The organism is Streptomyces sp. RP5T (assembly GCF_003933965.1).
Classification (GTDB): Bacteria; Actinomycetota; Actinomycetes; order Streptomycetales; family Streptomycetaceae; genus Streptomyces.
In genome coordinates, this window is sequence record NZ_RSAJ01000006.1 from 1 (window position 1) to 46,823 (window position 46,823).

A 46,823-nucleotide genomic window follows, 5' to 3' on the forward strand; every position below is an offset into this window, starting at 1 on the left:
GCCTGGGGCTCGCCGGCGGAGTCGTCGACGGTGATCGCGATGCGGATCGGGCGTCCGCACTCGCGGCTCAGCGTCTCGCTGACGGCGGGGGCCAGTCGGCCCTCCAGCACGCCCTTCGCGAATTCGTTCGGTACGGCGAGCAGGGCGGTGTCGGCGACCAGCGCCAGGGGCTGGCAGCGCCGGATCCAGTGCTCGTCCTTCGCCTCCACACCCTGGACGCGGCCCTCACCGAGAAGTTGCTCGAGTACGCGTGGCCACACTGCGGCAAGATCGGCAGGTACGTCAGCCACAGGGCACGCTCTCTCACGGGTCCCACGAACGTGTGGTTGTGGGACGAGTCGGGATTCAAATGGGGTGGAGCCGAAACACAGGGGTCAAGGGAACGAATCGGAGTTCAGCCACGGTAGTCAGGGCGGCGGGTGCGGTTCAAGTTGTTGTCCCCAGCCTGTGGATAGTGTCCCCCGGTGACCACTGGTTTGACCGGATGGCGTAGCCGCGCGTACCGTAACCAGGTCGAGTTGTCGATGGCTGCTGCCGCCTGCCTCCGATGGGCACAGATCGCGTCAGGTGATCGGGAAGCGGTGCACACGGGCGTAACTGCGAGCTACTCGTGGGCGCACGGTGACAGCCAGGACGGCACCCGCCACCACCGATTGATTTCTGGAGCCCCCGAGTGAGCAAGCGCACCTTCCAGCCGAACAACCGTCGTCGTGCCAAGACCCACGGCTTCCGCCTGCGGATGCGTACCCGTGCCGGCCGCGCGATTCTGGCGAACCGCCGCAGCAAGGGTCGCGCCAGCCTGTCCGCCTGATCCCGGTCAGGTCATGCCGTCGTGCTGCCCACCGAGAACCGGCTGAGGCGGCGCGAGGACTTCGCGACCGCGGTACGACGGGGGCGCCGGGCCGGGCGCCCGTCCCTCGTCGTCCACTTTCGTAGCGGTGCCACGGACCCGCACGCGCCTGGGGAGAGCGCTCCCCCGACGCGTGCGGGTTTCGTCGTGAGCAAGGCCGTGGGCGGTGCCGTGGTGCGCAACAAGGTGAAGCGCAGGCTTCGCCATCTGATGCGCGACAGGGTCGCCCTGTTTCCCCCCGGTAGCCTGGTAGTCGTACGCGCGCTGCCCGAGGCGGGCGACGCCGATCATGAACAACTGGCCCGAGACCTGGATGCCGCCGTTCAGCGGCTGCTGGGAGGGGGCGCACGATGAAGTACCCGCTGCTGGCGCTGATCAAGCTGTACCAGTGGACCATCAGCCCGCTGCTCGGGCCGGTGTGCAAGTACTACCCGTCGTGCTCCCACTACGGCTACCAGGCCATCGACCGGCACGGTGCGATCAAGGGAACGGCACTCACCGCCTGGCGCATCCTGCGGTGCAATCCGTGGTCGCTGGGCGGTGTGGACCATGTCCCGCCGCGCAAGCGTCCGCGGTGGCACGAAATGCTGCGTAACGCCTGGCGTGCACGTAGGGGCGGGCCCTCCGCCGCCTCGGCCACCGAGGGGCAAACTCCTTCGAGCCCGGCCGCAGAGACTCCGTCCCATGCCCAAGGAGCATGATTAGTGGACACGATTGCCAGTCTTTTCAGCTTCATCACGACACCCGTCTCCTGGGTCATCGTCCAGTTCCACAAGGTGTACGGCGCCATCTTCGGCCCTGACACCGGGTGGGCCTGGGGCCTGTCGATCGTGTCCCTCGTGATCCTGATCCGTATCTGCCTGATCCCGCTCTTCGTGAAGCAGATCAAGGCGACGCGGGCCATGCAGACGCTCCAGCCCGAGATGAAGAAGATCCAGGAGCGCTACAAGAACGACAAGCAGCGTCAGTCCGAAGAGATGATGAAGCTGTACAAGGAGACGGGCACCAACCCGCTCTCCTCGTGCCTTCCCATCCTGGCGCAGTCGCCGTTCTTCTTCGCCCTGTATCACGTGCTCAACGGCATCGCGACGGGCGACACCATCGGTGTCATCAACGAGTCGCTGCTGGCCAGCGCCCGTAAGGCGCACATCTTCGGCGCACCGCTGGCCGCGAAGTTCACGGACGGGTCGCTCAAGGTCGAGTCGCTCGGCGCCTCGCTGACCGACGTCCGCGTCGTCACCGCGGTCATGATCGTCCTGATGTCGGCGTCGCAGTTCTACACGCAGCGCCAGCTGATGACGAAGAACGTCGACACCACGGTCAAGACGCCGTTCATGCAGCAGCAGAAGATGCTGATGTACGTCTTCCCGGTCATGTTCGCCGTCTTCGGCATCAACTTCCCCGTCGGTGTCCTCGTCTACTGGCTGACCACCAACGTGTGGACCATGGGTCAGCAGATGTACGTCATCCGCAACAACCCGACCCCGGGTTCCAAGGCGCAGGCCGCCTACCTGGAGCGCCTGACCAAGCACGTCACGCAGCACGGCAAGGCCCGCAAGCGCAGCGAGCGCACCATCATCAAGGCGATCGTCGCCAAGGGCCGCGACCGCAACGAGCACGAGCGCAAGTTCATCAACGGTCTGAACAAGGCCGGCCTCGCGGCCCAGGCCGACGGTTCGGTCATCCAGAGCGAGTCCCAGGCCGCGGTCCAGACCGAGGACGGTTCGACGGCCAGCGCGGCTGCTCCCAAGCGCCAGCAGCCGAAGCGGCAGAGCAAGTCCCAGCGCCAGTCGGGTGCCGCCTCGGCCGGCTCGAAGGCCACCGGTGACACCCAGCCGTCGGAGCCGACCTCGCTCACCAAGTCCGACGAGCCCGAGGACGCCAAGCCCGCCGCTCCCGCCAAGAAGCAGTCCGGCGGCGGTACCCGCAGCAAGGCCCAGTCCGGACAGCGCAAGGGTCCGCAGCGGCCCAAGTCCCCGTCCAAGAAGTAAGAAGGAGTCCATCCCGTGACGGAAGGCACCACCTCCGCCGCTGCCGAGGGTGCAGACACCCTGACTCGCCTGGAGCAGGAGGGTGAGATCGCGGCGGACTACCTCGAGGGCCTGCTCGACATCGCCGACCTCGACGGCGACATCGACATGGACGTCGAGGCCGACCGCGCAGCTGTCTCGATCATCAGCGACGCGGGCGGCCGCGACCTGCAGAAGCTGGTCGGCCGTGACGGCGAGGTGCTGGAAGCCCTGCAGGAGCTCACCCGCCTGGCCGTGCACCGGGAGACCGGGGACCGCAGCCGTCTGATGCTGGACATCGCCGGCTACCGGGCCAAGAAGCGTGCCGAGCTCTCCGAGCTGGGCGCCAAGGCCGCCGCCGAGGTGAAGAGCACCGGCGAGTCCGTAAAGCTCAAGCCGATGACGCCGTTCGAGCGCAAGGTCGTGCACGACGCGATCAAGGCCGCCGGGCTGCGCAGCGAGTCGGAGGGCGAGGAGCCGCAGCGCTTCGTCGTCGTGCTTCCCGCCTGATCGGTCCGTACGTTCCACCGGCCCCGTCTGTAGAGCAGGCGGGGCCGAACCTTGTCAGCCTGATAGTTCTGATGGTCGGCGCCCGGTGCGCTGATGATGCGGTACGGAAGGACGGTTCCCCGTGACGGAGGCAGCGGAGCTTCCCCCCGCGCCCGAGCAGGCGCGCGAGGTGTTCGGCGATCGCTTCGAGGACGCGGTGCGCTACGCCGAGCTCCTCGCCGAGGCGGGTGTGCAGCGTGGTCTCATCGGTCCCCGTGAAGTACCCCGGCTGTGGGAGCGGCACCTGCTGAACTGCGCGGTGCTCTCGGAGGTCGTTCCGGAGGGCGTGACGGTGTGCGACGTCGGCTCGGGCGCCGGTCTGCCCGGTATTCCCCTGGCTCTCGTCCGCGAGGACCTGAGGATCACGCTGCTGGAGCCGCTGCTGAGGCGTACGACCTTCCTGACGGAGGTCGTGGAGCTGCTGGGCCTGGACCATGTGACGGTCGTCCGCGGCCGTGCCGAGGAGGTCATGGGCAAGCTGACCCCCGTGCATGTGGTGACGGCGCGAGCCGTGGCACCGCTGGACCGGCTGGCGACATGGGGAGTTCCACTGCTGCGCCCCTACGGGGAGATGCTCGCGCTCAAGGGCGACACCGCGGAGGAGGAGCTCAAGGCAGCGGGTACGGCCCTGAGCAAGCTCGGTGCCGTGGAGACCTCCATCCTGCATGTGGGTGAAGGAGTGGTCGACCCGTTGTCCACAGTGGTGCGGGTCGAGGTCGGGGAAAGCCCCGGCGGAGTGCGCTTTGCGGCCAAGCGCGCCAAGGCGGCCCGCACCGGCCGCACCCGTCGGCGTCGCTGACCGTCTGACGACGAGACGTACTCCACACAAGCTGCCAAACCTATGCATGCCGGAGTGTCGCGGCAGAACGGGCACGGCTGCCCTGCATCGTGTTTCACGTGAAACGTCGTTCACTGCTGCACGGCATCATCAGCCGGGGCCGCGCCGCGGCCGAACCCCGCGACCGAAAGCCTCTCGGGTCACTCGGAGAGGTAACGGAGTTGTCCACAGAGGTGGATTTCTCCACAGAACAACAGGCCTCACTGGTTCACGACCCCGAAGACATGGGAGGCTCTGTTCATTGCGAGCCTGAAGTCGAGGAGAGTGAATCCTTGCGGTCCGACGCCAACATCGCGGGACCGATGACCGATCCGGTCCCCGGTCCCCGAACCGAGTCGATGGGGGAGGATGTTTCACGTGAAACACCGCCCCCGATGGACGACACTCCGATCGGTCGTGCTGCCCAACTGGCGGTAGAGGCTCTTGGCCGCGCCGGCGAGGGCCTGCCACGGCCCGAGCAGACCCGGATCATGGTCGTTGCCAACCAGAAGGGCGGAGTGGGCAAGACGACGACGACCGTCAATCTTGCCGCTTCGCTGGCTCTGCACGGCGGCCGTGTCCTGGTGATCGACCTCGACCCTCAGGGCAACGCGTCCACCGCGCTGGGTATCGACCACCATGCCGAAGTTCCGTCCATTTATGACGTCCTGGTGGACAGCCGGCCGTTGGCCGAGGTCGTCCAGCCGGTCCCCGATGTCGAAGGCCTCTTCTGTGCCCCCGCCACCATCGATCTCGCCGGTGCGGAGATCGAGCTGGTTTCTCTGGTGGCACGAGAGAGCCGACTGCAGCGTGCGATCCAGGCGTACGAGCAGCCCCTGGACTACATCCTCATCGACTGCCCGCCCTCGCTCGGCCTGCTGACGGTCAATGCGCTCGTGGCCGGTGCGGAAGTCCTCATCCCGATCCAGTGCGAGTACTACGCGCTGGAGGGTCTGGGGCAGCTGCTGCGCAACGTCGATCTGGTGCGGGGTCACCTCAACCCCACCTTGCACGTATCGACCATCCTGCTCACCATGTACGACGGCCGGACGCGCCTCGCGTCCCAGGTCGCGGACGAGGTGCGCACCCACTTCGGCGACGAGGTGTTGCGGACGAGCATTCCCCGCTCGGTCCGTATCTCCGAGGCGCCGAGTTACGGGCAGACGGTGCTGACCTACGATCCAGGATCGAGCGGCGCCCTGTCCTACCTTGAGGCGGCGCGAGAGATCGCGCTGAAGGGCGTCGGCGTCAGCTATGACCCGACGCAGGCGCACATCGGCGCACAGAGCAACCCGAACATGGTGGAGGGGATCCAGTGAGCGAGCGACGGAGGGGTTTGGGTCGTGGTCTCGGCGCACTGATCCCCGCTGCCCCGACGGAGAAGACGCCGACCCCGGCGGCGATGGGGGGCGCTGGTTCCGCGTCTCCGGCGTCCGTCCCGGTGTTGACGACCGACCGTGGGGTGGCCGCGGCGAAGGTGGCCACGCTGCCGCCTGTTTCCCAGGACACCGAGACGCCGGTGGTCAACGGCTATGCGGAGACGCCCGCGCCTCCCATGGGAGCGCACTTCGCGGAGCTTCCCCTCGACTCCATCACGCCGAACCCGCGCCAGCCGCGTGAGGTGTTCGACGAGGACGCGCTTCAGGAGCTGGTCACCTCCATCCAGGAGGTAGGCCTTCTCCAGCCGGTCGTCGTACGGCAGGTCGGTCCCTCCCGCTACGAACTCATCATGGGTGAGCGGCGCTGGCGGGCGAGCCGTGAAGCCGGCCTGGACGCGATCCCTGCGATCGTCCGGGCCACGGACGACGACAAGCTCCTTCTGGACGCCCTCCTGGAGAACTTGCACCGGGCCCAGCTGAACCCGCTGGAAGAGGCAGCCGCCTACGACCAGTTGCTGAAGGACTTCAACTGCACGCACGACCAACTGGCGGACCGTATCGGCCGGTCCCGCCCGCAGGTCTCCAACACCCTGCGTCTGCTGAAGCTCTCGCCGGCGGTGCAGCGCCGGGTGGCCGCAGGAGTGCTCTCCGCCGGGCACGCCCGTGCTCTGCTCTCCGTCGAGGACTCTGAAGAGCAGGACCGACTGGCCCACCGGATTGTGGCCGAGGGCCTCTCGGTCCGCGCGGTCGAGGAGATCGTGACCCTCATGGGATCGCGGCCGCAGACCGCGCAGCGTTCCAAGGGTCCGCGGGCCGGTGGCCGGGTCTCTCCGGCGCTGACGGACCTCGCCACGCGTCTGTCGGACCGTTTCGAGACGCGGGTGAAGGTCGATCTGGGGCAGAAGAAGGGAAAGATCACCGTCGAGTTCGCCTCGATGGAGGACCTTGAGCGCATCCTCAGCTCCCTCGCCCCGGGAGAAGGACCGGTTCTGCAGAGGAGCCTGCTGGACGGCGAGGACGAAGAAGCGGAAGCCTGAGAAGGAACTCGCCAGGGTGGGACTGCCCAGGCGAATCATGAAGAGCGGGCCGTGTCCGGTGTGTCCCGGAACACGGCCCGCTCTTTGCTTTCAGTCGGTATCGATGGAATCGCTGTGTGGATACGATGCGATGGGGTGCGCACATCCACCCGGCAGTACCTCTGAGGGGAGGCAGGGGCCATGCGAACGATGAGCAGAAGCGGACTGGTGAGCGCGGGCCTGGGACTGGGGGCGGTCGGCGGATTCGTCGGCAGTCTGCTCAGACAGCGGAGCGCTCTGACGGCCGCCCGCGACGCGGCGGGCGAAGGAAGCGAGGAACAGCCTTCATGGGGCGTCGGCTCGTACCGCTCACGCTGGACAACCTTCCGGACCTACCCCAGCGCTGCCGCTCGTGCGTCTTCTGGGAGCTGGACCCCGTCAGCGGAGAAGCCGCGGTAAAGGCCGGAACACCCGCCCTGGAGAAGGAATCCTGGATCTCCGCCGTCCTGCTGGACTGGGGATCGTGTGGCCGGGTCGTCTACGTCGACGACGTACCGGTCGGCTTCGTCCTCTACGCCCCTCCCGCGTACGTTCCTCGCTCGACGGCGTTTCCCACGAGCCCTGTCTCTCCGGACGCTGTCCAGTTGATGACGTCGTTCATCGTGCCGGGCTATCAGGGGCAGGGCCTGGGACGCGTAATGGTGCAGACGGTCGCCAAGGACCTGCTGCGGAGGGGCTTCAAGGCCATCGAGGCATTCGGCGATGCCCGCTGGAAGGAACCCGCCTGTCTGCTTCCTGCGGACCACCTCCTCGCCGTGGGCTTCAAGACGGTCCGGCCCCACCCCCGGTATCCGAGGCTGAGGCTGGAGCTGCGCACCACGCTCTCCTGGAAGGAAGACGTGGAGATGGCACTGGATCGGCTCCTGGGTGCGGTACAGAAGGAACCTGCCTTGCGCCCCCTGTAAGGCGATGGGGCCGGCCCTTTCGGACCGGCCCCATCGTGTTTCACGTGAAACATCACTCGGCGATGAAGTCCTCAAGGTCGCGGACAATCGCGGCCTTCGGCTTGGCACCGACGATGGTCTTGGCGACCTCGCCACCCTGGTACACGTTCAGCGTCGGGATGGACATGACGCCGTACTTGGCGGCCGTACCCGGGTTCTCGTCGATGTTGAGCTTGACGACCTCGATCTTGTCGCCGTACTCGGCGGCGATCGCCTCGAGGGACGGAGCGATCTGACGGCACGGTCCGCACCAGGCGGCCCAGAAGTCCACCAGAACGGGCTTGTCGCTCTTCAGGACGTCCTGCTCGAAGGAATCGTCGGTCACATTCTTCAGGGTGCCGGCCACGGCGGGCTCCTTAACTGGGTTGGTGCGGTGGGGCGGGATGGGGGTCAGACAGCGGTCTTCTCGGGCTCGGCCTTCTCTTCGTCCGCGAGGGCGGCGAGGAAGCGCTCGGCGTCGAGAGCGGCGGAACAGCCGGTGCCGGCCGCGGTGATCGCCTGGCGGTAGGTGTGGTCGACCACGTCACCGGCGCCGAAGACACCGGTCAGGTTGGTGCGGGTCGAAGGCGCTTCCACCTTCAGGTAGCCCTCGTCGTCCAGTTCGAGCTGGCCCTTGAAGAGCTCGGTGCGCGGGTCGTGGCCGATCGCGATGAACAGACCGGTGACCGCCAGGTCCGAGAGCTCGCCGGTCTTGAGGTTGCGCAGCTTCAGGCCCGAGAGCTTCGGGTCGCCCTGGATCTCGGCGACCTCGCTGTCCCACACGAACTTGATCTTCGGGTCGGCGAAGGCGCGCTCCTGCATTGCCTTGGACGCGCGGAGCGTGTCACGACGGTGGACGATCGTCACGGACTTCGCGAAGCGCGAGAGGAAGGTCGCCTCCTCCATCGCGGTGTCACCGCCGCCGATCACAGCGATGTCCTGGTCCTTGAAGAAGAAGCCGTCACAGGTGGCGCACCACGAGACACCGCGGCCGGAGAGAGCGTCCTCGTTCGGCAGCCCGAGCTTGCGGTGCTGCGAGCCGGTGGTGACGATCACGGCCTTCGCCCGGTGGACCGTGCCCGAGGTGTCGGTGACGGTCTTGATCTCGCCGGTCAGCTCGACGCTGACGATGTCGTCCGGGACGAGCTCGGCACCGAAGCGCTCCGCCTGGGCGCGCATGTTGTCCATGAGCTCGGGGCCCATGATGCCGTCCTGGAAGCCGGGGAAGTTCTCCACCTCGGTGGTGTTCATCAGCGCGCCACCGGCGGTGACGGCGCCTTCGAACACCAGCGGCTTCAGCGACGCGCGCGCGGTGTAGAGCGCCGCCGTGTAGCCGGCGGGCCCGGAGCCGATGATGATCACGTTACGGACGTCGCTCACGGCTTGGTTCCTCGTCTCTGGACTGCGTCGTCGGACCGGTGGAGCCTCTCAGAACTCTCACCCCACCCAACGGATCCTAAGGGGCGCGCATTCCCGGTGTGTCCGGGCACACGGAGAGGCCACACCGTACGCATTGCCGCGCAGAACGGAGGTGAAGCGTGAACCCTCAGGAACGGGTGTAGGACCGCTTCAGCAGAACCTTCGCGGTGCCGGTTGGTGCGTTCTTCACGCACGAGGCGTCCACGATGTAGGCGGTGACCCGGGTGCTGTCGGAGGGATCACGGAGCACGACGAGAACCGACTTCGTGCCCTGGTAGACGCCGTCCGCGGTCGCGAGCGGCGAGTCACTGCTGTGGATGCCGTTCTGGATGCACGGGGGAACCTCGGGCGTCACCAGGATGCGAGGATCCTTGGAGCCAGGGACGGTGGCTGCGCCCATGTTGCTGTGCGGAGCCTGAGACGTTCCGCCTCCGGTCTGCTTCTTGGCAAGAAGGTCCGAGACCTGCTTCTCCAGTCCGCTCGCGGAGAAGGTGTCGGCGGAGGCGGTGGCACGTCCGTGTGACCCGCCGGTGGGCTTGCCGTCGCCCCATGACGACACCAGGACGGAGCCGAGGCCGAGTGCGGCGACGGTGAAGACAGCGCCGAGGACGGCAACCTTGCGGCGTCCGTTCCTCTTGTGACCCTTGCGGCCCGGGCCGGTCGTGGACGTACGGGCATGTCCGGCTGGACGGTCGGTGGCGGACGATGTTTCACGTGAAACACGTGCGCCCTCGATCGGGGCAGGCGCGTTCACGGCTTCAGGAGCGGTTGCCTGGAGGAGGGCTTCGGCGGCGAGGGCGGCGTCGATCCTGCCGGCGACGTCTGCGGGCATGTGAGGCGGGCCCGGCAGGGTGCCGAGAAGGCCACGGATCTCCTCCAGCGACGTGTGCACGTCCGCACAGAGTTCGCACTCGTCCAGGTGCCGACGTACGTCCGCTGTCCTGGAGGTGGAGAGGATGCCTTCGGTGAGGTCGGAGATTTCCGCGACGTCCGGGTGCCCGTCTGTGCCTGTCGTGGAAGTCACGCTCGCCCACCTCCGCCCTTCACTGCGGCTGAATCGCTCGATCCCGCATCCGGCGGGTCTCCTGACGGAGGTCCCGCTGCGGGTGGGACGGATGTCCCCTGCGTCCGGTTCCTTCCAGCGCCCGCTTCTCTGCCTTCTCCGGGGTTTTCCGGTCGCAGATGGGTGAGGAGGGGGAGCAGTCTGGCTCTGCCCCGGGCACAGCGGCTCTTCACCGTTCCCGTCGGCACGTCGAGGACGCGAGCCGCTTCGGCCACGGGGTAGCCCTGCATGTCCACGAGGACGAGCGCGGCACGCTGGTCGGGCGGGAGCGTGCCGAGGGCTTCCAGGAGCTGGCGGTGGAGGTCGTTGCGCTCCGCGGGCGCCGAGGCGGACTCGTGCGGCTCCAGGAGCTGCTCCAAGCGCTCGGTGTCGTCCACGGGAGATGTCTTGCGGGAGGCTGCCTTCCTGGCGCGGTCCAGGCAGGCGTTCACCGTGATCCGGTGCAGCCAAGTCGTGACCGCGGACTGTCCTCGGAAGGTGTGAGCGGCCCGGTAGGCGGACACGAGCGCGTCCTGAACGGCGTCAGCGGCTTCCTCGCGGTCCCCGAGCGTGCGCAGGGCCACGGCCCAGAGCCGGTCCCGATGCCGCCGCACGAGCTCACCGAAGGCGTCGGGGTCACCCTCTACGTGACGGGCCAGGAGGTCCTGATCGCTGGTGTCGCCGTACGCGGTGTCATCTGCCATCGGACCCCCTCCCCTTGTCTGCGGTGAGTTCTCAGCCGGTGAACTTCACGTTGGTGATGGCCTGCTTGTAGCCGGCATCGCTGTAGTTCGCGGAGTCGGCCCCGGAGTAGGGCATTGCGGTGAGCCACACCAGGACGTACCGCGACTTCACCTGCTTGCCGACCTTCACCGTGGCCCCGGTGCTGTTCGTCGTGGCCGAACCGATCTTGTCCAGCGAATCCAACGAGGCCGGCGTGAGCGAGTCCGCCGCGTACAGCTCGACCGTGGTGTGGTTGCCGCCGTAGCGGAACGACAGCGTCGCGGCCGACACGTCCTGAGCGGAACCCAGGTCGTAGACGATGCCGACGCCGGGCTTGATCACTATCTTCGGACCGTCCTTGTAGCTGCTGGTCCGCCATCCCGTGGTCGTGCTGTTGTCGTACGTCAGCTTCACGTCACCGGGATGCTGAGCGTCGCCCTGGGCCACGTACTCCTGGGCGTCCTCGATGCTGAGCGTCTTCGTCGGCTTCGGCGCGGTGCTGTTCTTGTCGCCGTCGTCGGTCGTCTGGTTCTGGTTCTCGTCCGACTTGCCGCCCTGGTCCATCAGCGCGTCCGCGAGCTGCCAACTGCCGAGGCCGAGCGCGGCGATGAGGAGAGCGGAGACCGCCCACTTCAGGGCACGGCCCGTGCGGCTCTGCAGCGGCGGCGGAGGAGGCGGTACGGGCTGGGTGACACCGGGGTGCGGCGCCGGCCGGCCGTACGTGCCCTGCTGGTACGTCGTGCGCTGGTACTCGGGCGGAGCGGTGAACGCCGGCTCCGGCGGGCGGATGCGGGGCATCTCACCGATGGCCTTGACCAGTTCCTCGGGCGTCGTGCACGCCGACTCGTGGCGGGAGGCGGTCGCGCCGTCGTTGGCGAGCGCCCGCATGGACAGCTCGGACAGCCCCCGGTGGACACCCGCCCGCACCTGGTCGGGTGCGATGAGACCGACGTCCTTGGGCAGACCGGCCAGGCCGTAGGCGTCGCTCTCGTACGGCCACCGCTGGGTGAGCGCGGCGTACAGGAGCGCGCCGATCGCCTCGGTGTCCGTGCGCTGCGGGCTCTCCGAACTGACGCCTCGCAGCGCGGCGTTCACGGCGAGGCCGCGGATGCGCCACTGGCCACTCGACGTACGCAGGACCGCGTTCGGGTTCAGCCGCAGGTGCGCGAGGCCCTCACGGTGGGCCGCGGCCATGGCGGAGGCGACCTGAGTGACCATCTGGTAGGCGTCGTACACCTCCAATGGGCCCGGGGCGAGGAGGGTGGTCAGCTCGGTCGCGTCGGGAAGCCATTCGTGGACGACGTAGACGAGGTCGTTCTCCTCGACGGCGTCCAGGACCTGGACGAAGCGCGGGTCGCCCAGCAGCGCGGAGGAGCGGGCCGCGGCCAGGACGGAACGCGCTCGCGCGTGGTCCGCGGGCAGGATGTGCACGCCGACGGCCCGACGGAGTTTCTCGTCGACGGCACGCCAACTGCTGAACCCGTCCAGACGGGTGACGCACTCCTCGAGACGGTAGCGTCTGGCGAGTTTGTGGCCGCTGTGCAACTCCGGCGATGACGCCTTGCCAGGACTCTCGGTCCCGCCACTCCCCTGTGCCTCGACGTCTTCCGTGTCCCGCTCCCGGTTCTTGGCGACGCCGTCGGCCGTGGACTGCTCCGCCTTGGCGGTCAGCGGTTTGTCACCGCTGGTGTCTGCCACGTCGACGGCAGCCGTGCTCCGTTCCGCCACCGTCGTTCCCTGCCTCCCCAGTCGTTGCGCGCCGTGCGACGCAGAATCCAATTGTGCCCACAGTCCGCCGCTATGCACGACACACGGTGGCGGACGATGGTTGTGCGCGTACCCCTGCCTCAGCGCCCCAGACGCCCCCGGACCATGCCGACGAGCGAGTTGAGCTCCTCGATCCGCATCTTGCGCGCGGCGAGGAAGAAGATCCCGAGCAGAACCGCCCCACCCGCGATGAGAGCGGCGAACGAACCGACGACCCCCTGGCCGATCGAGTGACCGATGCCGTAGCAGGCCGCTCCGCTGAGCAGCGCCGCCGGGATCGAGGCGATGCAGAGCCGGGCGTAGGTCCGCAGGACGCGGTTGCCGTCCAGGTCGCCGCCGAGGCGCTTGCGCAGCCGGTTCCAGGCGACGCCGACGCCGATCGCGTAGGCGAGACCGTAGGAGGCGGCCATGCCCGCCACGGCCCAGCGCGGCGGCAGCACTACGTAACACAGCGCCGAAGCTCCCGCGTTGACCGCTGCGACGATGACCGTGTTGTAGAAGGGGGTCCGGGTGTCCTCGTAGGCGTAGAAGGCGCGCAGGACGACGTACTGGACGGAGTAGGGGATCAGGCCGAGGCCGAAGGCCATCAGCATGTACCCCATGTTGGTGGCCTCGCTGGTGCCCGAGGAGCCGAAGATCAGCGTGCACATCGGGATGCCGAGGGCGAGGAACCCGAAGGAGATCGGCACGATGGCGACGGCCGTGGTGCGCAGCCCCTGGGAGATGTCGTCGCGGACGGCGCCGCTGTCCTCCTCGGCCGCCGAGCGGGCCAGGCGCGGCAGCAGAGCCGCCATCAGGGAAACGGTGATGATGGCCTGCGGGAGTCCCCAGATCAGCTGGGCGTTGGCGTAGGCGGAGAAGCCGGTGCCGTCGACCGGAGAGGCCTTGCCGGACGCGGTGGACAACTGGGTGACGACGAGCGCGCCGGCCTGGTTGGCGAGGACGAACAGGACGGTCCACTTGGCGAGGGTCACGGCCTTGCCGAGTCCGTGGCCCCGCCAGTCGAAGCGCAGCCGGAGACGGAACCCGGTCTCGCGCAGGTAGGGAATCATCGCCAGCGCCTGGACCACGAGTCCGAGCAGAACACCGATACCGAGGAGGCGCTGCCCCTCCGGCGGGATGTTCGTGACCTTCATGCCCGAGTTGGCCGCGCTGCCGTAGACGAAGATGAACATGCCGAGCGTCACGATGATGACGATGTTGTTCAGGACCGGGGTCCACATCATCGCGCCGAACTTGCCGCGCGCGTTGAGGATCTGGCCCATCACCACGTGGATGCCCATGAAGAAGATCGAGGGCAGGAAGTAGCGGACGAAGGTGATGCCGACCTCGTTGGCCGCCGGGTCACCGGCCACCGAGTCGGACAGCAGCCGGATCAGGAACGGGGCTCCGAGAACGGCGAGGGCGGTCAGAGCGCCGAGCGCCACCATCACCAGGGTCAGCAGCCGGTTGGCGTAGGCCTCGCCGCCGTCCTCGTCCTCCTTCATGGCGCGCACGAGCTGCGGCACGAACACGGAGTTGAGGCCACCGCCGACGGTGAGGATGTAGATCATCGTCGGCAGCTGGTAGGCGACCTGGAAGGTGTCACCGAGCAGACCGACACCCAGTGCCGACACGATCAGCGCCGACCGGATGAAACCGGTGAGGCGCGAGACCATCGTGCCGGCCGCCATCACGGCGCTCGACTTCAGCAGGCCCCCCGCCTTGCCGCCCTTCCTGGCGGCAGCAGCGGGAGCAGCGGGAGCCACCGGACCTTCGGGGACCGCCGACGCGGCCACGGTCGGTGCCGTACCCAGGTTCATCGTCTGATCGGCAGAGACCGCGGGCGCCACAGGAGCCTGGTACTGCGGGGGAGCCGACGGTCCGCCCGGCGCGGGCACCGACGGGGGATCCGTCGGACGGCCGCCCCGCTGCTGCTGGTCGCGGAAGAGGTGGGCGAAGGCGTCCGGCTCGTGGCGTTCCTCGCCGGCCCGGCTCACGAGGTCGTCGACCCCCACGTACTGCGTGGTGCGCGGGTTGTCGCCGTACGGCAGGTACTGCGTGGGGCCCTCCGGCTCGGGCGCCGGAGTCTGTGCCCAGACGTTCGGGTCCGGGGCGTGCGGCGAATGGGGCGGCTGAGAGTACAGCGGCTGCTGCGGCTGATAGGTGCCGGGCGGCGGCGGGGGATGCGCCGCACGGTCGTAGCGGGCCTCGGCTACCGGGTCCTGGGCATGGAGGTCCTGAGCCCGGTAGGGGTCCTGGTCGTAGGCATCCTGGAGGTACATGTCCGCGGGAGCCTGCGGCGGCACCTGGCCATGCTCGGGCCGCGGCCCCTCGGGGCGACCCGAGTTGTCCGCGCCCTGACCGCGATCACCGTCGTACGGCGCGTTCATGGTTACCCCACCTCATCGTCCCGGGCCCACCGGCCACGACATCCTCAACGGTCCACTCTCTCACCCGTGCCGGACGGGTCCGCGCTTTCCGCTTCGGTGTCCGCTGTCAGGTCACTCGGCTGCGCCGGGGTGTCCGCCCCGGGTCCGGTGCCGGGCTCTTCCCTGAGACGGTTCCCGGGGCCTTCCGGGTTCTCCGGGGCGGCCGCCGTTTCGCCCGCCTCGTCGTCCGGGGCGGGCTGCTCGGCCGCACGGGCGGCCGCGCGCTTGCGCTGGGTGTACATCCGGAATCCTGCCAGCACCAGCAGCAGGACACCGCCGCCGATGACCAGCATGACCGTGGCCGTGAACTCGGTGACCTTCACGTCGAACCTGACGGGCTCGCCGTAGGGCTGGCCGTCCTCCGTGTACAGCTGGGCGATCACCGAGGCCTTGCCGTTGGCGTTGGCCGTCGTGGTGAACTTCACCGTCTGGCTGTGGCCGCCCGAGACCTCGACGGGTTGCTCGTAGGAGGAGGAACCGCCGATCTCGAGCCGGTTCGGGCTCAGGGAGGTCAGCCGCAGCCTGAGGTGCTCCACTCCCTGCACCAGGTTGTTCTGGACCGTCACGGGGATCGTGGCGCTGCGGCCGGAGAGCTTGGTCTCCGACTTGTCGATCAGGCTCACCTGGGAGGTCAGTTCGTCGAGATAGGCCTCGACGTCGCTGCGGAAACTGCTCGCCTCGGTGGCGCGGCCCCGCCATGACGTGGACATCTCGCGGTTCACGGCCCGCCCGAAGGGGGTCACGACACGGGACTGGTCGGAGAGGATCACCTTGAAGTTGTCGAGCTTGTTCTGCGTGCTCGCGAGCTGCTGGAAGGCCCACTTCGGCAGTTCCTGCCTGCGCAGCGCGGCGGGGTAGGCGGAGGCGGAGGGCACCTTGGTGGTGGCCTCGGGGTCGGGCTTGGCCGCGGCCGCCGCGGTGAGCTTCTGGGGCTGTGACCAGGTCCCGCCCTGCAGCGCGGTGATCGCCTGGGCCATGGCGGCGGCCTGGCTCCCCGAGGGCATGCGCTGCGGAGCGACGACGATGCTGCGCTGCTTGTCCGTCTGGAGGTCGAGAGCGAGGCTCTGGGCGAGGAACCGCTGGATGGCGAGCGTGGCGGAGGAGGCCCTCGTCAGATCGCCCTGGAAGGCCGTGGACAGCCGCGCGTCCGCCACGACCGCCGTGGTGCCGCCGCCGATGGGACGGGCCGCGGAAGGCGTGTAGGACAGCCCGGCGGTCTCCTGGAGGCTGTCGCTGCGGGCGATCACCTTGTCGGCGCCGGCGGAGGTGGCGACCTTGACGATCGACGGGTCCACCGCGCCGTTCACCGGCCAGGCGAAGTCGGTGCTCGGTGTGACGTGGAGCACGGTCTTCACCGTGGTCGCCGCGACGTCGGTGGCCTCGTCGAGGTGGCTGAGCGAGCCGGTGACGCTGGTGCCGTTGTGGGCGAGGGAAGCGAGGTCGGGATCGGCGAACGGAAGCGCGACGACCTCCTTGCCCTCCACTGCCTGCTGCAGCCTGGCCAGCCACTGCTTGGCGAGTGCCTGGTGTGTGCCCGGGCTGGTGGTGTCGCCGGCACCCTGGATCCGGTAGCTGCGGGTCATCGCGTCGACGGAGGCCAGCAGATCCGGGTCGATCACCCAGGTGACGTCCAGGTTCTCGCCCAGCGACAGCATCCGGTCCAGCCGGCCGCCCGCGGAGATCTCCTCGGCGAGGTCGTCGTTGAGGAAGACCGGCGTCTGCTGGGCGTTCGAGCCGGTCTCCGCCGTCATGTGCGCGGTGGAGATCAGCGGCCACAGGAACGTCGTCCTGGTCCTGGTGTCCGCCTCGTCGGCCTGCCACGGCAGGAAGGTCCGCTGGATGCCCAGCGGCTGGTCCCACGCCTGGGCCGCGGTCCTGCCCGACACGGAGACGGCGAACTGGTAGACGCCGGCGTCACCGAGGTCCAGCTCGTCGACCGGCACGGAGATGGAGAAGGGCTCGGACACCCCGGGGGTCAGCTTCGCGAACTTCGCCTCGTACTTGCCGCCGACTTCGGAGCCCGTGAGGCCCTGGAGGGAGTCCTTGTCGTCGGCGAGGGTGTCGATCGACGAGCGGGTGTTGAGTTCCGGGCCCACCTGCAGTCCCACATGGGCGGCCGTGACGGCCTGCTTGCCGTTGTTGGTCACTGTCCCGGACACCGTGAGCGTGTCACCTTCCGTAGGCACGCTGGGGCTCAGCGTGTCGACAGCGACGGACACCGAACCGGTGTCGTCGGCGGCCTGAGCGGGTGCCGCGGCGGAAAGCTGGCACAGACCGGCCAGCAGTGGGGCCCCTGCGAGCAGGGCTCCGGTACGCCGCAGCCAGCGGCGGGCAGGTGAGGGACTCGTCCCCTGGAAGTCTGCCGCCTCGGCCACGCGCTCGCCCGTCCCTCGTCGTCGTCAGTGGTCGTCGGAATGTGCGTCCACGCATGGTAACGATGTGCGCTGAGGGGAAGTGCCGCGGAGTGCTCCACAAGATCAGGGAAGGCTGCCCCACTGTCCCGAATGTGTACGTATAAAGGGGGGCACGTCCGTGCGTCTCCGGGGCAGACCTTGTGCAGGTCCGGATGGCGAGCCTGTGCGCGTTTAATGGAGGCGCCCCGGCACGTCCGGGCCACGTACCCTCTTCAGTTGTGCCGAACGCCAACGAAGACAACCTCAGTGCCCCGAGTCAGGTGCAGGACCGCGTGGTGAACGAACCGCTCGAGGTCGCGCCTGTCGCCGACGAACTCGCCCACCGCTTCCAGGACGCCGGGTTCTCCCTCGCCCTGGTCGGCGGTTCGGTCAGGGACGCACTGCTCGGCCGGCTCGGCAACGACCTGGATTTCACGACCGACGCCCGCCCCCATGACGTTCTGAAGATCGTTCGGCCGTGGGCGGACGCCGTCTGGGAGGTCGGGATCGCCTTCGGCACCGTGGGGGCGCAGAAGGACGGTTACCAGATCGAGGTGACCACCTACCGGTCCGAGGCGTACGACCGCACCTCCCGCAAGCCGGAGGTGTCGTACGGCGACTCCATCGAGGAGGACCTCGTCCGGCGTGACTTCACGGTGAACGCGATGGCCGTCGCTCTGCCGGAGAAGAAGTTCATCGACCCGCACGGCGGCCTCGACGACCTCGCGGCGCGTGTGCTGCGGACGCCGGGGACTCCGGAGGCGTCCTTCTCGGACGACCCGCTGCGGATGATGCGGGCCGCGCGGTTCGCGGCGCAGCTCGACTTCGAGGTGGCGCCCGAGGTGGTCACCGCGATGACGGAGATGTCCGGGCGCCTGGAGATCGTCTCCGCCGAGCGGGTCCAGGGCGAGCTGAACAAGCTCATCCTGTCCGCCCACCCGCGCAAGGGACTGACCCTGCTGGTCGACACGGGACTCGCCGAGCACGTGCTGCCTGAACTCCCGGCCCTGCGCCTGGAGAGCGACGAGCATCACCGGCACAAGGACGTCTACGAGCACACGCTGATCGTCCTGGAGCAGGCCATCGCGCTGGAGAAGGAAGGGCCCGACCTCACCCTCCGCCTGTCCGCGCTGCTCCACGACATCGGCAAGCCGCGCACCCGCCGCTTCGAGAAGGACGGCCGGGTCTCGTTCCACCACCACGAAGTGGTCGGGGCGAAGATGACCAAGAAGCGGATGGCCGCGCTCAAGTACTCCAACGAGCTCGTGAAGGACGTCTCGCGGCTCGTCGAACTCCACTTGCGTTTCCACGGATACGGCACCGGGGAGTGGACGGACTCGGCGGTGCGCCGCTATGTGCGGGACGCGGGCCCGCTGCTCCACCGGCTTCACAAGCTGACCCGCTCGGACTGCACGACGAGGAACAAGCGCAAGGCGGCCGCGCTGTCGCGCGCCTACGACGGTCTGGAGGAGCGGATCTCCCAGCTTCAGGAGCAGGAGGAGCTGGACTCGATCAGGCCCGACCTCGACGGCAACCAGATCATGGAGATCCTCGGAGTGGGACCCGGTCCTGCCGTGGGTCGTGCGTACAAGCACATGCTGGAGCTCCGCCTGGAGAACGGGCCGATGGAGCACGACGAAGCGGTGGCCGCGCTGAAGGAATGGTGGGCCGCGCAGGACTGAGGTCGCCGAACGGGGTCGTGTTTCACGTGAAACACGACCCCGCGCGCATCGAGGGGCGGTGTTTCACATGAAACATCGCCCCTTCACTGTCCCATCGCCATCTGCCGTTCCTTCGGCATGGCCAGGGCGACCGCCGCGTAGACGACGGCGACCGCGACCACCAGCGGTACCGAGCGGCCGTCCGGCGGCAGGATCAGTGCGGCCACCGCCGCGGCGCCCACGAAAGCGATGTTGAACAGAACGTCGTAGACGGAGAAGATCCTGCCCCGGAAACCGTCATCGACGGAGGACTGCACGATGGTGTCCGTGGCGATCTTCGCGCCCTGAGTGATCAGGCCCAGCACGAACGCCGCGATGAGCATGGGGACGGCCGCGAAGGGGAGTCCGAGTGCGGGCTCCAGGACCGCGGCGGTTGCCGCGCACACGGCGATCCAGCGTTCGGGGCCGAGCTTCTCCGCGGTCCACGGGGTGATCACCGCGGCCGTGAAGAACCCTGCGCCGGAGATTCCCACCGCCAGTCCCAGCAGGGCGAGTCCGGCGTCCGGATCGGACGTCAGGGCGTACCGGCAGAGCATCAGCACCGTGACGAGCAGCGCGCCGTAACAGAACCGCATGACCGACATCGCGCCGAGCGCCCAGGCGGCCGACCGGCGGGCGGGTGCGGCCAGATGCCGTACACCGGCGGCCAGGTCACGGGCTGAGCCGGCGAGGGCGGCACCGAGGTCGGGCTGGATCAGCTCACGGTCGGGGCCGAGCAGTTCCACGGGCATGCGCAGGGCGGCGAGCGCACCGCACAGGTACAACCCCGCTCCCAGCAGCACCACGACGGCATCGGAGTCGGCGACCAGCAGGCGTACGGCAAGAGCCAGGCCGCCGCCGACGGTCGCGGCGAGCGTTCCGGCTGTCGGGGAGAGGGAGTTGGCGAGCACCAGCCGTTCCTCGTCCACGACACGGGGCAGTGCGGCGGACAGGCCGGACAGGACGAAGCGGTTGACGGCGGTGACACACAGGGCGGAGGCGTAGAAGAGCCAGTCCGGGACGGGGCTGAGCATCAGGACGGCCGTCGCCGAAGCCAGCAGGGCGCGCACGAGATTGCCGTAGACGAAGACCTGACGGCGGCGCCAGCGGTCCAGGAGGACGCCGGCGAACGGGCCCACCAAGGAGTACGGGAGCAGCAGGACCGCCATCGCGGAGGCGATCGCCGCGGCGGAGGCCTGCTTCTCCGGGGAGAACACGACGTAGGAGGCGAGCCCGATCTGATAGACGCCATCGGCGCCCTGGGAGAGCAGGCGCACGGAGAGCAGGCGCCGGAAGTCCCGGAAGCGGAGAAGGACACGCAGATCGCGGACGACGGACATGGGGCACAGCCTCACATACGGCGAAGGTCCCCGGGCGAGACAGCCCGGGGACCTTCTGCAGCCCTGGCAGGAGCGTTTGAGTGAGCCTTAGCGCTCGACCTCACCCTTGATGAACTTCTCGACGTTCTCGCGGGCCTCGTCGTCGAAGTACTGGACCGGCGGGGACTTCATGAAGTAGCTGGAGGCCGACAGGATCGGGCCGCCGATGCCGCGGTCCTTGGCGATCTTCGCGGCGCGCAGCGCGTCGATAATGACACCGGCCGAGTTCGGGGAGTCCCAGACCTCGAGCTTGTACTCGAGGTTCAGCGGGACGTCACCGAAGGCACGGCCCTCAAGGCGGACGTACGCCCACTTGCGGTCGTCGAGCCAGGCCACGTAGTCCGACGGACCGATGTGGACGTTCTTCTCGCCGAGGTCCCGGTCGGGGATCTGGGAGGTGACGGCCTGCGTCTTGGAGATCTTCTTGGACTCCAGGCGGTCACGCTCGAGCATGTTCTTGAAGTCCATGTTGCCGCCGACGTTCAGCTGCATCGTGCGGTCCAGGACGACGCCTCGGTCCTCGAACAGCTTCGCCATGACGCGGTGCGTGATGGTGGCGCCGACCTGGGACTTGATGTCGTCACCGACGATCGGGACGCCTGCCTCGGTGAACTTGTCCGCCCACTCCTTGGTGCCGGCGATGAAGACCGGGAGGGCGTTGACGAAGGCGACCTTGGCGTCGATGGCGCACTGGGCGTAGAACTTCGCCGCGTCCTCGGAACCGACGGGCAGGTAGCAGACGAGCACGTCGACCTGCTTGTCCTTGAGGACCTGGACGACGTCGACCGGGGCCTCGGCGGACTCCTCGATGGTCTCGCGGTAGTACTTGCCGAGGCCGTCGAGGGTGTGGCCGCGCTGGACGGTCACACCGGTGTTCGGCACGTCGCAGATCTTGATGGTGTTGTTCTCGGAGGCGCCGATGGCGTCGGCGAGGTCGAGACCGACCTTCTTCGCGTCGACGTCGAACGCCGCGACGAACTCGACGTCACGAACGTGGTAGTCGCCGAACTGGACGTGCATCAGCCCGGGGACCCTCGACGCCGGGTCGGCGTCCTTGTAGTACTCGACTCCCTGAACCAGCGACGCGGCGCAGTTGCCCACGCCGACGACGGCTACGCGAACCGAACCCATTCCGGTTGCTCCCTGTGTGTACGAGTGAGGCCCTGGCAGGGACCTCACGTGGCGGTGTCGCCGGGCGTATCCGGCCCGGGGGTGTCCCCGGACCGGGGCAGGACGCCCGGCGCTCCCTCTGTGGTGTCGCGAGCGGTTTCTCCATGGCCGGGGCCCTTCAGGTCCCGGCCGGCCCGCTCGCTCTCGATGAGCTCGTTCAGCCAGCGCACTTCGCGCTCCACGGACTCCATCCCGTGGCGCTGGAGCTCAAGCGTGTAGTCGTCGAGGCGCTCCCGGGTGCGTGCCAGCGAGGCACTCATCTTCTCCAGGCGCTCCTCCAGCCGGCTGCGGCGGCCTTCGAGGACCCGCATACGGACGTCGCGCGAGGTCTGCCCGAAGAAGGCGAAACGAGCGGCGAAGTGCTCGTCCTCGTACGCGTCGGGACCCGTCTGCGAGAGCAGTTCCTCGAAGTGCTCCTTACCTTCCGCCGTCAACCGGTAGACGATCTTGGCGCGACGCCCTGCGAGTGGTGCGGCGAGGGCGTCCTCGGTGGTGTTCCCCGGTTCCTCGATCAACCAGCCGTTGGCGAGCAGCGTCTTGAGGCAGGGGTAGAGCGTGCCGTAGCTGAACGCCCGGAACACGCCCAGGGACGTGTTGAGGCGTTTGCGCAGCTCATAGCCGTGCATCGGGGACTCGCGGAGCAGGCCGAGCACGGCGAATTCGAGGATCCCGGAACGCCGGCTCATCGTCGCCTCCTCGTCACTGTCTCGCCCCGATGTATCGACTCGATACATCAAGACGATAGAACGCCCTTCCGGGCGCGACAAGTGGGGAGACGGTGAACGGGATCACATCAAGGTTTCATCCGAACCAAGTTGCCGGATTTGCGGTGAAGTTCGGAGCTCGGCGGGTTTTGACGGTGCGTAGTCTGTGCGGCATGCACACCACCGGGGACCGAGTGACGCCTGGGGGGCGTTACTGTCCCGGTGCGGTACGGATGAATGCGCGACCGACCACATCCGTACTTCGGGGGGACCGGAAACCAGCCGCCGTTTCCAGGCGCGCAAAGGTGCGCCTGCCCGAGGAGTAGTCGTTCGATGAGCGAGCACCGTCGCAAACCGCCGCAGCCGCAGGGAGGCGGACGTGCCGCGGCCCGACGCGGCCAGTCCGGCTCGTCCTCCGGCCGCCGCGCGGCTCCGCGAGGCGCCACCGGGTCTCTTGCCGACTCCTATGGGACGAGCTCCCAGGAGTCGGCGCCCTACGGTCCGGGAGGCGAGGAACGTCAGTACGGCGGCCGTGCCGAGGCTCGCCGTGCGGCCCAGAGAAGCACGAGCGGCGGTGGTCGCCGCAGAGGGGCGGAACCGGGCCGCGGAGCCAGGCGAGGGGCACCGGCCGGCCGGGGTCGTGTGTCCGATTCCGGCAAGAGGCGGTTCATCGACTACCCGCGCGCGGGCAAGTACGGTGTGGCGCGCTGGGTGCCGTCCTGGAAGCTGGTGACCGGCCTGTTCATCGGGTTCGTCGGCAGTCTGGTCGCGGTTGCCGGCATCGGATACGCGGTGGTGGCTGTGCCTGATCAGGCACAGAGCGCGACGGCGCAGAACAACGTCTTCTATTGGTCCGACAAAAGCGAGATGGTCTCCACGGGTGGCGAGACCAACCGTCAGATCGTCAACCTCGCGCAGATCCCGAAGGCGATGCAGTACGCCGTCGTCTCGCAGGAGAACAAGACCTTCTACACCGACAGCGGCATCGACCCCAAGGGCATCGCCCGCGCCGTCTTCAACATGGCCAGGGGCGGCAACACCCAGGGTGGTTCCACCATCACTCAGCAGTACGTCAAGAACGCGCGCCTGAACGACCAGTCCCAGACCGTCACCCGCAAGTTCAAGGAGATCTTCATCTCCATCAAGGTGGGTGCCACGGTCAAGAAGGACGACATCATGGAGGGCTACCTGAACTCCGCGTACTACGGTCGCAACGCCTACGGCATCCAGGCGGCCGCGCGCGCGTACTTCAACAAGGACGCCAAGGACCTTGACCCGGGTGAGTGCGCGTTCCTGGCAGCCACGCTGAAGGGCGCCACGTACTACGACCCGGCGGGCGCGACCTCCATCGACTCGGTCAACGCCACGCCTGAAGCCAACCGCAAGCGAGCCCTGCGGCAGATGCAGGACACCCTGGACAAGATGGTCGAGTACGGCCATCTCGGGGCGGCGGAGCGAGCCAAGTACACCGCGCTGCCGAAGGTGCAGAACCCCCGGTCCAACACCCAGCTCAAGGGTCAGGTCGGCTACCTGGTCGACCTCGCCAAGGCCTATCTGATCAACAACAAGATCATCACCGCCGACCAGCTTCAGCAGGGTGGCTACTCGATCTACACGACCTTCGACAAGAAGAAGGTCGGTGAACTCGAGGCAGCGGTCAAGAAGGTCCGCAAGGAGAACATCGACCCCAAGAAGCGGCCGGACAAGGACACCTATGTCCAGTTCGGCGGGGCGTCGGTGGAACCGGCCACGGGGGCGATCCGGGCCTGCTACGGCGGCGAGGACGCGACCACCCACTTCACCAACAACTGCGACTCGACCGGTGCCCAGGTCGGTTCGACGTTCAAGACCTTCGTCCTCGCCGCAGCGATGAAGTGGGGCGTGCGCGATCCGGATCTCGGTGAGAGCCAGGCCCAGGACGAACGCACGGTCGTCAACGCGAAGAGCCTGTTCAGCGGCAAGAACAATCTCAAGATCGAGAACTACGACGGTTCGATCTGGAAGAACGAGGAGGGCAAGGAGTGGCTCCAGGAGAACGACGGCAAGCAGTCCTACGGCTCTCCGCCCAAGTTCCAGATCGACCTGCGTGAGGCGATGCGGGAGTCGGTCAACTCCGCCTTCGTGCAGCTCGGCATGGATGTCGGCCTGGACAAGGTGAAGGAGTCGGCCATGGACGCGGGCCTCAAGGAGAACAGCCTGGCCGGCACCAACTTCCCGTCCTTCTCCATCGGTATCTCCGACCCCAGCGCGATCCGCATGGCGGGCGCGTACGCCACCTTCGCGGCCAGCGGCAAGCAGAACGAGCCGTACTCGGTCGAGAGGGTCACCAGCAAGGACGGGGACGTCTTCAATCACAAGGCGGCACCCAAGCAGGCCTTCGAGAAGAAGGTCGCCGACAACGTCACCGACGTCCTCAAGACCGTGGTCGAGAAGGGCACGGGCACCAACGCCCAGCTGACCGGCCGTGATGTGGCCGGCAAGACCGGTACCACCGACGGCAACAAGTCGGCCTGGTTCGTCGGGTACACCCCGCAGTTGTCCACGGCGATCACGATGTTCCGGCTGGACGACGACGAGACCAAGAAGAACCGCACCTTCCTGGAGATGTACGGCACGGGTGGCCAGGAGAAGATCCACGGTGCGTCGTTCCCGTCGGAGATCTGGCACGACTACATGGAGCAGGCACTGAAGGGGCAGAAGGCGATCGACTTCCCGACGCCGGAGCCCATCGGTGAGATCGTCAACGAGGAGCCCAGCCCGACGCCCACTCCGACGCCCAGCGAGACCGAGTCGCCCACTCCGACTCCGACCCCGACGCCCAGCGAGACGCTCACGTCACCGACGCCCACGGCGTCCGAGAGCTGCCGGTTCGACTGGCAGTGCAGCGGTGCGGGCGGTACGGACACGGGTGGCACCGACGGAGGCGTGACCTCGTCACCGACGGCCAGCTCGACCGACACCAACGGCGGAAACACCAACGGCAATGGCAATGGGGGGCTATTCGGCGGCTCGACTGGTTAGTCGCCAAATGCCCCGTCGAGGGTGTTTCACGTGAAACATGGGCCGTCGCACCCACCAGGTGCGGCGGCCCTCGGCGTATTCCCAGCCTCGTACGGCAGGATGTGCGGCATGCCCAGTGCTGAATCGACGCCAGCGAGCGTGCACGAGTCGGAGCCAGTGCTTCCGACCAAGGACGACGAGGTCTCCAGGAACGGCAGCGAGTTCATCGGCGGTCCGCTGGGGCGGCGCGCCCTGCTGGGGACCTCCTGGTGGACGCCCGTCCGGATCATCGCGCTCGTGGCCATCGGCATGTTCGCGCTCGGCCTGGTCCAGAAGGCGCCCTGCTACAACGGCGGCTGGTTCTTCGGGGCCAGCTCCCAGTACACCCACGCGTGCTACTCGGACATCCCGCACCTCTACCAGGGGCGCGGCTTCGCCGACGGGCTCGTCCCGTACTTCGACAAGCTTCCCGGTGACATGCAGTACCTCGAATACCCGGTGCTGACCGGTGTGTTCATGGAGGTGGCCGCCTGGCTCACGCCGGGGAGCGGCAGCATCCAGGACCAGGAGCAGTGGTACTGGATGGTCAACGCCGGGATGCTGATGGTCTGCGCGGCCGTCATCGTCGTCTGCGTCAGCCGTACCCACGCCCGCCGGCCCTGGGACGGTCTCCTGGTCGCCCTGGCGCCGGCCTTCGCGTTGACCGCCACCATCAACTGGGACCTGCTGGCGGTCGCTCTGACGGCCTCCGCGATGCTGATGTGGGCGCGGGGCCGTTCGCTCGCCTTCGGGGTCCTCCTGGGGCTCGCCACGGCCGCCAAGCTCTACCCGGTCTTCCTGCTCGGGCCGCTGTTCGTGCTGTGCTGGCGGGCGGGCAAGTGGCGGGACTTCGGCAAGGCCCTGGGCGGCGCGGTCGTCTCCTGGCTCGTGGTGAACCTGCCGGTGATGTTCTTCGCCTTCGACGGCTGGTCGAAGTTCTACACGTTCAGCCAGGAGCGGGGCGTGGACTTCGGCTCGTTCTGGCTGATCCTGGCCCAGAACTCCGCCGACCCGCTGAGCACCGAGACCGTCAACACCCTCGCCATGCTGCTGGTGCTGCTGTGCTGCGCGGGCATCGCGGTGCTGGCCCTGACCGCCCCGCGCCGGCCGCGCTTCGCCCAGCTGGCGTTCCTGATCGTCGCCGTGTTCATCCTCACCAACAAGGTCTACTCGCCGCAGTACGTCCTGTGGATGGTGCCGCTGGCCGTACTCGCCCGGCCCAAGTGGCGCGACTTCCTCATCTGGCAGGCGTGCGAGGTGGCGTACTTCCTGGGGATCTGGATGTACCTCGCGTACACGACCAGCGGCAACGCCCACAAGGGTCTGCCGACCGACGGCTACCACTGGGCCATCGGTCTGCATCTGCTGGGCACGGTCTACCTGTGCGCGATGGTTGTGCGCGACATCCTCATGCCGGAACGGGACGTGGTGCGCCGGGCCGGCGACGACGATCCCTCAGGTGGCGTGCTCGACGGAGCCGCCGATGTCTTCGTGCTGGGTCCCGCCGCCCATCCACCGCGGCACGCGGCCCACTTCGACGGCCCTCAGGTGGAGTGGGGCGGAGACCGGGAGTCCACCGACCGTTCGCTCTGAGCGAACGGCCCCCATATGGCGTATGCCGGTTGGGGCACACGCGTGAAAGGCCGTGCACGGGCATTCCGTGTACGGCCTTTTCGCTGTGATGCGCGAGGTGCGCGAGGTAGGCGAGGTGCTCAGCGGTCGACGATGCGGTCGAACTGCGTGGTGGTGTGCCGCAGATGGGCCACCAGTTCCTCACCGACCTTCGGCTCCGGGGCGTCCGAGGGCACGAACAGGATGGAGACCTGCATGTGCGGCGGCTCGGCGAACCAGCGCTGCTTGCCGCCCCAGACGAACGGAGAAAGGTTCCGGTTGACCGTGGCCAGGCCGGCCCGGGCGACGCCCTTGGCGCGCGGCATGACGCCGTGCAGGGCCTTCGGGGCCTCCAGACCCACCCCGTGCGACGTACCGCCCGCCACGACCACCAGGAAGCCGTCGGAGGCTGCCTTCTGCTGCCGGTAGCCGAAGCGGTCCCCCTTGGAGACGCGCGTGACGTCCAGGACGGCGCCGCGGTACTCGGTGGCGTCGTGGTCCCCGAGCCACAGCCGGGTCCCGATGCGGGCCCGGAAACGGGTCTGCGGGAACTGCTGCTGGAGCCGGGCGAGGTCCTCGGCCTTGAGGTGGCTGACGAACATGGTGTGCAGCGGCAGCCGGGCCGCGCGCAGCCGGTCCATCCAGCCGATGACCTCCTCGACGGCGTCGGAGCCGTCGGTGCGGTCGAGCGGCAGGTGGATCGCGAAGCCCTCCAGGCGGACGTTCTCTATGGCGGCGTGCAGCTGCGGCAGGTCCTGCTCGCTGATGCCGTGCCGCTTCATCGAGGACATGACCTCGATGACCACACGGGCGCCCACGAGGCCGTAGACGCCGTCGATGGAGGACACCGAGCGGATGACCCGGTCGGGCAGCGGAACCGGCTCCTCGCCGCGCCGGTACGGCGTCAGCACCAGCAGGTCACCGCCGAACCAGTCCTTGATCCGCGCGGCCTCGTACGTCGTGCCGACGGCGAGGATGTCCGAGCCCAGCCGGGTGGCCTCCTCCGCCAGCCGCTCGTGCCCGTAGCCGTAGCCGTTGCCCTTGCAGACCGGGACGAGCCCCGGGAACTGCTCCTGCACGTGCTTGTGGTGCGCCCGCCAGCGCGCGGTGTCGACGTAGAGCGTGAGCGCCATGGCCGGACCCGGAACCTTTCTAGTGGCTGCGGTGTATCAGAGGTGTGCGAGCTATTGAAGCGAACGACGCGATGTCAGCGGCGCGACATGTAGATGTCGAGCGCCTTGTGGAGCAGCTTGTTGAGCGGGAAGTCCCACTCGCCGAGGTACTCGGCGGCCTGACCGCCCGTGCCCACCTTGAACTGGATCAGACCGAAGAGGTGGTCGGTCTCGTCCAGCGAGTCGGAGATGCCCCGCAGGTCGTAGACGGTCGCGCCGAGCGCGTAGGCGTCACGCAGCATCCGCCACTGCATCGCGTTCGAGGGCCGGACCTCGCGGCCGATGTTGTCGGAGGCGCCGTAGGAGTACCAGACGTGGCCGCCGACGATCAGCATGGTCGCCGCCGACAGGTTCACGCCCTCGTGCCGGGCGAAGTACAGCCGCATCCGGTTGGGGTCCTCGGTGTTGAGGGCCGTCCACATCCGCTGGAAGTACGACAGCGGGCGCGGCCGGAAGTGGTCGCGCACCGCGGTGATCTCGTACAGCCGCTGCCATTCCTCGAGGTCCTGGTAACCGCCCTGGACGACCTCGACGCCGGCCTTCTCGGCCTTCTTGATGTTGCGGCGCCACAGCTGGTTGAAGTTCTTGTGGACCTCTTCCAGGGACCGGTTCGCGAGCGGCACCTGGTAGACGTAGCGGGGCTGGACGTCACCGAAGCCGGCTCCCCCGTCCTCACCCTGCTGCCAGCCCATACGGCGCAGCTTGTCGGCGACCTCGAAGGCACGCGGCTCGATGAAGTCCGCCTCGATGTCCCGCAGGCGCTTCACGTCCGGGTTCTGGATGCCCGCCTTGATGGACGTGGCCTCCCAACGCCGGATGATCACCGGAGGGCCCATCTTCACGGAGAACGCGCCCTGGTGCTTGAGGTGCGCGAGCATCGGTTCCAGCCACTCGGTCAGATTCGGCGCGAACCAGTTGATGACCGGGCCCTCGGGCAGATAGGCGAGATAGCGCTTGATCTTGGGCAGCTGACGGTAGAGGACCAGGCCCGCGCCGACCAGCTCGCCGGTCTTCTCGTCGAACCAGCCGAGGCTCTCGGAGCGCCACTCCGCCTTGACGTCTGCCCAGGCAGGAACCTGCATGTGGCTCGCCGAGGGCAGGCTCTGGATGTATGCCAGATGCTGCTCGCGGCTGATCGTCCTCAGGGTCAGGCTCATTCGGGGCGCTCCTCGGGCTGGTGTGTCCCCATGGGTACAGGGGCTCCGGCTCTCGCGCCGAAGCCTACTGCGCCTTGCGAGCGCCCTGGCTGGGCGTACGGAACCCGCGCCTCGGCTCGGGGGCCGCCGAGGCGTTCCGTGGTGCTTTGGGTGGTGTCAGGTGGGCAGTGCCCGCGGCGTCAGCTGATGACCCCGCCGAAGAGACCTCCGTGCGCCATGCCGAGGAAGAATCCGACCGCGGCGGCGCCGAGGCCCAGGATCAGCCCGAAGCGCTCCCGGGTGGTCTCCGAGATCCACTGGCCGTACGCGCCGGTGAGGATGCCCACCAGGCCGGTCCAGGAGCTGAGCAGGTGCAGGTCGTCGAACATCGCCGAGACGAAGGCCGTGATCCCCAGCACCAGGGTCACCGCGAGCAGCGTGTCCTGGAGGGGGTGGGGCTTTCCGTCCGTGGCGAAGAGGCCTCCGGCGGTGTTGGGTCGCATTGCCTGTGCCATAGGGCACCTCCTGCGGAAGACGGCGCACCGTAGCGCCATACACACCCGATGGGTACAGAGTGGCCGCCCTCGGGGCCGGATTTCAACCGGAAGCCGGTGTGCGGGTAGTCTGTACCGTCTGCACGGTGTCTGCCCATGTCACGACCGGGTCTACCGCGAGGAAGCCCCGATTGTCAGTGGCGGCCGATACCGTTGCGTACGCATCACAACCCTCCTGCCACGGAACGACCGTGGCCGTTGAGTCCAAAGGAGGTGGGTTCCACATGCGTCATTACGAGGTGATGGTCATCCTCGACCCCGATCTGGAGGAGCGCGCTGTCGCCCCCCTGATCGAGAACTTCCTCTCCGTCGTCCGTGAGGGCAACGGCAAGGTGGAGAAGGTCGACACCTGGGGCCGTCGTCGGCTCTCGTACGAGATCAAGAAGAAGCCCGAGGGCATCTACTCGGTCATCGACCTGCAGGCCGAGCCTGCGGTCGTCAAGGAGCTCGACCGCCAGCTGAACCTGAACGAGTCGGTCCTCCGGACCAAGGTCCTCCGCCCCGAGACCCACTGAGCTCTCCAGCTCGGTTGATCCCGGGATCCGAGTAGCAGCAACCAAGCAGCCAGAGCAAACCCGCCGAGAGGTTCCCCATGGCAGGCGAGACCGTCATCACGGTCGTCGGCAATCTTGTCGACGACCCCGAGCTGCGCTTCACCCCTTCCGGTGCGGCGGTCGCGAAGTTCCGTGTCGCGTCCACCCCCCGCACCTTCGACCGTCAGACGAACGAGTGGAAGGACGGCGAGAGCCTGTTCCTGACCTGCTCGGTCTGGCGTCAGGCGGCGGAGAACGTCGCCGAGTCGCTCCAGCGAGGCATGCGCGTCATCGTGCAGGGCCGGCTGAAGCAGCGGTCCTACGAGGACCGTGAGGGCGTCAAGCGCACGGTCTACGAGCTGGACGTCGAGGAAGTCGGCGCCAGCCTGCGCAGTGCCACGGCCAAGGTCACCAAGACGTCCGGCGGTGCCGGTCGTGGTGGCCAGGGCGGTTACGGCGGCGGTGGCGCCGGCGGCCAGGGTGGCGGCGGCTGGGGCGGTGGCCCCGGCGGCGGTCAGCAGGGCGGCGGCGCTCCTGCCGACGACCCGTGGGCGACCGGCGCTCCCGCCGGTGGCAACCAGGGCGGTGGCGGCGGCTGGGGTGGAAACTCCGGCGGCGGCGGTGGCGGCGGCTACTCGGACGAGCCCCCCTTCTAGGCCTTCGGCCGAGGGGTGGGTCGTACCCACACTTCTTGATCACACAGGAGAAACACCATGGCGAAGCCGCCTGTGCGCAAGCCTAAGAAGAAGGTCTGCGCTTTCTGCAAGGACAAGGTCACGTACGTGGACTACAAGGACACGAACATGCTGCGGAAGTTCATTTCCGACCGCGGCAAGATCCGTGCCCGCCGCGTGACCGGCAACTGCACGCAGCACCAGCGTGACGTCGCCACGGCCGTCAAGAACAGCCGTGAGATGGCGCTGCTGCCCTACACCTCCACCGCGCGATAAGGGAAGGGTGACCGACTAATGAAGATCATCCTCACCCACGAGGTCTCCGGCCTCGGTGCCGCGGGCGACGTCGTCGACGTCAAGGACGGTTACGCTCGCAACTACCTGATCCCGCGGAACTTCGCGATCCGTTGGACCAAGGGTGGCGAGAAGGACGTCGAGCAGATCCGTCGTGCTCGCAAGATCCACGAGATCCAGACCATCGAGCAGGCCAACCAGGTGAAGGCCCAGCTTGAGGGCGTCAAGGTCCGCCTGGCCGTCCGCTCCGGCGACGCCGGTCGTCTCTTCGGTTCCGTCACCCCGGCCGACATCGCTTCCGCGATCAAGGCTTCCGGTGGCCCCGAGGTCGACAAGCGCCGCATCGAGCTGGGCTCGCCGATCAAGACGCTGGGCGCCCACGAGACGTCCGTGCGTCTGCACCCCGAGGTTGCCGCCAAGGTCAACATCGAGGTCGTCGCGGCCTGACCGCTGCGCGTGGCTTGAGCAGTGGTGAGAGGGGCCGTACCCAGCGAGGTACGGCCCCTCTTGCGTGCCTTGGTGCAGGTCGTCGTGGGGCTTCCCGTGTTTCACGTGAAACAGGACGGCTCATGGTGTTTCACGTGAAACGGTCAACGGGTCGCGCCGGTGACGATCCAGCGGCCCGAACGGGTGCGTAGCCAGAGCGTCAGCATCCGGATCAGCATCATCACCGTCATCGCTGCCCACAGGGCGGTGAGACCGCCATCCAGAACGGGCACGAGGAGCGCCGCCGGGGCGAACGCGGCCAGGGTGATCACCATGGCCCAGGCGAGGTAGGGCCCATCGCCGGCTCCCATCAGGACACCGTCCAGGACGAAGACGACACCGCAGATCGGTTGGGAGAGAGCCACGATCACCAGAGCGGGCAGGGCGGTGTCCGTGACCGTGGAGTCACTGGTGAACAAGGGAAGGAACAGCGGGCGGGAGAGTACGACCAGCACGCCGAGGCCGACACCGACCGCGATGCCCCACTCGACCATCCGACGACATGACTGTCGTGCCCCTTCGGTGTCTCCGGCGCCCAGATAGCGACCGATGATGGCCTGCCCGGCGATGGCGATGGCATCCAGGGCGAAGGCGAGCAGGCTCCACAGGGACAGGATGATCTGGTGGGCGGCGATGTCGGCGTCTCCCAGACGGGCTGCGACGGCCGTGGCGATCATCAGGATCGCTCTCAGGGAGAGCGTGCGGACCAGCAGAGGGACACCGGCTTGGGCGGAGGCCCTGATCCCTGCGGCGTCAGGACGCAAGGAGGCGCCATGGCGGCGGGCTCCCCGGATGACGACCACGAGGTAGGCCGCGGCCATGCCGCACTGGGCGATGACGGTGCCCCAGGCGGAGCCCGCGATGCCGAGGTCGGCGCCGTAGACGAGGCCTGCGTTGAGGACGCCATTGGCCACGAAGCCGGCGATGGCGACGTAGAGAGGGGTCTTGGTGTCCTGGAGCCCGCGGAGTACGCCGGTCGAGGCGAGCACCACCAGCATGGCCGGGACGCCGAGGGCCGAGATCCGCAGGTAGGTCGTCGCGTAGGGGGCGGCGGTGTCGGAGGCTCCGAAGAGTTCCACGAGCGACGGGGCCGTGGGAAGGACGACGGCGATGACAACTGCCCCGAGCAGCAGTGCCAGCCAGATGCCGTCCATGCCCTGCCGGATGGCGGCCTGGAGGTCGCCCGCTCCTACCCGGCGAGCAACGGCTGCGGTGGTGGCGTAGGCGAGGAAGACGAAGACACTGACGGCCGTCATGAGGAGGGCCGAGGCGATGCCGAGTCCGGCGAGTTGGGCGGTGCCCAGATGGCCGACGATCGCGCTGTCGGCCATGACGAAAAGGGGCTCGGCGACCAGCGCGCCGAAGGCCGGGACGGCGAGCGCGACGATCTCGCGGTCGTGCTGTCGGCGGGTGGCCTTGGGAGTCGCGGGCGCCTGTGTCATGTGCACCAATCTAATCGTCCACAGGTAAGTGATGCAATGCGGTCGAGACCCTTACTCGTGTTCGGGTGGTGTGCACAGCTGTGTACAGTTCGAACTGATCTTGAGCCGACCGGGAAAGTTTTTCTTCTGCACAGCCAGTGGATGGCGAAGGCGCAGGTCAGGGCGGCTCTGTGGGAATGATGGGGAGCTTGTTCACAGGGCTGTCCACCGGGTCGTGCACAGGTTTTGAGCAGTTCTCCACAGCATCCGGGCCGTCGTCCACATGGCCTGTGGATAACCAGATTGGCTGACGGTGCCCGCGGGCCTACGGTGGTCCGGCGCCCGCTCCGTTCGTCGGCTGGGAAACCATCACAAAACCGACGCGCCAGAACCGGAGTTGGGCGTCTCATTTGTCAGTGCCGTGCCGTAGAACTGAGAAGCACGGCGAGGTCCGCTCGGCGGACGGGAGGAGGTGGCTCGGTGAGCATTTCCGAGCCCTTGGACGACCCGTGGGCCGACAGCGGGCCCAGCGATCGTCTGCCTTCCTCGCGTCGTCGCGGCGACGGAGGCCGGGGGCGTGACGAGCAGCACGACCGCGGCAGGGACACCGGTGAGTGGGACGGCGGAGGCACGGCCTTCGAGCGGGTCCCGCCCCAGGACCTGGACGCCGAGCAGTCCGTCCTCGGCGGCATGCTCCTGTCCAAGGACGCCATCGCGGACGTCGTCGAGGTCATCAAGGGCCACGACTTCTACAAGCCCGCCCACGAGACGATCTTCCAGGCGATCCTGGACGTCTACGCCAAGGGCGAGCCGGCCGACCCCATCACGATCGCCGCGGAACTCACCAAGCGGGGTGAGATCAACAAGGTGGGCGGCGCATCGTATCTGCACACGCTCGTCCAGACCGTGCCCACGGCGGCCAACGCCGAGTACTACGCGGAGATCGTCCACGAGCGGGCGGTCCTGCGGCGGCTGGTCGAGGCGGGGACGCGGATCACCCAGATGGGATACGCGGGCGACGACGACGTCGACGAGATCGTCAACCGCGCCCAGGCCGAGATCTACGCGGTCACCGAGCAGCGCACCAGCGAGGACTATCTGCCGCTCGGCGACATCATGGAGGGTGCGCTCGACGAGATCGAGGCGATCGGCTCACGCAGTGGCGAGATGACCGGTGTGCCCACCGGCTTCACCGACCTCGACTCCCTCACCAACGGTCTGCACCCGGGGCAGATGATCGTCATCGCGGCCCGTCCGGCCATGGGTAAGTCCACCCTCGCGCTGGACTTCGCCCGCGCGGCCTCGATCAAGCACAACCTGCCCAGCGTCATCTTCTCCCTCGAAATGGGCCGCAACGAGATCGCGATGCGCCTGCTGTCCGCCGAGGCGCGCGTGGCCCTGCACCACATGCGGTCGGGCACCATGACCGACGAGGACTGGACCCGGCTGGCGCGCCGGATGCCCGAGGTGTCCTCCGCACCGCTCTACATCGACGACTCCCCGAACCTGTCGATGATGGAGATCCGCGCGAAGTGCCGGCGGCTGAAACAGCGCAATGACATCAAGCTCGTGATCATCGACTATCTGCAGCTGATGCAGGCCGGTGGTTCCAAGCGCTCCGAGAGCCGTCAGCAGGAGGTCTCGGACATGTCCCGTAACCTCAAGCTCCTGGCCAAGGAGTTGGAGGTCCCGGTGATCGCGCTCTCGCAGCTCAACCGTGGACCCGAGCAGCGCACGGACAAGAAGCCCATGGTGTCCGACCTGCGTGAGTCGGGCTCCATCGAGCAGGACGCCGACATGGTGATCCTGCTGCACCGTGAGGACGCCTACGAGAAGGAGTCCCCCCGCGCGGGCGAGGCGGACATCATCGTGGGCAAGCACCGTAACGGCCCCACGGCGACGATCACCGTCGCCTTCCAGGGCCACTACTCGCGTTTCGTGGACATGGCACAGACCTGATGCCCTCGCCGCGCTGCGGCGGCTGTTGTCGGAAGGGCTCCGCACCCCGGGCCCAAAGAAGTCGACGCCCGCGTCCCCCGCGGGATGGACTGGGCCCATGACGACATCTCAGGAAGAGCTGCTCCCCGGCACGCGCCGGGCGCTGCTGCACCGGATCGCTGTGGCTCAGGCGGAAGGGAGGGCACCCTCGCTGGTCGCGGCGGTCGTGCGGGACGGCCGGGCCGTGTGGCACGGAGCGCGCACCTCGGTGGACGGGCACGGCCCTGACGGGAACGTGCAGTACCGCATCGGCTCGATCACCAAGACCTTCACCGCCGTCCTCGTCCTGCGCCTGCGCGACGAAGGGCTGCTCGATCTCGGTGACCCGCTGGAGAAGCACCTGACAGGCACGGGTGCGGGGGAAGCCACGATCGCCGAACTCCTCGCTCACACCGGGGGGTTGGCTGCCGAGACGCCTGCGCCGTGGTGGGAGCGCTCCTCGGCGGATCTGCGTCCCGAACTCGCCGACGTACTGGGTGAGCAGCCCTTCCTGCATCCGGTGGGACGCCGCTTCCACTATTCGAATCCCGGCTACACCCTGCTGGGAGCACTCGTGGAGAAGCTCCGCGGGGCGCCGTGGGAGGAGGTGCTGCGGCGTGAGGTTCTCGAGCCGCTGGGCCTCGGCCGCACGAGCGCCCGTCCTGAAGCGCCGCATGCGGGCGGCTGGGCGGTGCATCCGTGGGCCGATGTGATGATGCCCGAGCCCGCCGAGGACCTCGGGCGGATGGCTCCCGCGGGGCAACTCTGGTCCACCACGGACGACTTGGCCCGCTTCGCGGTCTTCCTGACGAACGGCGACGACCGTGTCCTGGGTGCGGAGACCGTGCGTGAGATGCGCACCCCCGCGGCGCCGGCCGGGGTGGGGGAACTCGCCGACGGTGCCACCTACGGGCTGGGACTGCAGATCCAGCACCGGGAAGGGCGGCTGCTCGTGGGCCATTCGGGCTCACTGCCGGGCTTCCTCGCGAATCTCACGATCAGCCTGGTGGACGACGTCGCCGCGGTCGTGCTGGCCAACTGCACGTCCGGCCCGTCGCTGTCCCTCGTGGCGTCCGATCTCGTGCGGATCGTCGCCGAGGCCGAGCCAAGGATCCCCGAACCCTGGCGGCCGATGCGTGAAGCCGATTCCCCCGCGCTGGAGTTGGCGGGTCAGTGGTACTGGGGGACGAACGGATTCGCACTGCGGCTGACGGCGGATGGACTCGTCTCGCTGGAACCCCTGGCGGGTGGGGGCCGCAGATCGCGATTCCGGGCCAATGGCGACGGCACCTGGGCCGGCCTGGAGGGCTACTACCACGGGGAGGTGCTGAAGGCCGTACGGCGGCCTGACGGGACCGTGGACCACCTCGACCTCGGTTCATTCGTGTTCACGCGGCAGCCGTACGACGAGGGGTCTTCCGTGCCGGGTGGAGTGGATCCGCAGGGGTGGCGGGGGATCGGCTAGACGCCCCTGCCCGATCGACCCCGTGGCGTCCTGTTTCACGTGAAACAGGACGCCACCGGCCGTGGAGAGAAAACGGTTCTCGGAGAGGTCACAGGGTCAGCTTGAAGCCCACATGGGAGGCCGTGAAACCGAGCCGTTCGTAGAAGCGGTGGGCGTCCGTGCGGGTGTTGTCGGACGTCAGCTGCACCAACTGGCAGTTCTGGCGACGGGATTCCTCGATCGCCCACTCGATGAGCCGCGACCCGAGTCCACTGCCGCGCTCGTCGGCGTGGATGCGCACCGCCTCGATGATGGATCGGGTGGCACCGCGCCGGGACAGACCCGGAACGATGGTGAGCTGGAGGGTGCCGACCACCCGATCTCCTCGTGTGGCGACGACCAGATGCTGGTTCGGGTCCGAGGAGAGGCGTTCCAGCGCGGCCAGGTAGGGGTTCAGGTCGTCGGGGGACTCCCGCTGGGCGCCCAAGGGGTCGTCGGCGAGCATGCCCACGATCGCGGGCACGTCGTCCGTCGTGGCGGGCCGAATCTCAAGATCTCCCATGCCCGCACCCTACGCGCGGCACTCATCGGCAGGCCCCCGATGGGATTGCCACCGCTTGCAGATATAGCGCGTCTGCAATTATTGTGGGCGTGCGCAACATGCTCCTGCAATCTTCTGGGAAGGTGTCACCCCCATGCCGCTCGCCCTTCTGGCCCTCGCGATCGGGGCCTTCGGAATCGGCACGACCGAGTTCGTGATCATGGGGTTGCTGCCCGAGGTCGCTGACGACTTCGGGGTCTCCATCCCCACCGCCGGCTTCCTGGTCACCGGCTACGCCCTCGGCGTCATGTTCGGTGCCCCGCTGATGACCGCCCTCGGAACCAAGATCTCCCGCAAGCGGATGCTGATGCTGCTGATGGGCCTGTTCATCGTGGGCAACCTGCTCTCCGCCCTCGCACCGGCCTTCAGCGTCATGCTCATTGGCCGCGTGGTCGCGTCCCTCGCTCACGGAGCCTTCTTCGGGATCGGCGCGGTCGTCGCCGCCGACCTGGTGGCCCCGGACAGGAGGGCCGGAGCCATCGCGATGATGTTCACCGGTCTCACCGTCGCCAATGTGGTGGGCGTCCCGTTGGGCACGCTGATCGGCCAGAGTGCCGGTTGGCGTCTCACCTTCGCGATCGTCGCCGCCCTCGGTGTTGTCGGCCTGGTCGGCATCGCCAGGCTTGTCCCGGAGGTGCCCCGGCCGGAGGGTGTGCGCCTGCGTCACGAACTGGCCGCCTTCAAGAGCGCCCAGGTGCTGCTCGCCATGGCGATGACCGTCCTCGGCTTCGGCGGTGTCTTCGCCGCCATCACCTACATCGCGCCGATGATGACCCACGTGGCGGGCTTCGCCGACGGCTCGGTGACCTGGCTGCTGGTCCTCTTCGGCCTCGGAATGGTCGGCGGCAACCTCGTCGGCGGCAAGTACGCGGACCGGGCCCTGATGCCCATGCTGTACGTCTCCCTGGGCGCTCTGGCCGTCGTGCTCGCGCTCTTCACGGTCACCGCGCACCACAAGGTCCTGGCCGGCGTCACGATCGCTCTCGTCGGCGCCCTGGGCTTCGCCACCGTGCCGCCGCTCCAGAAGAGGGTCCTCGACCAGGCGCACGAGGCACCGACGCTCGCCTCGGCCGTCAACATCGGTGCCTTCAACCTCGGCAACGCCCTCTCCGCCTGGCTCGGCGGGCTGGTCATCTCGGCCGGGTTCGGCTACACGGCCCCCAACTGGGTGGGCGCCGCCCTGGCCACAGGTGCTCTCCTGCTCGCCTTCCTCTCGGCCGCACTGGAACGCCGCGACAACGCGCCGAGCGCCGTGGTCGCGGGAGCGACACCGGCTGACCAGAAGACCGCGGCGCACCACTGAAACCACATGACGTACAGCTGTGTCTCAGAGCGCGGCCACCGTCAGGGGAGCGAACCGCCGGGTCCAGTCACCCGGCAGCTCCGGGATCCCGTACGTCATGACCGAGTTGAAGGCGACCGGGTCCAGGCCCCGTTCCTTGGCCCACGCCCGCAGCTCTTCGTGCCGTACGTCGATGTCGGTGCGCAGGGGCCGGTCGGTGCCGGCTGCGAGGGACGTGATGAGTGCCTGGGCCGTCGCGGTGTCGCGGGCGACCAGCGGACCCACGACATGAGTGTGCATGTTGGGCCAGGCAGAGGCGTACCCGATGATCCGGCCGTCCTCCTCGGCGACGCGGAACTGGTCGGCGAAGGCGGGCAGCCGGGTGATGAGGTGCGTGCGATCGGTGCCGAGCACCTCCTCGTCGAGCCGGAGGATCGCGGAGAGGTCCTCCGCGCCGGCCGCGCGCGTGCTCACCGTCGGCGCCGGGCCGCCCGGGATGAAGTGACCGCTGAGCATCTCCGCCCGGCCGATGACCTTGAAGCCCAGCTCCTCGTAGAGCGGCCGGCCGTACGGCGTGGCGTGGAGGGTCAGCGGGGTGGTGCCCATCGCGGAGAGAATGTGGCGCATGAGCCGACGGCCGATACCCTGACGGGCGTGCCGTTCGGCGACCAGCACCATCCCGATCGCTCCCAGATCGGGCTCGCTGTAGGGGCCGTACTCCGTGACCACGCATGCCGTGACGAGCCCTCCGGCGGGATCGTCGATGCCGTAGCCCTTTCCGGCCGCCAGGAGGAGGCCCCACTTGTGTTCCTCGCGTGGCCACCCCCGGTCCTCGGACAGGTCCGCGCAGGCGGTGAGATCCCGTAGCGTCAGACGGCGGATGGGGAGAGAGGCAAGAGAAGGAGTAGGCACGCAGGTCAGGCTGTCCGACGTGTGCCCTCGGCGTCCACCAGTTTCCCGGGGTGTGTACAAGCTTTTGGCCATGTCGTAGCCAAGCGCACAACACGTGATCAGATGCCGGGTGTTTCACGTGAAACATCGGAGAACGGCGACCGTCCGACGATCGACCGGAAGCGTCCATGACCCATCATTGGTCTCCTGACCATGTGCTCTCCAAGGGACCACTAACCTCTGGCGCATGGCGAGACTTCATCTCTTCGACCTCGACGGCACTTTGCTGCACGGGACCAGCGCGCCGGTGCAGATATCCCGGCAGCTCGGACTAGAGGCCGAGACGGTGGCACTCGACCAGGCGGTCGGGGCCGGACTGATAGACCCGCCCGAATACGCGCAGCAGGTGTATGCGTTGTGGGCCTCCCTGACCGAGGCCCATGTTGTCGCGGCCTTCGACGGCGCCCCGTGGCTGGCCCGCATCCGTGAAGTGTGGGCGGAAATCAGGGAGCAGGGGGACTACTGCGCGGTCGTATCACTCTCGCCGTCCTTCTTCGTGGAGCGGCTCACCGGCTGGGGAGCGCATGCCGCATACGGGTCTCGCTTCCCGGCCGTCCCCTTCGCCGAGCCCGTGGATCCCGCCGGGGTGCTCAGTGCCGCCGCCAAGGTGTTGATCGCGGACCGGCTGTGCGAGCAGTTCGGCGTGACACGGGCCGATTGCATTGCCTATGGCGACTCGTCCTCCGACAAGGATCTGTTCGCCGCGGTGCCGATCTCGGTGGCGGTCAATGCGGACCATCACCTGTCCGCTCTCTCGACCCACTCCTACATCGGCATGGATCTGTGGGAAGCCTATGAATTGGTGCGCCACGCTCGGTAATTGCGTCAATTCGTGTGAACCCAGGCGGTCAGGAGCAGGGCAATGCAGCTTAACGGGACGCAGAGATCGAGGACCTGCATTCGTGGGTATGCGGCTTGCGTATTTGCGCGGAGTGGGACGCTGCACTGAGGGTGTCGCGGGGGCCGTGAAGCCGAGCGGGGAAAGCAAGCCGTCTGCGGGGGAAAGCAGGCGTCTTCCGACCGAGGAAGTGCGCAGACCGACCGAAAGATGTTCGAGGCGAGGCACACCATGGACGCTCCGACCGCCATGTCGGACGACGACGGCACTTCCGGGGGCGGGGCCGGCTGGTTCTCCTCACACGACCGGCCGACGACCGGAACCTCTCCAGGAGCCCTGACAGCCGCCCACCGCGGAACAGCGAAGCCCGCCGAGGGAACACCCGCCCCCACGGCACCCGGCACCACCCCTCCCCGGTTCCCGGGCCTGTCCCCGAGAGGCCAGCCGCCCTCCCCGGACGCCGTCCGCATCCGCCGGACCATGGCCGAGGTCGCGCCTGTCGCCGAGCAGGTCACGTCGTACTTCTACGCGCTGCTCTTCGTACGCCACCCCTATCTGCGCCCGCTGTTCCCCGCCGCCATGGACGCTCAGCGGGACCGCCTGTTCAGGGCACTGCTGACGGCGGCCGAGCTCATCGACGACTCTCCCGCCCTGGTGGACTACCTGCAGAACCTGGGCCGCGGCCACCGCAAGTACGGCACCCGCGCCGAGCACTACCCGGCGGTCGGGGAGTGCCTCATCGGCGCGTTGAGCAGGCACGCCTCCAGCAGCTGGGACCCGGAGACCGAAGCGGCCTGGGTCCGGGCGTACACGACGATCTCGCAGGTGATGATCGACGCCGCGGCCGCGGACGAGCACCACGCTCCGGCCTGGTGGCACGCGGAGGTTGTGTCGCACGAGCTGAGGACCTCGGACATCGCTGTCGTCACCGTCCGGCCCGACCAGCCCTATCCGTTCCTCGCAGGCCAGTACACGAGCCTGGAGACACCGTGGTGGCCGCGCATATGGCGGCACTACTCCTTCGCCACGGCGCCCCGCTCGGACGGGCTCCTGTCGTTCCACGTGAAGGCCGTCCCCGCGGGCTGGGTCTCCGGTGCCCTGGTGCACCGGGCCCGCCCCGGCGACATCATCCGGCTCGGCCCCCCGAGCGGCTCCATGACCGTGGACCACACCAGCGACAGCGGACTGCTCTGTCTGGGCGGCGGCACCGGCATAGCTCCGATCAAGGCGCTGGTCGAGGACGTGGCCGAACACGGCGCACGACGAGCGGTCGAGGTGTTCTACGGGGCCCGCACCGACAACGACCTGTACGACATCGACACGATGCTCAGGCTCCAGCAGTCCCATCCGTGGCTGTCGGTCCGGGCCGTCGTCGATCAGCAGGCCCGTCTCCAGCTCCCGGAGGCCGTACGCGCGTACGGCCCCTGGCACAAGTACGACGCCTACCTCTCGGGCCCGCCCGGCATGATCCGCAGCGGTGTGGACACCCTCAGGTCCCTCGGGATCCCGCCGGAACGCATACGGCACGACGCCGTGGAGGAACTCGTCCCGGCCCGGTGATCCCCTGAGAGCTCAGCCCAGGTCGGGTGCGTGCATGGCCCGTACGCCCTCGATGTTGCCGTCCAGATAGTGGCGCAGGGACAGCGGGACCAGGTGGACGGAGGCGATCCCGACACGGGTGAACGGCACCCGGACGATCTCGTACTCCCCGATGGGCTCGTCCACTTCGGGGCCGTGCCGCAGGGACGTGTCCATCGACTCCAGGTGGCAGACGAAGAAGTGCTGCACCTTCACGCCGGTCGCGCCGCCGTCGTCACCGATGTGCTCGACGGTGTCCACGAAGCAGGGCACCACGTCGGTGATCTTCGCGCCGAGCTCCTCGTACACCTCGCGGTGCAGGGCGTCGACGACGGTCGTGTCCGTCGGCTCGACTCCACCGCCGGGAGTCAGCCAGTAAGGATCCATGCCGGGTTTGGTGCGCTTGATCAGGATCAGATCATCGCCGTCGAGCAGGACGGCACGGGCGGTGCGCTTGACCACGGGTCGGACGGTCATGGGGGGTATGTGGCCCGGATGGTTCCACGTGAAACATCGCGTGGCGTCACTGGCCGGGATCACTGCGTGAGAAGTGCGTAATCCCTGCTCAGCACCAGTCGGAAGCCGCCCGCAGCAGCCATTCGTGCGCCCGCGCGATATGCGGCATGGCCAGCGTCCCGGTGCGCACGACCAGGAAGTAGGTGCGCAGCGGCGGCACGGCGGGTTCGTGCAGCGCGATGACGTCACCGCGCTCCAAAGCGTCAGAGCACAGGTAGCGCGGCAGCACGGCGAGCCCGGCGCCCGCGACGGCGCAGGCGAGGACGGCACGCAGATCGGGGACGACCACCGTTCCCGGTGCGGCTGGGCGGGAATCGAAGACGGAGGCCCAGTAGCGCGAGACGAAGGGCAGCGACTCGTGCACCTCGATCACGGGGACGTCCTCGAACGCGGGGGCTCGCTTGACGGCGGGCAGGCTCTTCGCCACATCCACCGGGCCGAGCCGGCCGGCCCAGCTCGGGGCGGCGACCAGGACGTGCTCCTCGTCGCAGAGCGTGCTCGCGGTGAGCAGGGCGCCCCGCGGGCGGGCTGTGCTGATGGCCAGATCGTGATGTCCGGCGGCCAAGCCCTCCAGCGTCTCCTCGGCGTTGCCGAAGGAGGCACGCAGGGCGAAGCCCTGGCCGTCCTCGCCGGTCAGCTCGGTGAGGGCGGGCAGCGCCCGCTCGGCTGTGAACTCGGGAGGCCCCGCGAGATGCAGTGTGCGCAGGGAGGACTCGTCGTCCAGGCCGGTCTCGGTGATCTCCACCAGGGCGTCGAGGTGAGGTGCGGCTTTGTGGGCGAGTTCGTCACCGATGGAGGTGGGGGTCACGCCGCGGGCCTGCCGTAAGAACAGGGGACGGCCCAGCTGGCGTTCCAGGGTGCGGATCTGCGAGGTGACGGCCGGCTGGGACAGCCCGAGCAGCGCGGCGGCACGGGTGAAGGATCCGGCCCGGTGCACCGTCACGAAGGTGCGCAGCAAGGCCAGGTCCATGGTGACGCCCCCTCTCGCCCCCTTTTCCGGCCCTCGGGGCAGGGGCCCAACTATAAATATGTCGATAGGTCTCTGTCGCTACTGTGATTGGACACTGACACAGAGTCAACTAGCCTTGTTCGCGCGGTTCTTCGCGCGCAGAACCGGGGCGGTCCGAGCCACGAGGGGGGAGGCTCGGACCGTCCGTCGTACGTAGCCGGACGTGGCCGCGTGTCCAGGAGAACCCCTGCTGAGAGGGTCAGCCGGACGCCTCGTCCAGCGCACGCAGGACATCCGCCACCAGGTCCTCGGGATCCTCGGCCCCGACCGAGAAGCGGATGAAACCCTCCGGCACGTCGTCCCCGCCCCAGCGCCGGCGCCGTTCGGCCGTGGAGCGGACCCCGCCGAAGCTCGTCGCGTCGTCCACCAGCCGCAGGGCGTCGAGAAAACGGTCGGCACGCGCGCGCGTGGGCAGCGTGAAGGAGATCACGCACCCATAGCGGCGCATCTGCTGCGAGGCGATCTTGTGCGAGGGGTCATCGGGCAGCCCCGGGTAGCGCAGCCCGGTCACGTCGGTTCGCTCCCGCAGTGCCCGGGCGAGCACCAGCGCGGTCGCGTTCTGCCGGTCGACCCGCATCTGGAGCGTGGCGATCGAGCGATGGGCGAGCCAGGCCTCCATGGGCCCCGCGATCGCCCCGACGATCTTCCGCCAGCGGCGTACGGCGTCCATGGCCTCGCCCCCGCGACCGGTGACGTACCCGAGGAGGACGTCTCCGTGCCCCGTGAGCTGTTTGGTGCCGCTGGCCACGGAGAAGTCCGCGCCGAGGTCCAGCGGGCGCTGTCCGAGCGGTGTGGCGAGCGTGTTGTCGACTGCGACGAGCGCACCACGCGCGTGTGCCGCCTCGACGAGCCGCCGGATGTCGCACACGTCGAGACCGGGGTTGGACGGGCTCTCGATCCACAGCAGCCGCGCCCCGTCGAGGACGTCGAGCTGCGCGTCGCCGCCGGTCGGCGCGGTGCGCACCGCGATGCCGTACGCCTCCAGCTGGGCGCGGATCAGCGGCAGCACCTGGTATCCGTCGCTCGGCAGGACGACGGTGTCCCCGGCGCGCAGCTGCGAGAAGAGCACGGAGGAGATGGCGGCCATGCCCGAGGCGAAGACCAGCGTCTCCACCCCGTCATGTCCCGGTGCCTCCAGCTCGCCGATGGCGCGCTCCAGCAGGCTCCAGCTCGGGTTGGTGTCGCGGCCGTAGGTGTACGGGCCGTCGACCTCCCCCGGCAGATGGAAGTGGGCGGCGAAGGCCGGGCCGGGCAGGGTCGGTTCGTTCTTGACCGCCTCTGGCAGTCCGGCCCGCACCGCGCGCGTGCCCTCCCCGTGGTCCGCAGCCTTCTCGCTCATGCCGTCCGTCCTTCCGCCCGCTCCCGTACCTCGGCGAGCAGACCCTCGCTCGCCGCCTCCACCATCTCAAGACACTCCTCGAAGCCGTCCAGGCCCCCGTAGTAGGGGTCCGGGACGTCGAGGTCGGCGCCCGCGGCGGGATCGTACGAACGCAGCAACCGTACTTTCGCGGCGTCGTGCGGGGTGGGCGCGAGACGCCGCAGGGTCTTCAGATGGCCGGCGTCGAGGGCGATGACGAGGTCCAGGCGGGAGAACCAGGAGCGCTGGAACTGCCGGGCCGTGTGGGCGCCGTCGTAGCCGTGCTCCTCCAGGACGGACACGGTGCGCGGGTCCGCGCCGTCGCCCTCGTGCCAGCCGTCCGTACCGGCGCTGTCGACCTCGACCAGGCCGTTCAGGCCGGCTTCCGCGACACGTGCGCGGAAGACCGACTCGGCCATCGGGGAACGGCAGATGTTGCCCGTGCAGACGAAACAGACGCGGTAGGTCATGCCTCCTCAGTCCTCGTCGGGAAGCACGACGTGCAGGGCCCAGGACACGATCGAGATGATCAGGCCGCCCAGGACGGCCGTCCAGAACCCCTCGACGTGGAAGCTCAGGTCGAGCACGTCGGAGAGCCACGAGGTCAGCAGCAGCATCAGTGCGTTGACGACCAGGGTGAACAGGCCGAGCGTGAGGATGAACAGAGGGAAGGTCAGGACCTTCACGACCGGCTTGACCAGCCAGTTCACCAGGCCGAAGACCAGGGCCACGAGTATCAGCGTCCACACCTTCTTGCCGGTGCTGCCACCGGTCAGGGTGATCTTGTCGAGCAGCCAGACGGCGACCGCCAGGGCACCCGCGTTGGCGATCGTCTTGACTAGGAAATTCTTCATGTGTCTGATCGTGGCAGAAGAGATCGGTCACGGGCACTGACGAGGGCGGACCAAGTCGATGAAGGCATTCCGGTTGGATGAACTGGAGGCGGAGCGCGCCGCCAACGACGGCGCCTATCTCCAGTTCCTGCGTGAGCGGAACATGTCGGTCGGACTGTACGCACTCGACGCGGGCGCGCAGGACCCGCAGCAGCCGCACCAGCAGGACGAGGTCTACTTCGTGGTGAGCGGGCGCGCGTCGATCACCGTGGGCATGGAGACTACCCAGGTGGCGCGCGGCAGCGTGGTGTACGTGCCGGCCGGTGTCGCCCACAAGTTCCACCACATCACCGAGGACCTCAGGGTCATGGTGGTGTTCTCTCCCCCCGAGAGCTGACCGGGAGACCCGGGGTTCCCTAGGGGATCAGTCAGGGGCGGACAAGGGGTGCGAGGCCCCCGCAGCGGCACCTCCCGGCTCTAGCATCGAGTGCAGGACATTGGTGGATCCGGTACCAGAGGGGCCGGACAGTGCCGGATTGCAGAGAGGTAAGTGCGATGGGAGAGATCTTCGCGGGGTTGCCGTGGTGGGTGAAGTGGATCGCGGTGCCGGTCATCGCCCTGGTCGTGTTCGGCGGACTGATAGCCACGGTCGTCGGCTTCGTCATCGGCCTGCTGTTCAAGCTGCTGGTCTTCGTGGCCCTGGTCGGCGGACTCGTTTACGTCGTACGGAAGTTCATGTCGAGTTCGTCGTCTCGCAGCGACTGGTGAGCCTCCGGAGCGGGCGGGGCGTCCGGTAACAGGAATCACCCGTTCCCTCGGGCGAGGGAAGTTTTCCGGGCGGGCCGTCTACGTGCGGTGGCGGACCGTTAAAGTCCGGAACTCGACGCGGGGACGACCCCGCGAGCGGAGTACACCCCCTCCCGTGTTCCCCGCACGGGCAGCCCCCCTCGCGCTCCGGGAGTGCCCCTTGGCCACGGTTGACACCGCACCCGCACAGATCGACGCCCGCTCGACGACACCTCCGTCACAGCCGACACCTCCGACACGGGCGACGGCTCCGACACAGCCGACGGATTCGCTTCGACCTACGGATTCGCTTCGACCGACGGCTCCCGGAGGCTCGATGGCTGCCGCCCAGCCAGGAGGCCCGACTCAGCCGGACGGCCCGACTCAGCAGGGGGGACCGGCCCAGCCGGGCGGACCCCC

General features: G+C 68.3%; 44 protein-coding genes and 1 pseudogene. 23 read left to right on the forward strand and 22 right to left on the reverse strand.

The genetic code is table 11. From position 1 onward, the window contains the following. Positions 1-290, reverse strand: a pseudogene (locus EHS43_RS01160) (chromosomal replication initiator protein DnaA); the annotation flags it as partial. A gap of 383 nt (positions 291-673) precedes the next feature. On the opposite strand from EHS43_RS01160, the gene rpmH reads away from it, so the two are divergent. From rpmH to EHS43_RS01210, 9 genes are all read left to right on the forward strand, one after another. After that, positions 674-811: a 50S ribosomal protein L34 gene (gene rpmH, locus EHS43_RS01170; protein ID WP_005482975.1), complete on the forward strand. Its 138-nt coding sequence runs from the start codon at positions 674-676 to the stop codon at positions 809-811. A 21-nt stretch (positions 812-832) separates the two neighbouring features. Beyond that, the gene (rnpA, locus tag EHS43_RS01175) at positions 833-1,204 is read left to right on the forward strand and encodes a ribonuclease P protein component (RefSeq protein WP_059208182.1); all 372 of its coding nucleotides are present in this window, start codon (positions 833-835) and stop codon (positions 1,202-1,204) included. Next, positions 1,201-1,551: a membrane protein insertion efficiency factor YidD gene (gene yidD / locus EHS43_RS01180; protein WP_037707204.1), complete on the forward strand. Its 351-nt coding sequence runs from the start codon at positions 1,201-1,203 to the stop codon at positions 1,549-1,551. Before rnpA ends, yidD begins: the two co-directional genes overlap by 4 nt. Before the next feature lie 3 nt (positions 1,552-1,554). Then, entirely contained in the window at positions 1,555-2,841 is a 1,287-nt protein-coding gene (gene yidC / locus EHS43_RS01185; RefSeq protein ID WP_125188577.1) for a membrane protein insertase YidC, read from the forward strand. A gap of 15 nt (positions 2,842-2,856) precedes the next feature. Next, positions 2,857-3,369, forward strand: a complete 513-nt coding sequence (locus EHS43_RS01190; protein WP_125188579.1) for a R3H domain-containing nucleic acid-binding protein — start codon at positions 2,857-2,859, stop codon at positions 3,367-3,369. Between the two features lie 121 nt (positions 3,370-3,490). After that, positions 3,491-4,207 (forward strand): 16S rRNA (guanine(527)-N(7))-methyltransferase RsmG, encoded by a 717-nt coding sequence (gene rsmG / locus EHS43_RS01195; RefSeq protein ID WP_125188581.1) that lies wholly within the window; start codon positions 3,491-3,493, stop codon positions 4,205-4,207. Between the two features lie 263 nt (positions 4,208-4,470). Further along, positions 4,471-5,544, forward strand: a complete 1,074-nt coding sequence (locus EHS43_RS01200; protein ID WP_125188642.1) for a ParA family protein — start codon at positions 4,471-4,473, stop codon at positions 5,542-5,544. Beyond that, a complete protein-coding gene (locus EHS43_RS01205) occupies positions 5,541-6,641 on the forward strand; it encodes a ParB/RepB/Spo0J family partition protein (protein ID WP_125188583.1) in 1,101 nt (366 codons plus the stop codon). Before EHS43_RS01200 ends, EHS43_RS01205 begins: the two co-directional genes overlap by 4 nt. A 326-nt stretch (positions 6,642-6,967) precedes the next feature. Further along, on the forward strand, positions 6,968-7,585 hold the full coding sequence (locus tag EHS43_RS01210; RefSeq protein WP_125188585.1) for a GNAT family N-acetyltransferase: 618 nt from the start codon (positions 6,968-6,970) through the stop codon (positions 7,583-7,585). Between the two features lie 52 nt (positions 7,586-7,637). Here the strand turns inward: EHS43_RS01210 and trxA are convergent, their stop codons facing one another. The 7 genes from trxA to EHS43_RS01245 all read right to left on the reverse strand — a co-directional run bounded on the left by trxA (position 7,638) and on the right by EHS43_RS01245 (position 17,340). Further along, on the reverse strand, positions 7,638-7,970 hold the full coding sequence (gene trxA / locus EHS43_RS01215) for a thioredoxin (RefSeq protein WP_003991504.1): 333 nt from the start codon (positions 7,968-7,970) through the stop codon (positions 7,638-7,640). 44 nt (positions 7,971-8,014) lie between these two features. Continuing rightward, positions 8,015-8,983: a thioredoxin-disulfide reductase gene (trxB, locus tag EHS43_RS01220; protein WP_125188587.1), complete on the reverse strand. Its 969-nt coding sequence runs from the start codon at positions 8,981-8,983 to the stop codon at positions 8,015-8,017. 166 nt (positions 8,984-9,149) lie between these two features. Further along, on the reverse strand, positions 9,150-10,046 hold the full coding sequence (locus EHS43_RS01225; RefSeq protein ID WP_125188589.1) for a hypothetical protein: 897 nt from the start codon (positions 10,044-10,046) through the stop codon (positions 9,150-9,152). After that, complete coding sequence (sigM, locus tag EHS43_RS01230) at positions 10,043-10,768, reverse strand: RNA polymerase sigma factor SigM (protein ID WP_125188591.1); 726 nt, start codon at positions 10,766-10,768, stop codon at positions 10,043-10,045. Before sigM ends, EHS43_RS01225 begins: the two co-directional genes overlap by 4 nt. 31 nt (positions 10,769-10,799) lie before the next feature. Further along, positions 10,800-12,515, reverse strand: coding sequence for a protein kinase family protein (locus tag EHS43_RS01235; RefSeq protein WP_125188593.1), 1,716 nt, complete (start codon positions 12,513-12,515; stop codon positions 10,800-10,802). A gap of 119 nt (positions 12,516-12,634) precedes the next feature. Next, a complete protein-coding gene (gene murJ, locus EHS43_RS01240) occupies positions 12,635-14,926 on the reverse strand; it encodes a murein biosynthesis integral membrane protein MurJ (protein WP_125188595.1) in 2,292 nt (763 codons plus the stop codon). A 44-nt stretch (positions 14,927-14,970) separates the two neighbouring features. Then, a complete protein-coding gene (locus EHS43_RS01245; protein WP_125188597.1) occupies positions 14,971-17,340 on the reverse strand; it encodes a DUF6049 family protein in 2,370 nt (789 codons plus the stop codon). A gap of 257 nt (positions 17,341-17,597) precedes the next feature. Between EHS43_RS01245 and EHS43_RS01250 the strand changes: the two genes are divergently transcribed. Beyond that, positions 17,598-19,040, forward strand: coding sequence for a CCA tRNA nucleotidyltransferase (locus EHS43_RS01250; protein WP_125188599.1), 1,443 nt, complete (start codon positions 17,598-17,600; stop codon positions 19,038-19,040). Between the two features lie 83 nt (positions 19,041-19,123). On the opposite strand, the gene EHS43_RS01255 is transcribed toward EHS43_RS01250, so the two are convergent. The 3 genes from EHS43_RS01255 to EHS43_RS01265 all read right to left on the reverse strand — a co-directional run bounded on the left by EHS43_RS01255 (position 19,124) and on the right by EHS43_RS01265 (position 22,293). After that, complete coding sequence (locus EHS43_RS01255) at positions 19,124-20,398, reverse strand: MFS transporter (RefSeq protein WP_125188601.1); 1,275 nt, start codon at positions 20,396-20,398, stop codon at positions 19,124-19,126. Between the two features lie 87 nt (positions 20,399-20,485). After that, entirely contained in the window at positions 20,486-21,568 is a 1,083-nt protein-coding gene (locus EHS43_RS01260) for an inositol-3-phosphate synthase (RefSeq protein WP_125188603.1), read from the reverse strand. A 44-nt stretch (positions 21,569-21,612) separates the two neighbouring features. Next, the gene (locus EHS43_RS01265; protein ID WP_125188605.1) at positions 21,613-22,293 is read right to left on the reverse strand and encodes a PadR family transcriptional regulator; all 681 of its coding nucleotides are present in this window, start codon (positions 22,291-22,293) and stop codon (positions 21,613-21,615) included. A gap of 351 nt (positions 22,294-22,644) precedes the next feature. Between EHS43_RS01265 and EHS43_RS01270 the strand changes: the two genes are divergently transcribed. Both EHS43_RS01270 and EHS43_RS01275 read left to right on the forward strand, forming a co-directional pair. Continuing rightward, the gene (locus EHS43_RS01270) at positions 22,645-25,332 is read left to right on the forward strand and encodes a transglycosylase domain-containing protein (protein ID WP_125188607.1); all 2,688 of its coding nucleotides are present in this window, start codon (positions 22,645-22,647) and stop codon (positions 25,330-25,332) included. A 99-nt stretch (positions 25,333-25,431) separates the two neighbouring features. Continuing rightward, positions 25,432-26,943, forward strand: coding sequence for a glycosyltransferase family 87 protein (locus EHS43_RS01275; protein WP_125188609.1), 1,512 nt, complete (start codon positions 25,432-25,434; stop codon positions 26,941-26,943). A gap of 119 nt (positions 26,944-27,062) precedes the next feature. On the opposite strand, the gene EHS43_RS01280 is transcribed toward EHS43_RS01275, so the two are convergent. The 3 genes from EHS43_RS01280 to EHS43_RS01290 all read right to left on the reverse strand — a co-directional run bounded on the left by EHS43_RS01280 (position 27,063) and on the right by EHS43_RS01290 (position 29,784). Beyond that, on the reverse strand, positions 27,063-28,094 hold the full coding sequence (locus tag EHS43_RS01280) for an alanine racemase (RefSeq protein ID WP_125188611.1): 1,032 nt from the start codon (positions 28,092-28,094) through the stop codon (positions 27,063-27,065). A gap of 74 nt (positions 28,095-28,168) precedes the next feature. Beyond that, positions 28,169-29,290: a peptidoglycan bridge formation glycyltransferase FemX gene (gene femX / locus EHS43_RS01285; protein ID WP_020134135.1), complete on the reverse strand. Its 1,122-nt coding sequence runs from the start codon at positions 29,288-29,290 to the stop codon at positions 28,169-28,171. A gap of 179 nt (positions 29,291-29,469) precedes the next feature. Continuing rightward, a complete protein-coding gene (locus EHS43_RS01290) occupies positions 29,470-29,784 on the reverse strand; it encodes a hypothetical protein (RefSeq protein ID WP_125188613.1) in 315 nt (104 codons plus the stop codon). A gap of 263 nt (positions 29,785-30,047) precedes the next feature. Between EHS43_RS01290 and rpsF the strand changes: the two genes are divergently transcribed. From rpsF to rplI, 4 genes are all read left to right on the forward strand, one after another. Further along, positions 30,048-30,338 (forward strand): 30S ribosomal protein S6, encoded by a 291-nt coding sequence (gene rpsF / locus EHS43_RS01295; RefSeq protein ID WP_007383258.1) that lies wholly within the window; start codon positions 30,048-30,050, stop codon positions 30,336-30,338. Between the two features lie 77 nt (positions 30,339-30,415). Beyond that, positions 30,416-31,012, forward strand: a complete 597-nt coding sequence (locus EHS43_RS01300; protein WP_125188615.1) for a single-stranded DNA-binding protein — start codon at positions 30,416-30,418, stop codon at positions 31,010-31,012. 57 nt (positions 31,013-31,069) lie between these two features. Then, positions 31,070-31,306 (forward strand): 30S ribosomal protein S18, encoded by a 237-nt coding sequence (rpsR, locus tag EHS43_RS01305; RefSeq protein ID WP_003949403.1) that lies wholly within the window; start codon positions 31,070-31,072, stop codon positions 31,304-31,306. 18 nt (positions 31,307-31,324) lie between these two features. Continuing rightward, on the forward strand, positions 31,325-31,771 hold the full coding sequence (rplI, locus tag EHS43_RS01310; RefSeq protein ID WP_020134131.1) for a 50S ribosomal protein L9: 447 nt from the start codon (positions 31,325-31,327) through the stop codon (positions 31,769-31,771). A gap of 143 nt (positions 31,772-31,914) precedes the next feature. Here the strand turns inward: rplI and EHS43_RS01315 are convergent, their stop codons facing one another. Then, positions 31,915-33,252 (reverse strand): MATE family efflux transporter, encoded by a 1,338-nt coding sequence (locus EHS43_RS01315; RefSeq protein ID WP_125188617.1) that lies wholly within the window; start codon positions 33,250-33,252, stop codon positions 31,915-31,917. Between the two features lie 459 nt (positions 33,253-33,711). On the opposite strand from EHS43_RS01315, the gene dnaB reads away from it, so the two are divergent. Next, positions 33,712-35,190: a replicative DNA helicase gene (gene dnaB, locus EHS43_RS01320; protein ID WP_125188619.1), complete on the forward strand. Its 1,479-nt coding sequence runs from the start codon at positions 33,712-33,714 to the stop codon at positions 35,188-35,190. Positions 35,191-35,287: 97 nt separating this feature from the next. Further along, positions 35,288-36,673: a serine hydrolase gene (locus EHS43_RS01325; protein ID WP_125188621.1), complete on the forward strand. Its 1,386-nt coding sequence runs from the start codon at positions 35,288-35,290 to the stop codon at positions 36,671-36,673. Between the two features lie 88 nt (positions 36,674-36,761). On the opposite strand, the gene EHS43_RS01330 is transcribed toward EHS43_RS01325, so the two are convergent. Further along, positions 36,762-37,214 (reverse strand): GNAT family N-acetyltransferase, encoded by a 453-nt coding sequence (locus EHS43_RS01330; protein WP_125188623.1) that lies wholly within the window; start codon positions 37,212-37,214, stop codon positions 36,762-36,764. Positions 37,215-37,347: 133 nt separating this feature from the next. On the opposite strand from EHS43_RS01330, the gene EHS43_RS01335 reads away from it, so the two are divergent. Further along, positions 37,348-38,556, forward strand: coding sequence for an MFS transporter (locus EHS43_RS01335; RefSeq protein ID WP_125188625.1), 1,209 nt, complete (start codon positions 37,348-37,350; stop codon positions 38,554-38,556). A gap of 24 nt (positions 38,557-38,580) precedes the next feature. Here EHS43_RS01335 and EHS43_RS01340 read toward each other — a convergent pair whose 3' ends face one another. After that, a complete protein-coding gene (locus EHS43_RS01340) occupies positions 38,581-39,447 on the reverse strand; it encodes a GNAT family N-acetyltransferase (RefSeq protein ID WP_125188627.1) in 867 nt (288 codons plus the stop codon). A gap of 226 nt (positions 39,448-39,673) precedes the next feature. On the opposite strand from EHS43_RS01340, the gene EHS43_RS01345 reads away from it, so the two are divergent. Both EHS43_RS01345 and EHS43_RS01350 read left to right on the forward strand, forming a co-directional pair. Next, positions 39,674-40,306, forward strand: a complete 633-nt coding sequence (locus EHS43_RS01345) for an HAD family phosphatase (protein WP_125188629.1) — start codon at positions 39,674-39,676, stop codon at positions 40,304-40,306. A 228-nt stretch (positions 40,307-40,534) separates the two neighbouring features. Then, entirely contained in the window at positions 40,535-41,884 is a 1,350-nt protein-coding gene (locus EHS43_RS01350; protein ID WP_125188630.1) for a globin domain-containing protein, read from the forward strand. 12 nt (positions 41,885-41,896) lie between these two features. Here the strand turns inward: EHS43_RS01350 and EHS43_RS01355 are convergent, their stop codons facing one another. From EHS43_RS01355 to EHS43_RS01375, 5 genes are all read right to left on the reverse strand, one after another. Further along, positions 41,897-42,379 carry an NUDIX domain-containing protein gene (locus tag EHS43_RS01355; RefSeq protein ID WP_037711657.1) on the reverse strand — a complete coding sequence of 161 codons (483 nt, stop codon included), beginning with the start codon at positions 42,377-42,379 and terminating at the stop codon, positions 41,897-41,899. Between the two features lie 88 nt (positions 42,380-42,467). Beyond that, on the reverse strand, positions 42,468-43,388 hold the full coding sequence (locus tag EHS43_RS01360; protein WP_125188632.1) for a LysR family transcriptional regulator: 921 nt from the start codon (positions 43,386-43,388) through the stop codon (positions 42,468-42,470). 238 nt (positions 43,389-43,626) lie between these two features. Continuing rightward, positions 43,627-44,766 (reverse strand): cystathionine gamma-lyase, encoded by a 1,140-nt coding sequence (locus tag EHS43_RS01365; protein WP_125188634.1) that lies wholly within the window; start codon positions 44,764-44,766, stop codon positions 43,627-43,629. Beyond that, positions 44,763-45,254, reverse strand: coding sequence for a low molecular weight protein-tyrosine-phosphatase (locus EHS43_RS01370; protein WP_125188636.1), 492 nt, complete (start codon positions 45,252-45,254; stop codon positions 44,763-44,765). The genes EHS43_RS01365 and EHS43_RS01370 overlap by 4 nt, the downstream gene beginning before the upstream one ends. A 6-nt stretch (positions 45,255-45,260) precedes the next feature. Next, positions 45,261-45,638 carry a phage holin family protein gene (locus EHS43_RS01375; RefSeq protein WP_125188638.1) on the reverse strand — a complete coding sequence of 126 codons (378 nt, stop codon included), beginning with the start codon at positions 45,636-45,638 and terminating at the stop codon, positions 45,261-45,263. A gap of 58 nt (positions 45,639-45,696) precedes the next feature. Between EHS43_RS01375 and EHS43_RS01380 the strand changes: the two genes are divergently transcribed. Continuing rightward, positions 45,697-46,014, forward strand: a complete 318-nt coding sequence (locus tag EHS43_RS01380) for a cupin domain-containing protein (RefSeq protein ID WP_125188640.1) — start codon at positions 45,697-45,699, stop codon at positions 46,012-46,014. A gap of 158 nt (positions 46,015-46,172) precedes the next feature. Continuing rightward, complete coding sequence (locus EHS43_RS01385; RefSeq protein ID WP_037711649.1) at positions 46,173-46,385, forward strand: DUF5326 family protein; 213 nt, start codon at positions 46,173-46,175, stop codon at positions 46,383-46,385. Positions 46,386-46,823: the final 438 nt, after the last annotated feature.

Excerpts from the sequence above, each read along its gene's own strand:
- yidD (WP_037707204.1), top strand. The coding sequence starts at position 1,201 with ATGAAGTACCCGCTGCTGGCGCTGATCAAGCTGTACCAGTGGACCATC.
- EHS43_RS01200 (WP_125188642.1), top strand. The coding sequence starts at position 4,471 with ATGGGAGGCTCTGTTCATTGCGAGCCTGAAGTCGAGGAGAGTGAATCC.
- EHS43_RS01210 (WP_125188585.1), top strand. The coding sequence starts at position 6,968 with ATGGGGCGTCGGCTCGTACCGCTCACGCTGGACAACCTTCCGGACCTA.
- sigM (WP_125188591.1), bottom strand. The coding sequence starts at position 10,768 with ATGGCAGATGACACCGCGTACGGCGACACCAGCGATCAGGACCTCCTG.
- murJ (WP_125188595.1), bottom strand. The coding sequence starts at position 14,926 with ATGAACGCGCCGTACGACGGTGATCGCGGTCAGGGCGCGGACAACTCG.
- EHS43_RS01255 (WP_125188601.1), bottom strand. The coding sequence starts at position 20,398 with ATGTCCGTCGTCCGCGATCTGCGTGTCCTTCTCCGCTTCCGGGACTTC.
- EHS43_RS01260 (WP_125188603.1), bottom strand. The coding sequence starts at position 21,568 with ATGGGTTCGGTTCGCGTAGCCGTCGTCGGCGTGGGCAACTGCGCCGCG.
- EHS43_RS01265 (WP_125188605.1), bottom strand. The coding sequence starts at position 22,293 with ATGAGCCGGCGTTCCGGGATCCTCGAATTCGCCGTGCTCGGCCTGCTC.
- EHS43_RS01270 (WP_125188607.1), top strand. The coding sequence starts at position 22,645 with ATGAGCGAGCACCGTCGCAAACCGCCGCAGCCGCAGGGAGGCGGACGT.
- EHS43_RS01275 (WP_125188609.1), top strand. The coding sequence starts at position 25,432 with ATGTGCGGCATGCCCAGTGCTGAATCGACGCCAGCGAGCGTGCACGAG.
- EHS43_RS01280 (WP_125188611.1), bottom strand. The coding sequence starts at position 28,094 with ATGGCGCTCACGCTCTACGTCGACACCGCGCGCTGGCGGGCGCACCAC.
- femX (WP_020134135.1), bottom strand. The coding sequence starts at position 29,290 with ATGAGCCTGACCCTGAGGACGATCAGCCGCGAGCAGCATCTGGCATAC.
- EHS43_RS01290 (WP_125188613.1), bottom strand. The coding sequence starts at position 29,784 with ATGGCACAGGCAATGCGACCCAACACCGCCGGAGGCCTCTTCGCCACG.
- rpsF (WP_007383258.1), top strand. The coding sequence starts at position 30,048 with ATGCGTCATTACGAGGTGATGGTCATCCTCGACCCCGATCTGGAGGAG.
- EHS43_RS01300 (WP_125188615.1), top strand. The coding sequence starts at position 30,416 with ATGGCAGGCGAGACCGTCATCACGGTCGTCGGCAATCTTGTCGACGAC.
- rpsR (WP_003949403.1), top strand. The coding sequence starts at position 31,070 with ATGGCGAAGCCGCCTGTGCGCAAGCCTAAGAAGAAGGTCTGCGCTTTC.
- rplI (WP_020134131.1), top strand. The coding sequence starts at position 31,325 with ATGAAGATCATCCTCACCCACGAGGTCTCCGGCCTCGGTGCCGCGGGC.
- EHS43_RS01315 (WP_125188617.1), bottom strand. The coding sequence starts at position 33,252 with ATGACACAGGCGCCCGCGACTCCCAAGGCCACCCGCCGACAGCACGAC.
- EHS43_RS01325 (WP_125188621.1), top strand. The coding sequence starts at position 35,288 with ATGACGACATCTCAGGAAGAGCTGCTCCCCGGCACGCGCCGGGCGCTG.
- EHS43_RS01330 (WP_125188623.1), bottom strand. The coding sequence starts at position 37,214 with ATGGGAGATCTTGAGATTCGGCCCGCCACGACGGACGACGTGCCCGCG.
- EHS43_RS01335 (WP_125188625.1), top strand. The coding sequence starts at position 37,348 with ATGCCGCTCGCCCTTCTGGCCCTCGCGATCGGGGCCTTCGGAATCGGC.
- EHS43_RS01345 (WP_125188629.1), top strand. The coding sequence starts at position 39,674 with ATGGCGAGACTTCATCTCTTCGACCTCGACGGCACTTTGCTGCACGGG.
- EHS43_RS01350 (WP_125188630.1), top strand. The coding sequence starts at position 40,535 with ATGTTCGAGGCGAGGCACACCATGGACGCTCCGACCGCCATGTCGGAC.
- EHS43_RS01355 (WP_037711657.1), bottom strand. The coding sequence starts at position 42,379 with ATGACCGTCCGACCCGTGGTCAAGCGCACCGCCCGTGCCGTCCTGCTC.
- EHS43_RS01360 (WP_125188632.1), bottom strand. The coding sequence starts at position 43,388 with ATGGACCTGGCCTTGCTGCGCACCTTCGTGACGGTGCACCGGGCCGGA.
- EHS43_RS01365 (WP_125188634.1), bottom strand. The coding sequence starts at position 44,766 with ATGAGCGAGAAGGCTGCGGACCACGGGGAGGGCACGCGCGCGGTGCGG.
- EHS43_RS01370 (WP_125188636.1), bottom strand. The coding sequence starts at position 45,254 with ATGACCTACCGCGTCTGTTTCGTCTGCACGGGCAACATCTGCCGTTCC.
- EHS43_RS01375 (WP_125188638.1), bottom strand. The coding sequence starts at position 45,638 with ATGAAGAATTTCCTAGTCAAGACGATCGCCAACGCGGGTGCCCTGGCG.
- EHS43_RS01380 (WP_125188640.1), top strand. The coding sequence starts at position 45,697 with ATGAAGGCATTCCGGTTGGATGAACTGGAGGCGGAGCGCGCCGCCAAC.
- EHS43_RS01385 (WP_037711649.1), top strand. The coding sequence starts at position 46,173 with ATGGGAGAGATCTTCGCGGGGTTGCCGTGGTGGGTGAAGTGGATCGCG.